The sequence below is a fragment of the Flavobacterium zepuense genome (genome assembly GCF_007097145.1).
Lineage (GTDB): Bacteria > Bacteroidota > Bacteroidia > Flavobacteriales > Flavobacteriaceae > Flavobacterium > Flavobacterium zepuense.
The window spans coordinates 1-57,671 of the sequence record NZ_VJVZ01000017.1; the positions used below are offsets into that span (position 1 = coordinate 1).

Sequence of the window (57,671 nt, forward strand, 5' to 3'; positions counted from 1 at the left end):
CGTTAGGCTGTAGCACTCCGTTACTGCGTCTTCTACCCGTACCCATATCGTCTGGTTGTTCGATGCATTGTAGTTGGTTGGGGTGGGGATCCATGGCATTCCTGCATCGGCATTGGCCTCTGTGGTGAAGTAATGGATGATAAGGCTGTCTTCTGTTTCCCCGTTCTCCAGTACCGCATCATAGATTACCTGCTGGTTTACCGTCAGGTCTACAAGGTGCATCCCGTTCTGGTTCTGGTTGTCGTCGTCACACTCCACGATGTCCGGTAGTTGTGGGGCTTGTGGGGCGGGCGCAACAATAAGTGTTAACTGGTACGTCCTGAAACAATGGGTCTCAGTATGCTCTACCCTCACATAAATAAACTGTACAAATGGGTCAAGGTTTTGCAGTGTATCCGTGTTTGGTATTTCGTTTATATTATTTTGGGCATCCTCTTCGGTCCAGAAAAAAGAAATTTCAAGGTACGGCCCGTTGTTCGTCATGCTCTGAACAAGGTCATCAAGATTGATGCTGCCTATCCCCTCGCCATTGGTATCGCAAACGGTTAAATCTTCGGGCGTAGGCTCTAAAATTATTGGCAATGGCACCACGCGCACATCCTGCAATACAATACGGAAACACCCTGTAATCGCATCGGTAACGCGCACAAAAATAGTTTCAACCGCAGGGCTGTTACTGTAGGCAAACGTTTCTGCTTCCGGAATAACATTGGTGCCGGCGGCAGCATCAGTATAGGTATGGTAAAACGTTACATCTACGCCAAGCATCCCCTGTGTAATTTCGTCAATACGGGTGGTGAGGTCAAACACCTCGATTTCATCGCCGGGATTGTTTACATCGCAAAGCGTGTAGGGCTCCGGCTGTATGGCAACAGGCAGCGGATTAACCACAAGGTTAACCTGTACAATATCATAACAACCCGTGGCATTATTGGTTACGCGTATGTATATAATTGTATTAACTGTAGCGTAACTGGCGGGAGACGCTATAGCAGGCATACCCAAAACTGCGGCATCATAACTTAAAAAATAGCTCACGCTAAATAGGGCCGGGTCCATGCCGCCGAATACCTCATCTTCTAAAGAAGTTAGGTCAAAAATTGCAATACCATCGGTATCCACATCGCCATTATCACAAAGCCGGTAAGGCTGTGCGGGTGTAATGGCTTCGGGTACCGGGTTTAGAATAAGCTGTAGCGTGGTAGTATCATAACAATCGCTAAAAGCCGATTGCACCCTTATATAAAGCGTTTGTGTGTTTATATATACATTGTCATATTCGGCAGTTTCAGTAATATCATTAGTACCAAAATCAGCGTCGGGCTGGGTTTCGTGCAGGGTAACCACCACATTAGGCATAGTAGCCTCGATAGATGCTATAACCGCATCAAGGTTAAACTCAGCAAAGCCATCATTATTAAAATCACATTCCTGCAAGGCCGGAACTTCGTAAGCCACCGGTGGGGTAACGATTTCAAGATTTAGAGGCATTACGTTAAAACATCCCGTTAATACATTATCTATTCTTATATACACAGTTTGCGGACTCGAAGTATTTATATAGATGTTAGGATATTGGATTGCGTTTATGCCATCTATAGCAAAAGCCTCAGTTTCATAAAAGCTAAACTGCACGTTTGTTTGCGAACCGGTAAGCAGCGTATTGTATTGGGTAAGGTCAAAATCAGTAAACTGGTCTTCCAGGCCGTCATCATCACAACGGTATAGTACAAGTGGCGTGTTAGCCTGTGTATTTTCAAATTGCGGCAAGGGCAGCATATTTAATGTAAACGATGTTAACGCATAGCCATAGCAACCCGTAGTACTGTCTACCCTTGCCCAGATGGTTTGTGTGTTGGCCACCTCATTTTGGTAAGGGCTGCTCAGCGCACCTAACTCTTCCTCGGCATTTTGCTGGCTGGTATAATACGTAACAATACTTTGGGTATTGCCATTTTTTATGGCATCATCATTTAGGGTAAGGTTAAATAACGTAAAACCATCTTCGTCCTGGTCGCAGGCAGTTAAGTCCTCCGGCTCGCCCGCCGTAACAGGGTTGGTTATTTGTATTGTAAATGATATCGTTTCAAAACATTCTGTTTGTGTGTTGGTAAGAACAGCATATATAGTTTGCGGGTTGCTCGTATTGGCAAAAGCTTCGGGAGTGTTAATCTGATTGGTTAAAGCTTCATCGGTAAAATAAGTTACAACAGCGCTACTTTGGCTGCCGATAAACATATTTTCGTAAACGGTAAGATCAAAAGCTACCGACTGGTCATCTACCTCGTCATCATCGCATTGCGAGAGGTTAATATCTATATTATTAGGGTTATTAAACTCCGGCAACGGCAAAACCGTAATGGTAAACGATGATATATCGTAACCCACACAGCCGTTTGTTTTTTCTAAACGGGTCCAAATGGTTTGCGGCCCATAGGCTATAGTATTTTGATACAGAACATTTATTGCCCCAGTATTGTTTATTGCATTTTGCTGTGATGTAAAATAAGTAACAGCACATTCACTATTGCCATCTTTGATAGCCGCCTCATTAGCATCAAGGTTAAAGAGGGCAAAGCCGTTGCCATTTACATCACACTCGGTAAGGTCTTCGGGTTCACCGCCTTCAATAGGCGGGGTAAGGCTAATGGTAAGGGTTTCGTTGCTGTAGCAACCGGTAATGATATTGGTAATACGCATATAAATAACCTGCGGGTCGCTGCCGTTATCAAAAGCCTCAGGGCTTTCAATAGGGTCATCGCCAGTTATCATATCATTATTATTAAGGTGGTAGGTAATTTGTACCGGCGTTTGGCTGCCTATAAACATTTGCTCAAAAATGGTAAGGTCAAACGCAGTACTGCCATCGTCTACCCCATCGGCATCGCACTTAACAATTTCCAGCGGAATATTATCCGGGTTTAAAAACTCCGGCACATCATGAAAAGTTGCCGTACCTGTCCACTCCATAGAAAAATTACTGGCACCTACCGGGCGGTCTATAACAATATAATATATATCGCCATCTTGAACATTCATCCAGTTAATAAAGGAATTGCCATCAGTACCCGGGCCTTCGGACACATCAGCACTTTGGGCATTCATGCCGGTGGTATTATAGGTTAGCCCAGCTTGTAAAGGATTGGTTGTAGAACACCTGATCGCGGTGCCAAGGTTACCACAGTTTACATTAGGGCCAAAAATCCAGAAATCAAAGTCTACTACGAGGTTATCACTCTCCGGTGTAAGGATAAAGCCCAGGGTACCCCCATCTTTAATTAATATCTTTAACCAAAGGCTATTGTTCTCCATACTGGAGCACGCGTTGTTTATATTAATTTCCTGAATGCCAACACCCGTAGCATCAAGCCCGGAGTAATTGCCATCGCCGCATACCATAATAGCATCAGGGCAATCTACTTGTGCCCTTAACGTGGTTGGAAATATAATAAAAACGGCCGCAAGCAGCCAATAGTAAAGTTTCAAAGCATAGTCGATGTTAAAATTGTTATAAAATTAGCGATTTTTAAATACCACAACCGCCACTGTATGTTAAATATTTAACTTTCAGTTAACTTAAACATTTTTATCGGCAAAAACCCCACCTGTAAAGCAATAATATATTTTGCCGCATTATTGAACCCTTTTACCTCAATTACCAATTACTCAATCGCAATTCTTAGTAGCTTTGATGTATATTTATTTATATGCCTAAAAAAACTCAAAATTACCTGCTCCACCTACTCGGCTGCCTACTGTTTATAAGCATCCCTATATTTTCTTCCCCGGATTTTGATACAGAGAAGAACCTTTTTGCGCTCGCCCCTTTCCAAAAAAGCTTTTTTTCTTACGTGCTGCTAATTGCCTTTTTTTACGCTAATTACCTATACTTTATACCCAAATTTTATTTTACCCATCGCAACTTTATATTTTTCACCTGTATAGTAGCGTCATTTTTTATAATTACTTACGTGCCGGGACAGTTTTTTAATGATGCCATAATGCGCATACCCATGAAAATGCCTATGCCACAACCGCGCGGCAGGCCTATGGGACCGGGACCTGGCGGACCAATGCCGTGGCCGTTTTTTATGATATTTCAGGGAGGGTCGTTATTGCAATGCCTCATGGTGTTTTTGCTGTCTTTTTTATTACGCACCAGCCAGCGCCTTAGCCACATGCAAAGCGAAAAGCTTAAAACCGAGGTATCTTACTTAAGGGCGCAAATAAATCCACACTTTTTGTTTAATACACTTAACAGCCTGTATGCGCTAACTATTGAAAAGAGTGATGCTGCACCCGAGGCTGTGCTAAAACTATCGAGCATGATGCGCTATGTGGTAACCGAAAGTGGCCGAGATCACGTAGCCCTTGAAAGTGAGATTGCCTACATAAAAAACTATATTAGCCTGCAACAGCTACGCATGGACGATGCCACTGCCTTTACTTTTACAGTGAGCGGAAATGCACAGGGCAGGCAAATATCGCCGCTGCTGCTAATTCCTTTTATAGAGAATGCATTTAAGTATGGGCTTAACCCCGAGGAAGATTCTGTTATTGGTGTGGATATAAATATTACCGATACGCAGCTCCTGCTAAACGTTAAGAATAAAAAGGTTACGATGAGTTTGCCAGCCGGCGAAGAGAGCGGCCACGGGGTAGAGAACACCCGCCAGAGGCTGCAATACCTATACCCCAACAAGCACGAATTGCTTATATTTGATACTGCCGATGTTTTTGAAGTTAAATTAACCCTAACCTTGGTATGATAAAAGCTATTGCCATAGATGATGAGCCACTGGCGCTTAAAATTATTACCCACTTTTGCAGCCAGGTAGATTTTATTGCGCTCGAAAAAACATTTACCAAAACCGATGAGGCTTTAGAGTATTTAAAGAAAAATCCGGTTGATATGCTTTTCCTGGACATACAGATGCCCGGTAAGAACGGACTGGATTTTTACAAAATGCTGGAACCCGAAACCATGGTTATTTTTACTACGGCTTATAGCGAATATGCCGTTGAAGGTTTTAATATTAATGCCGTAGATTATTTACTAAAACCTTTTTCTTTTGACAGGTTTTTAGCCGCGGTAGATAAAGCATCTAAAGAAAAGCGCGCACGCCAGGCAGCGCCGGGTCAAAGCCATTTGCTTATTCGTGCCGATTATAAGCTGCACCGTATAGATTATGATGATATACTGCTTATAGAGGGATTGGATGATTACATACGCATTCACCTTAAAGGTAAAAGCCCCATAACGGCTCGTTTTAGCATGAAAAGCGTGTTGGAAAAACTACCCCAGCCCAATTTTTTACGCGTACACCGCTCTTATATCATACCCATTAATAAGGTAAAAAGCCTCTACAATAAAACCATACAAATAGAAGATTTTGTTATACCTGTAGGCGATACTTATAAAGATGCTGTAAGCAAGCATTTGTAACAGTATTTTACTTTAACCGCAGGTTTCACATCATTAACCTCAATTTTTCTCAACATAAATGGGGTTATCGCTACATTTACCGCAAAGCAATTTTAACTTCAATTCTTTTTTAGTTGTACTGAATTTGAATATCTTGCAAAACTTTTTAACAAAATTTTCACTAACCCAGAAAAATGAAAAAAACTATTAATACAAAAACTACTTTACTTGCAGTGTTATTTGCCCTTGGCGCAATGCAGTCTTATGCGCAAACGGGCCCTAAAAAGTTTAGGAGCATTAATCCTGAAAACGGCCACGTAAGGTGTGCAACGGTAGAATACCAGGAATATCTAAAAGAAAAGAACCCTGCCCTGGTTCAGGACAAAGAGGCGTTTGAAGCCATTCTTGCCACTAAAATTGCCGAAGCAAAAGCCGCAAAAATGCAATCGCCTAACGATGCCAATGCTGTATTTACAATACCGGTAGTTGTACACGTTATTCATAATGGTAATGCAGTGGGCAATGATGAAAATATTGCCGATGCCCAGGTTATCTCCCAAATTACGGTTTTAAACCAGGATTACAGAAGAATGGAAGGCACTCCGGGGGATAATGATTTTGAAGTAGGTGCCGATACTGAAATTGAATTTTGCCTTGCAAAAGTAAAACCCGACGGAACCGCATTTAATGGTATAGACAGGGTTGACATGGGCAATGCCACATGGGATACCTTTGCAGCAATTGATGATAACCTTAAACCTGCAACACAGTGGGATCCTGAACAATATTTTAACATCTGGGTGGTAAAATTTGGCGGTGAGCTTGAAGAAGATTACGGCCTGCTTGGGTATGCCCAGTTTCCGGATCTTTCCGGCTTAGGAGGACTTGACACCTTTGGTGGTAATGCCAGCAGCGATGGTGTGGTTATAGGATACCGTTATTTTGGTTCTTCAACACTTTATCCGGGTGGTAATTATTTTGCTCCATATAACAAAGGCAGGACCACTACACACGAGGTAGCCCATGCTTTAGGCTTAAGGCACATTAACGGCGACAATACTTCCTGCACTACAAATGCCAGCGATTCTCAAAAAGATTATTGCCCTGACACCCCTGCAACATCTGATTATAATTACACTTGTAATGCAGTAGACACCTGCCCTACTGCCGCCGGCGCGGATATGATAGAAAATTATATGGATTATACTAATGATGCGTGTATGAATGTATTTACACAAAATCAAAAAACAAGGATGAAAACGGTACTTCAAAATTCACCAAGAAGAAGCACACTGGGTACATCTACAGTTTGTGAGGAAGTAGCAGGTGCCGAAGAGTTTAAACTTCTTAATGGCATAAACCTTTACCCTAACCCTACACAAACTGTACTTAACATAGCTGTAGACAATAACGAACTACCGGATAGCTTTGTTATTTACAACAGCCTTGGCCAAACCATTAGCACTGTTAAAGTTAACGGCAGCGCTAACTTAGTAGTTAATACATCTGCTTACAGCAACGGTGTATACTTTATCAAAGTAGATAAAGGCAACGCATCTAAAACGCTTAAGTTCATTAAGAACTAATCTACACAGGATTATATATACAAAGAGCGGGGCAAAATGCCCCGCTCTTTTATTTTTGTATGGTTTTGCCCTTTATACAATTATATTTTAAAAGTAACAACCGGCCTAACAGCATGGTTAACAAGATCTTCGCTTATACTGCCATTAAAAAAGTGGGCAAGTCCCTGGCGGCCATGAGTACACATACCCATAAGATCGGCATTAATACTGTTGGCAAAGTGCAATATGCCTTTTTCTACATTAACATCATTATATACGTGTGCGCTATATCCGTTTGCAATAGTAAAGCCTGCTACAAAATCATGTATAAGCTTTTCTGCCGCGTGGGTAGATTTAAAATCGTTTGGCGTGTTAATATAAACAAGGTGTAGTTTAGATTTAAAGCTGTTTGCAAAATCTACCACCTGTGCAAAAGGTTTTTTAATTTCGTTAGAAAAATCAGATGCAAAAACAAATTTCTCAGGGTTAAAATCACTTTCCTCCTTTTTAATAACAAGTACAGGAATATCCGATGTTCTAACCACTTTCTCTGTATTAGAACCTATAAACATTTCGTGAAAACCGCTCGCACCATGAGATCCCATAACAATAAGATCTACATTATGTTTTTTAGCTGCTTTTTTAATACCTTCAAAAGCCTTATCAAACAAAAGTGCTTCAGATACTGTAAGGCCCTCAAGATAATCGGCAGATTTTACCTCTTCAAAACGCTCATGTGCCTTTTGTAAAAAGAAAGCAATTTCCGGTATCTCAGCGCTTGGTGTAACAGCGTCGCCTTCCTGTCCGGGTAGTTCTACTAAATGTATTAATACTATTTCCCCATCATTTTCGCGTGCAATCTGTGCTGCAACTTTAAGCGCATATTCTGCATGATCGGAAAAATCCGTAGGTACTAAAATTTTTTTCATAAGTTAAGTAATGTGTAAGTTTTTAACAAAAAATTAGTCGGTTTTAACCCTCTAAATGTATAAATTAATTTTACATTATCCAATGATTTTCAAGATATAAAAATTATTCGTATATTTGCGCAGTTATTTAATAAAAACTAAATAATGAGGGGACAGGAGTCCCCTCTTTTTATACAATATGACATTTAAAGAGAAAGTAACAGATTTATTAAATAAAGGTTTAGAAGAACATCCTGAGCTGTTTTTAATAGATTTTACAATAGGTACCGGCAATAAAATAAACATTACCCTTGATGGTGATAATGGCGTAACATTGCAGGATTGCATAAACATAAGCAGGGCTATAGAGCATAATATAGACCGCGAGGAAGAAGAAGATTTTTCATTAGAGGTAGCCTCGGCCGGAGCCACAAGCCCAATGAAAGACCCAAGGCAGTACAAAAAAAATATTGGCAGAACCGTTAGTGTTAAAACTAACGATAACCAAATAGAGGCTGATTTAATTGATGCCGATATAAATAGCATAACGCTGGAGTGGACTGCCCGCGAACCTAAACAAATAGGTAAAGGAAAAGAAACCGTTACTAAAAGGTTACAAATACCTTATACGGATATTAAAGAAGCAGTTGTTGTAATAAAATTTTAAAAATATAAAGTTGGCATGGAAAATCTCGCATTAATAGATTCGTTTTCAGAGTTTAAAGATGATAAACTTATAGATCGCGTTACCCTAATGGCGATACTGGAAGATGTATTCAGGAATGCATTAAAGAAGAAATACGGGTCTGATGATAATTTTGATATTATTATAAACCCTGATAAAGGGGATATGGAGATATGGAGAAACCGTGTGGTAGTGGCAGACGGTGAGGTAGAAGACCCTAACCAGGAAATTTCGCTTAGCGAAGCCAGAAAAATAGAAAAAGATTTTGAAGTAGGCGAAGAAGTATCTGAAGAGGTAAAACTAATTCAGCTGGGCCGCAGGGCTATCCTTGCATTACGCCAAAACCTTATTTCTAAGATACACGAACACGACAATACTAACCTTTATAAACAGTTTAAAGACATTATTGGTGATATTTATACCGCAGAGGTACACCACGTAAGGCCAAAAGCTGTAATTTTGGTGGATGATGAAGGTAATGAGATCGTTTTACCTAAAGAAAACCAAATTCCGTCTGACTTTTTCCGCAAAGGAGATAATGTTAGGGGTATTATAGAAAATGTAGAGCTTAAGGGCAACAAGCCGCAGATAATTATGTCAAGAACTTCTGAGAAGTTCCTTGAGAAATTATTTGAACAGGAAATTCCTGAGGTGGCAGACGGTCTTATAACTGTTAAGAAGGTAGTAAGGATACCGGGCGAAAAAGCAAAAGTAGCTGTAGATTCTTACGATGACAGGATAGACCCTGTGGGTGCCTGCGTGGGTATGAAAGGTTCTCGTATACACGGTATCGTTCGCGAGCTGGGTAACGAAAATATAGACGTTATTAACTATACAACAAATACACAGTTGTATATATCAAGAGCGCTAAGCCCTGCCAAAGTGTCGTCTATTAAGATAGATGAGAACACACACAGGGCCGAAGTTTTCTTAAAATTAGAAGAAGTCTCTAAAGCTATTGGCCGAGGAGGACACAATATTAAACTGGCAGGATTATTGACAGGCTATGAGCTTGACGTAATCAGAGAAGGCAACCCTGCTGAGGATGAGGATGTTGAATTAACAGAATTCTCAGACGAAATAGATGAGTGGATCATCGCAGAGTTTGCAAAAATAGGCCTCGATACTGCAAGGAGCGTACTTAACCAGGATGTAAACGACCTTGTAAGAAGAACTGACCTTGAAGAAGAAACTATTCTTGAGGTTATGAGGATCTTAAAAGAAGAATTTGATAGTTAGGCTAAGTTTAATATTTTAATACAACAACACAACGAAAGAAGATAATAGTAAAAAATATTTATGTCTGAAGAAAGAGCAATAAGAATAAACAAAGTTTTAAGGGAATTAAATATTTCCCTCGACAGGGCCGTGGAGTTCCTTAAAGACAAGGGCCACGTTATTGAGGCAAGCCCCAATGCCAAGATATCCGGCGAGGAATATAATGCCCTTTTCAATCAATTTTCTGCTGACAAAGGAAACAAAGCTGCATCATTAGAGGTGAGTGAGGAGAAGAGGAAGGAGAAGGAAGCGCTGCGTATAGAGAGGGAAAAAGAGCTGGAGGAAAAAAGGAAGCAGGAAGAAGAAAAACAAAGGCAGGAAGTTATTAGAGCTAAGGCATCTTTGAGTGGCCCCGTGGCTGTTGGTAAGATAGATCTTAACCCTAAAAAACCTGTTGCCGAAACCGCTGCTGCTTCTTCAGACATACCTGTAAAACAACAGGAACCGCAAACAGAAAAGCCCGCAGCACAAAAACCTGCAGAGGCACCGCAACAGGCACCACAGGAAAAAGCTGCTGAAGTTAAAGAAACTGCACCACAACCGGAGCAGCCTAAGGCTCAGCCAAAAATACAGGCACAGCCGCAAGCACCACAACAGCAACCCGTACAGGAAAAACCTGTACAGGCAGCACAAGAGCCTGCGCAGCCCGCTCAACCTGAGGCACCGGCACAACCCGAAGAAATTAAAACGCAATATACCAAGCTTACAGGAGCTACCTTTACTGGGCAAACCATAGATCTTTCGCAGTTTAACAAACCTAAAAAGAAAAAAGAAGAGCCTAAAAAAGATGCACCAAGGCCGGGTGGCGTTGCAAATAATAACAATGCTAACGATAAGAACAAGCGTAAAAGGATTACTCCTAAACCGCAAGGTGGCGCCAATACCAGCGGTGCACAGCGCCAGCCGGGACAGGCAAGCCAGCTTATCAGGCCAAATGCTCCGGGAACCGGTGGCGGCCAGCAAGGCGGCAACAGGTTTGGCGGAGGCGGCAAGCGCCCTGCTATTGTTAGCAAAGTAGAGCCTACAGATGAAGAGGTTAAAAACCAAATTCGCGAAACGCTTGAGAAACTTCAGGGGAAAGGAAGCAAATCTAAAGCTGCGAAATACAGGAGAGATAAACGTGATACGCACCGCCAGAGAACGGATGATGAGCAGCGTGCATTAGACGAAGGCAGTAAAACAATTAAGGTTACAGAGTTTGTAACCGTAGGTGAAGTTGCTACCATGATGGATGTGCCAATTACCAAAGTGATATCGGTATGTATGTCGCTTGGTATCATGGTTACCATGAACCAGAGGCTGGATGCTGAAACGCTTAGTATTGTTGCCGATGAGTTTGGCTACGAGATTGAGTTTATAACAACTGATATTGAAGAGGCTAAAGAAGTTGTAGAAGACAGAGAAGAAGACCTTGTATTCCGTGCCCCTATCGTTACTGTGATGGGCCACGTAGACCACGGTAAAACTTCACTTCTTGACTACATCCGTAAAGAAAATGTAATTGCAGGAGAGTCGGGTGGTATTACCCAGCACATTGGTGCATATGGTGTAACACTTGAAAACGGCCAAAAGATCGCTTTCCTTGATACACCGGGTCACGAGGCGTTTACCGCTATGCGTGCACGTGGTGCCCAGGTAACCGATATTGCCATTATTGTAATTGCAGCAGACGACGATATAATGCCGCAAACTAAAGAGGCCATTAACCACGCACAAGCGGCTGGTGTGCCAATTATATTTGCCATAAATAAAGTGGATAAGCCCAATGCTAATCCGGAGAAAATTAAAGAAAGGCTTGCGGGCATGAACCTTCTTGTAGAAGATTGGGGCGGTAAGATACAATCGCACGACATCTCTGCAAAAACAGGCCTTGGCGTAAAGGACCTTCTTGAAAAAGTATTGCTTGAAGCCGAGTTGTTAGACCTTAAGGCTAACCCGGATAAAGCTGCTGTAGGTACCGTTGTAGAGGCGTTCCTTGATAAAGGCCGCGGATATGTATCTACCGTACTTGTACAGGGTGGTACACTTAAAGTGGGCGACTATGTACTTGCCGGTAAACACCACGGTAAAATTAAGGCAATGCACGATGAGCGTGGCCACAATGTTAAAGAGGCAGGCCCGTCGCAACCAATATCTATATTAGGTTTAGATGGTGCGCCAACCGCAGGTGATAAATTCAGCGTTTACGAAGACGAGAAAGAAGCAAAACAAATTGCTGCTAAACGTACCCAGTTAATGCGTGAGCAAAGTGTGCGTACACAAAGGCACATTACCCTTGCCGAGATTGGGCGCAGGATTGCACTTGGCCAGTTTAAAGAGCTTAACATTATCCTTAAGGGAGACGTGGATGGTTCGGTTGAGGCGTTATCAGACTCGTTCTCTAAACTATCTACAGAGGAGATACAAATTAATATTATACACAAAGGTGTAGGTGCTATTACCGAATCTGACGTGTTGCTTGCTTCGGCATCCGATGCGATCATTATAGGCTTTAACGTGCGCCCTTCGGCAAATGCAAGACAACTTGCCGACAGGGAAGAAATTGACATCCGTAACTACTCTATCATCTATGATGCTATAGACGACCTTAAAGATGCAATGGAAGGCATGCTATCTCCGGAAATGAAAGAAGAAGTTACCGGTACTGCCGAAATACGTGAAGTGTTTAAAATATCTAAAGTGGGCTCTATTGCCGGATGTATGGTTACCGATGGTAAGATATTCCGTAGCTCTAAAATAAGGTTAATACGCGAAGGCGTTGTAATCTATACAGGAGAGCTAAGCACACTTAAACGCTTTAAAGACGATGTTAAAGAAGTTTCTAAAGGTTACGACTGTGGTATGCAGATTAAAAACTATAATGACATACAGGAGTATGACACTGTAGAAGCCTACCAGGAAGTAGAAGTTAAGAAAAAGCTTAAATAATACATTAAAATAGTTTACAAAAAATCCCGGAATATTCCGGGATTTTTTTATGTTTACAAGTGATATGCATACACCTGCGTTAAATGCTTAAAAAAATATTCCTTCCCTTTATCTTTTTGTTGTTTTATGCCGGAATGTATGGGCAGGAAAATACATATTTAAAAAAGATAGATTCCCTTAAGCTGGTTTTTAATAAAACTACTGTTGATACTATAAAAGCAACCCAGCTTATTTACATCAGCCGTTTTTATGCCGGGCTTGGCGATGCCAAAAATGGCAGGGAATATGCTGCTAAAGCACTGCAAATATCAAATAAAGCACAATGGTCGCCAGGTAAAACAGAGGCTTATGTTTGTATGGCAAACCAGCCGGGAGCTGATGCAGCTACTGTTTATAAAAAAGCATTACACGAAAGCCTTAAAACTGCTGACAAACAGCTTACAGCTTCGCTTTATAATTTGCTTGGGCAAACTGCAACAGATAACAACCAAAAACTTGCCTATTTTAAAAAGGCCCTTCCGCTTTACCGCGAGAAAAAGGACAACAAAAATTACAGTAAAATCCTTTTTAATATTGCTTACGCTTACGAGTTAAAAGGAATGTATTTTGACGCGGTTGATTACCGCATGCAAAATTTAAAATTAAGTGAGCAATTAAAAGATACAATTAGTATAGTAAATGCAAACCGCCACTTAGCGCTTACCTATTCGGCTAAAGGCGACACCAACAAAGCACTCCTTTATTATCTTGCAGCTACAGCCTTAATGAAACAGCATTCTAAAAAAGCTAATGCCCTTTTTATATCGGACATATATAATGAAACCGGGAAAATTTATCTCATTCAGAAAAAGCACGATAAAGCACTGGCACACTTTAAAGAAGCGCTAACCTATGCCAAAAGCGGGCACTATAACCTTGCCCAAATTGATATCCTGCAATATATCAGCAAAGCTTACTTAAAGCTCAACAATAAGCATGAAGCTAATGCCAACCTTGATAAGGCAAAACAACTTACAAATGTAGTGCCATTACCTCAGGATAAATTATTGGCATGCAATTCAATAGCAAGTACTGCTTACGAATCAGGTGACTACCCGGAAGCAATAAAGTACTACCAGATATTGTTAGATATTGTTTATGAATTTGAAAAGGCCGGAGAGGATATGTTACTGGCAAAACAAATTGCTACATCCGGGCTTGGAGCGTCCTATCTTGCGCTCGCAAAACAGCAGGGCAATAATAAAGAACTGTTGTCTAAAGGCATCAGTAACCTGGAAACGGTACTGCCGCTATACAGGCAAGCCAATAGTTTTAAAGAACTAAAGGTATGCTCCAAACAACTGGCCGAAGCGTATGAGTTAACAGGGCAGTACTCAAAATCTGTAACTGCTTATAAAGATTACATTACCTATAAGGATAGCATCTCATCTATCGATCGGGAAAATGCTTTCACAAAAAAAGAGGCCGAGTTTGAGTATACCCAAAAAGAAACCCTTTTAAAAGATGACCAGAAAATTGCCATCGAAAAAGAACAGAACCGACGCAATTATGCTTTTGCCGGTATAGGAGTTTTGCTGCTTATAGCAGGCGGTTCAGGCATTGCTTACAATCGTAAGAAAAAAGACAACCGTTTAATTGCTGCAGAAAAAAAGCGCAGTGATGATTTACTGCTTAATATACTCCCGGCAGAGGTTGCCGAAGAGCTTAAAGCCAAAGGCGAAGCCAGTGCGCAGTATCATGATAAGGTATCAATACTATTTACTGACTTTGTTGGTTTTACCAAGCTGTCGGAAAAATTTAGTCCCGAAGAGCTTATAGGTGAATTAAACTACTGTTTTAAGGCGTTTGACAATATTATTACAAAGCACAACATAGAAAAGATAAAAACCATAGGTGATAGTTATATGGCGGTTAGCGGGCTTGCCGGTAAAAATCCCGACCATGCTAAAAATGCTGTTGAAGCTGCGATTGAAATGCGTAATTTTATCGACGCTTATAAAACCGAACGCCTGGCACAGGGCAAAGTATATTTTGAAATGCGCATTGGCATAAACAGCGGCAACGTGGTGGCCGGTATTGTGGGCATTAAAAAGTTTGCCTATGATGTGTGGGGCGATGCCGTAAACATAGCCAGCCGTATGGAAAGCCATGGGCAGGCCGGCAAAATAAACATTAGCAAAAGCACCTACAACCTTGTTAGAGAAGATTATGCAACAGAATACAGGGGCGAGATTGACGCTAAGGGCAAAGGGTTTATTAATATGTATTTTGTAGAACCGAAACAAGTACCGATGGACGTAAATGGGGTAAAAGATTTTATTCTTGGTAAACAGCAAAAAGAACTGCCGGAACATTTAAGCTATCATAACATTCATCATATTTTAGATGTATACGAGGCAGTGAACAGGCATGTTGAATCTGACGGCATTTCCGGCGAAGATGCTGTTTTACTGCAAACGGCAGCGCTTTTTCACGACTCAGGATTTATTGTACAGGCGCAGGGACACGAAGAAATATCCTGTGGTTTTGCACAACAATACCTGCCACAATATGGGTATAATAGCGAACAAATTAACGTAATTTGCGGCATAATCATGGCAACTAAGATTCCGCAGTCGCCAAAAACGCCTTTGGAAGAAATATTAGCCGACTCCGACCTTGATTATCTTGGCCGTGATGATTTTTTTGAAATATCCGACAGGTTGTTTGAGGAATTAAAACATAGTGGCGTTGTAGCTAATTATGATGACTGGAACAAAATGCAGGTAGGCTTTTTTAACAACCACCATTATTTTACCGCAAGTGCCAAGACATTGCGGGAGGTTAAAAAGGCTGAGAATTTAGAAAGTATTAAAGCAAAACTTATTTCATAAACACAAATGAACACTGTTACCAACAGACTTAACTTAAAAGATTCCGTAACCGATTATGCCTTTATATTGGTAGGCATACTTTCTATAAACTTTGCCCTTAAGGGCTTATTGGTACCCAACCATTTTTTTGATGGTGGGGTAACAGGGCTATCGCTGCTACTGCACGAAAAATACCATTTTAATATTGCCTATACCATAGTGGCGCTAAACCTGCCGCTTGTATTGGTAGGCTATAAACTGGTGGGACAAAAATTCTTTATCAAAACAAGCATCTCAATTGTGTTATTGGGTATGTGCCTGTTATGGCTGCCTATTCAGGAAATAACGCACGATAAGCTTATCATATCGGTATTTGGAGGCTTTTTTATAGGGCTTGGTGTTGGGTTAGGCATGCGTGGCGGTTGTGCCCTTGATGGTATAGAGGTACTGGCCGTATACACCGGTAAGCGTATAGGCTTTACCATGAGCGAAATTATCCTTGGGCTGAACATCATCATATTTACTGTTTCTGCCTTGTTCTTTGGGCTCGAAACGGCGTTTTACAGCATGCTTACCTACTTTGTGGCATCGCGCACCATTGCCTACGTGGTAGACGGTATACAGGAGTTTACCGGTGTTACCATAATATCGGCCAAAAGCGAAGAAGTAAAAGCTTATTTGGTTTTACAAATGAATAAAGGCATTACTGTTTACAAAGGCGAACGCGGCTTTATGAAAGAGAGCTTTGAGGTAAGTGCCGACTGCGATATTATATACACCGTAGTAACAAGGCTTGAAGTGCGCCGCCTTAAGGCCGCTATGCATGAAATTGACGAAAAAGCATTTATTTTCACGCAATCCATACGCGAAACTGCGGGTGGTGTTTTAAAGAAAAAAGAGCATTAACAGCTACTCAACAACTTAAATAAAAAATCCCGACTTTTAAATTGAAGTCGGGATTTTTTATTTCTATTCAGGGGCGAGTGCAAGTTCCAGGCCTTCCAGTTCGGCCGTAATAGGTATCTGACACCCCAGGCGGCTGTTGGGCTTAACGTTAAAAGCTTCACTAAGCATGGCATCCTCATCGGGCCCCATTTCAGGAAGTTCTACCTCGTTAAGCACATAACACTGGCAGGAAGCACACATAGCCATACCACCGCAAACGCCTATGGTACCCTCCGGAGCCAGTTCGTAAGCCCGGCAAAGCTCCATGATGTTCATAGCCATATCGGTAGGTGCAAGCACCTCGTGTATAATACCCTCCCTATCGGTTATTTTTATTGTTACTTCGTTCATTATTTTTGTTTCAGGTTTGCTTCGCCAGTCGGCAACAGCCTCGTGTCAGGTTTAAAGTTTAAAGTTGCTTACTCGTACGGAATGGCAACCTGAAACTTTAAACCTGAAACAAAATAGCCTAATCAATCGCTTTAACCACTTGTTTTTCGGCTTCTTTACGGGTACCGTCAAAACCATCTACACCGCTTACGGTGGTGTATTTAAGCACATATTTTTTGCCGGGGTTCAGTTTATTAAAAACACTTTGGCACATTAATGTAGCCTCGTGGAAACCGCACAAAATAAGCTTAAGCTTACCCGGATAGGTATTAATATCGCCAATGGCATAAATACCCTCTATATTGGTTTGGTAATCTAAAGCGTTGTTTACTTTAATAGCATTCTTTTCAATTTCAAGGCCCCAGTTGGCAATGGCGCCTAATTTCGGTGTAAGCCCAAAAAGCGGGATAAAATAATCGGTGGCAATGGTAGTATGAGAGCCATTAATCTCAAGATCAAGCTCCTCTACACGCTCGGCACCGCGAATACCGGTAACCTCGGCAGGTGTAACTAATCGAATTTTGCCCTGGTGTTTAAGCTCCTGTACTTTTTCAACCGAATCTAACGCTCCCCTAAACTCGTTCCTCCTGTGTACCAGTGTAACTTCAGAGGCTACATCGGCAAGGAAAATACTCCAGTCTAAAGCAGAGTCGCCGCCACCGGCTATCACAATGCGCTTATCGCGAAACAGCTCAGGGTCTTTTACAAAGTACTCCACCCCTTTATCCTCGTAAAACTCAATATCTTCTATAATGGGCTTGCGTGGCTCAAAGCTGCCCAAACCACCGGCAATAGCAACCGCTTTTGCGTGGTGTTCTGTGCCTTTATTGGTAGTAACTATAAACGTACCATCCTCTAACTTTTGAATAGTCTCTGCCTTTTCGTTAAGGGTAAAGCCTGGCTGGAATTGCTTTATCTGTTCCATTAAATTATGCACCAGGTCGCCTGCCAGGACCGATGGGTACCCAGGAATATCAAAAATGGGTTTTTTAGGATAAAGCTCTGATAACTGCCCGCCAATTTGCGGAAGTGCATCTATAATATGGCATTTTAGTTTTAAAAGTCCGGCTTCAAATACGGTAAAAAGGCCTGTAGGCCCTGCCCCGATTATCAATATATCTGTTGTAATCATGGTTTAAATTATGGTAAAAGCAATTTCAGGACAAAGGTGCCCAAAATTGCTTTTAGAAATTATGATAATTATCAGCCGCAGCCAATATATTTTTTGTTGAAGTATTACGCGATGTTAACCACCGTTTCAATAGCAGGAGCATACTTTTTAATAGTAGTCTCTACACCGGCTTTAAGCGTCATTTGGTTAACGCTGCAGCCCACGCAGGCACCTTCAAGGCGCACACGCACGTGCTTATCATCTTCAATGTCTATCAGTGATATGTTACCTCCATCAGATTCTAAAAACGGACGAATCTCATCAAGGGCTCTCTCTACACTGCTTCTAATTTCTTCTGTTGTCATTTTTATTTCTTTTTAACTGCTGAGCAGCCGGCCATAGTGGTTATTTTAATTGCTTCGGTAGCAGGGAGGTTATCATTCCTGTCTACCGTTTCCTGCACAACGTTACGCGCAAGCTCTTCAAAAGCAGCTTCAAGCGGTGTTGCAGTTTGCAGGGCAGCAGGGCGGCCATAATCTCCTGCTTCGCGTATGCTTTGTACGAGTGGTATTTCGCCAAGGAAAGGCACATCTAAGTCCTCAGCAAGGTTTCTTGCGCCTTCTTTACCAAAGATATAGTATTTATTGTCAGGAAGCTCCTCTGGTGTAAAATAAGCCATATTCTCTATAATACCCAATACAGGCACATTAATGCTTTCCTGGCGGAACATAGCCACACCCTTTTTAGCATCGGCAAGGGCCACAGCCTGTGGTGTACTAACAATAACCGCACCGGTTATAGGCAGCGCCTGCATTATAGAAAGGTGAATATCTCCGGTTCCCGGTGGTAAGTCTAACAATAAAAAGTCCAACTCACCCCAATCGGCATCAAAGATCATCTGGTTAAGGGCTTTACCTGCCATTGGGCCACGCCATATAACGGCCTGTTCCGGACTGGTAAAAAAGCCTATAGAAAGTATCTCTACACCGTAGCTTGAGATGGGTTTCATTTTAGATTTGCCATCTATAGTAACCGATATTGGTCGCTCGCGCTCTACATCAAACATTATTGGCATCGATGGCCCGTAAATATCGGCATCAAGCACACCCACCTTAAAGCCCATTTTAGCTAAAGTAACGGCAAGGTTTGCTGTAATGGTAGATTTACCTACACCGCCTTTACCCGATGATACCGCAATAATATTGCTGATACCCGGTATGGCTTTACCTTTAATTTCAGGTTTCTCAGGAGCTTCAACCTTTACATTTACTTTTACTTTAGCATCAGGCGACACTAACTCCTGTATTGTTTTTATAATATCTGCTTCGGCGCGCTTGCGTATGTGCATTGCCGGTGTTTGCATAACCAGCTCTACAACCACCTCATCGCCAAAGGTAAGTACATTGCGTATAGCCTCACTCTCTACCATATTTTTGCCTTCGCCGGCAAGTGTAATGGTTTCAAGGGCTTTTAATATTTCTTTTCTATCTAATTTCATGGTATAGTAATCGCTAACAGCCTCTTATATAGACTTATTTTAAATTGCAAAGATAGTATGAAAAGTTTATACAATAAAGTTAATTCAGTGTTCTTTTGCGGTGATGTAGCATTCTGTTTGACCTCACCCCCAACCCCTCTCCAAAGGAAGGAGAGACGAGAACCTGAACAGTTTAGTTATCTTATAAAACCCCAATGGATAGTCCTCACCCCCAACCCCTCTCCAAAGGAGAGGGGAGCCGAGAACGGAAATCGTTACGTAGTATTTTGATAAACAAGAAGAATAGTTGAGTGAAGCTTGCCCCCCTCTCCTTTAGAGAGGGGTTGGGGGTGAGGACAAATCCAACAATCTAAAAATCTAATTCTTTAGCGGGATCCCAAAAACAGGTTTCAAATTTTACGATCTTGTTGTCTTTTATTTTAATGCCTTCGCTTTCCAGAAGCTGCTGCATAAGGTTGGTGCCTTCAAAATGATGCTTGCCGGTTAGCAGCCCCACCCTGTTTACTACGCGGTGTGCGGGTACATCGTCATGGCCGTGGGCGGCATTCATAGCCCAGCCCACCATTCGTGCCGACCTGGCTGCCCCTAAAAACTTTGCTATTGCCCCGTATGACGTTACCCTGCCGTAAGGTATTAGCCTCACAACATCGTACACCTTATCAAAAAAAGATTCTTCGGCTTTAGCCATAAGGTTGCTTTTAGTGGTTACGCAATATTTTTATGATGGTAATTATAGCAATAAGCCCTGTGATTGAGCCTATAAAGTAGTTGACATTTTTAAGAAAGAAATTGGTTTTATGCTCAAACCTTTTAAAGAAAACAATGTAAAGATAAAACACCGAAAATGAACCTATTATTGCCCCTATTACAAAGAGGAATATAAACAGGTTATTGAAAAAAAAGTAGCCCGCGCGCATAAACGAAATACTTATAAACACATAAAACGGGATAGGGAAAAAATTTAATGCCGATAGCATGGTACCTAAAAAGTAGTTGCCTGTTGTACTCCTAACGTGCACCTCCTCCGGATTACATTTATCTTTTTTCTTTTTAGAAAGGAATAAAAAATAAATGGTAAGCAGTGAAAATATCACAGCCCCGACTTCCTGCAGCATAGATACAATTTCCGGGCTGCGATTTATAAGCTTTGCAAAAGTTACCGATATAAATGCCTGAAAAAACACGATAGTTGCCGCGCCAAGCGCAAAGAAAATCGCGTTGCGCCTGCCTTCCTTAAGGCTTATTTTAGCAGCCGTCATATTAAGCAGTCCCGGTAAGAGGGTTGCCACGAACGAAATACCAAAACCCACCACCAGCGGAAGGATTATCTCCATACTATTTTATTTTAAACTTGATGTAGGTAATAGCCTTGTTTTGCTCCAGGTATTGTTGCTCATAAAATGTTTGTATGGCAGTAACCACCTCCGGCGAGCCCTCGTTACGGTACACATTATGGTTAGCATAAATAACCTCGTGGCCTTCGCCATGCAGTAACCCCAGGGTATAACCGTGCATAAACTCACTATCGGTTTTAAGGTTTACCACGCCATTAGGGCCAAGTATCTTTTTATAACGCTGCAAAAACTCACTATTAGTAAGTCTGTGCTTGGTACGCTTGTATTTTATTTGCGGGTCAGGAAAGGTTATCCAAATCTCAGCAACTTCGCCTTCTTCAAAAAAATGCTCTAACAGCTCAATCTGCGTACGTAAGAAACCCACATTGTGCAGCCCCTGCTCTACTGCGGTCTTGGCACCACGCCAAAAACGGGCACCTTTAATATCTATACCTAAAAAATTATTTTCAGGGTAGCGCGCCGCAAGCCCAACCGAATATTCGCCTTTGCCACAGCCCAGTTCTAACACTATTGGGTTATCGTTCTTAAAAAAATCACTGTTCCATTTGCCCTTTAGTGCAAAATCGCCTGCAACGGCTTCTTCCCTTGTTGGTTGTAAAACATTGCCAAAAGTTTCGTTTTCCCTAAAGCGTTTTAATTTATTCTTGCTTCCCACTACTAAATTTAAATTTTTGGTAAAATTAGCGAAATATATACCAATCAAAATAATTTTAGATTGCACTTATTAAATAGTTATCAAAAAAAACCTCAGTGCAGCCTAAAAAAAGAATCCTTGTAGCCCCACTTAACCGCGGGCTGGGCCATGCTACCCGATGCATACCCATAATAGAAGCACTGGAAAATCATGGTTTTGAACCGATTATAGCCTCCGACGGTGTAGCCCTTGCCCTTTTAAAGAAGGAATTTCCGCTGCTTATGGCGCTGGAGTTACCTCCCTGCCACCTGACCTATACCGGAAACGGCACTTTTTTTAAATTAAAGACATTTTTCAGGGCCCCTAAAATGTTTAGCGCCATACACCACGAAGGTAAAATTGTAGAAGAGCTTGTTAAACAACACAATATAGACGGCATTATAAGCGATAACCGCCCGGGGGCTTACAGCCGCAGGGTTGCCAGCGTGGTTATAACGCACGAGTTGAATTCGGCATCAGAGAATGGGTCGCAATTGCCTGCACAAATACACAGACTGTTTTTAAAACGTTACCGCGAATGCTGGATTCCCGATGTAAAATCGTCGCCCAACCTTTCGGGCAAATTGGGTCACAGCGAAGAAAGCACACTGAACCTTAAATACATTGGCCCTATTAGCCGGTTGCACAAAAAGATTACCGATAAGAAATATGATTTGATGGTACTGCTATCGGGCCCTGAGCCGCAGCGCACCCTATTGCAGGAAAAGCTTATTAAGGAGCTTAAAAACTACACCGGCACTGTGATTTTCATAAAAGGGATTGTAGAAGGTGTAGAAACTGCCACCCAAAAAGACAACATTACTTTTTATAATTTTATGACTACCGATAACCTTGAATTGGCACTTAACGAAAGTGAAACAATACTGTGCAGGCCGGGGTATTCTAACATTATGGATTTGGCAAAAATGGGTAAAAAGGCATTTTTTATCCCTACACCCGGTCAGGAAGAGCAGGAATACCTGGCCAAGAAGCTTAAAAAATCGGGCGTAGCACCGTATGCCACACAGGCTAAGTTTAAGCTGGCCGACCTGCAAAAAACGGAAATGTATAAGGGGCTGAAAGAAATTAACGGCGCCGCTAAATGGAAGGACCTATTTAGTCTTTTCGAGGGTAAATGAAAACTCTGAGCCTTTGCCAAAGGTACTTTCTACATACATTTTTTCGTCGTGCGCCTCAATAATGTGCTTAACAATGCTAAGCCCAAGCCCGGAGCCGCCTTCGGTACGTGCACCGCTTTTGTCTACGCGGTAAAAACGCTCAAACAGGCGCGGTATGTGCTTTTGCTCAATACCTTCACCATTGTCTTTTACGCGGACGATGATCTTATTATTCACAAGGTCTTCAATAGCTACCTCTGTAGTACCATTTTCTTTACCATATTTAATAGAGTTAACCACTAAGTTGGTAACCACCTGCTGTACTTTTTCTTTATCGCCGTACACTATTATGGGTTTGATATATTTCATATCAAACATAAGGATGATGTTCTTTTTATCGGCTTTCATCTCCAGCAGGTCGAAAACACTTTGTACTACTTCAACTATATTAAAGGCAGTAAAGGAAAGGTTAAGGTCGCCCACCTCCATCTTAGTGATCATATCCAGGTCCTGAACAATGTAAATAAGGCGCTCTACACCTTTTTCGGCACGTTGCAGGTACTTTTTGCGCAATACCTTATCATTAATTGCACCATCTAAAAGTGTAAGGATATACCCTTGTACGGTAAACAAAGGTGTTTTAAGCTCGTGTGATACATTGCCTAAAAATTCCCTGCGGTACTCCTCACGTATCTTTAAGGTTTCGATCTCAATTTTCTTGTCGCGGGCAAATTTTTCCAGTTCGCGCGTAAGCGTAGCCATATCGGTAGTGATAGACTTGTTCCTGAACGTACTGGACTCTAAAAGTGAAATATCATCGTATATTTTTTTTACCCTGCGGTAAATAAAACGCTCTACCCTGTATTGCAATACCACGAACGAGAAAAAGAAAAGCACTATAAAAACAAATACAATGGCGCGCCAGTCTATAGGGTATAAAAAAGCTAACCCCGCTAAAAGCGAGGTAGTAAATAATGTAATATATAACGCTGATTTTACAGCGAATTTATACGATTTCTTTAGTTTTAAGGTCACGCAATTTCGAGCTTATAGCCCACTCCTTTAATGGTTTTAAATATTTCGTCGCCTATTTTTTCGCGAAGTTTACGAATGTGTACATCTATAGTACGCCCCCCCACAACAACCTCGTTACCCCATACTTTATCAAGTATCTCCTCGCGTTTAAACACTTTACCGGGTTTAGATGCAAGTAAGTAAAAAAGCTCGAATTCTTTACGCGGAAGTACAATTTCTCTGTCTTCCATTATAATTTTGTACTCTTCGCGGTTAATTTCTATACCGCCTACCCTTAAAACATCTTCTTTGTTTTCGTCTTCTTTAAGCCTTCGCAATAAAGCTTTTACCTTGCTAACAAGTAATTTTGGTTTAATGGGTTTTGCAATGTAATCATCGGCACCGGCATCAAAGCCTGCTACCTGAGAGTAGTCTTCGCTGCGTGCGGTTAAAAAGGTAATAATCACGTTGCTTAGCTCGGGTACCTTCCTTATGTTCTCTACTGCTTCCATGCCATCCATTTCGGGCATCATAACATCGATAATAATAAGGTGTGGCAGCTCCTTTTTAGCTTTTGCAACAGCCTCTTTGCCATTAACTGCTGTTACTACCTGGTAACCTTCCTGGGTTAAATTATAGCCTACAATCTCTAAGATATCCTGCTCATCATCAACCAGTAAGATCTTAATATCCTTTTTCTTCATAACGACACTATGTGTATGTTTTGTGGCGGTAAAGGTAAAGATAATACAAAACCTTCAAACGTGTTAACAGTAATTTAATCTGTTAACAATTTAGTAATAAATAACAAATGTAGACATAACTATTATGTAACATAGCATTTAAAGAGTGGCGGTTACTTTGCAGCAAAATTATAACACACGAAATGAAACTTAAATTCTTAGTAATTACACTGTTTACCCTTGCAATAGGCTTTGCACAAAATAAGGGTACAGTAACCGGTACCATTACCGACAAAGACATGAACAACGAGACGTTGCCATTTGCCAGTGTAGCCATTAAAGGAACCAACACTGCAACGAATGCCGATGAGAACGGAGTATACACTTTAAGCGTACCCGAAGGAACACACACGCTTGTTTTTGCATTTTTAGGTTATGAAACGATAGAAGTGCCTTTAAGCATTAAAGCAGGTGAAACAAAAACAATAAACCAAATATTAAAATCTACCAGCGTACAGCTGCAGGATGTAGTGATAGAAAAAACAGTAAGTCGCCAAAAAGAAAGCGCCCTGTTACTGGAGCAGCAAAATGCGGTAGAGATAAAACAGAACATTGGTGCACAGGAACTATCCCGTAAAGGTGTTACCGATGTGGCCGGAGCCGTGGCTAAAACCAGCGGTGTAACAAAACAGGAAGGCAGTGGTAATATTTATGTACGTGGCCTTGGCGACCGTTACAACTCTACTACCATGAACGGCCTGCCTATACCTTCTAACAACGTTGATAAGAAAAACATTGCCCTTGATATATTTCCTACGCAAATTGTAGAATATGTATCTATAGATAAAGTATACCAAAGCAGGATGTATGGCGATTATGCCGGTGGTAACGTAGATATTGTATCTAAAGATTATAAAGGAAATGGCTTTTTAAGGATAGATATAGGATCTTCGGTTAACACCAATGCAGTTAAAGAAGACAACTTTAGGTTATCAAGCGCACCGGGTGCTTTTGGTTTTACAAACATTAACAAACCGGCTAACCCACTTACATCATACAACTACCAAAGCCTTAATTTAGATAAAAAAGCTCCTTATGCAGGCTCTATAGCGGTATCGGGTGGCGACAGCTACGATCTTGGCGGTGAAAGCAGGTTAAACTTTTTTGCTACCGCAGCTTTTGGCAATGAGTATTTATCTATTACAGATGGTAAATCTTACGGTGATATAAACGGCCTTGGTGTAGCCAGCAAGCGTTACGATTCTTACGAATCATTTAACTATGGTACCAACACCACAGGTATGGCTAATATTGGCTATAAAATTAATAACAGGAATAAAGTTAGCTTTAACTCTTTATTCATCAACACATCAAGCAACAGGACCGATGAGTACCGTGGTTATGCGGCTGACTTTGCAGAAGATGGAAATGGTTTTGTAAGAAGGACAAGGTACCAAAAAACCAACCTTTTTATCAACCAATTACTTGGTGAGCATAAATTTGGCGAAAGAATGCAACTTAACTGGGGTGTTTCTTACAATATTGTAGACGACGTTATGCCGGACAGGACCCAGAATAAAATGAAAGAGGCTTTTGATGCACAGGGTAATTCTTTAGGTTACACCATCACATCTATATCTGCTGCAGATAACCACCGTTATTTCCAGGACCTTACAGAGAATGAAGTAGCAGGCCTTGTTAGCCTTGATTACAAATTTAGCAAAGGGGATGACGATGATTATAAAGGTAAGCTTACCGTAGGTTACAACGGCAGGATGAAAAAACGTGAGCTTGAGGCTATACAATACAACCTAAAAACAGTTAGCAGCCCGGTATCGCACCTTGGCGATATTGTAGACCCTAACAACCTTGATTCTTTTTACAATCAGCAAAACTTTAGCAACAACTTTTTTACCATCAGTACGCTTAGAGGAAACTCTCAGGTGCCTATAGCATTAGACCCTCAATATTATAATGGTGATCTTGATATCCACGCCGGTTTAGTAAGTGCAGAGTACAAGTTTAACCCTAAACTTACAGCTGTAGTTGGTTTCCGTGCAGAGATGCTAACCCAAAAAGTTGATTGGGATACCTACCTTAACGGTAAGGGTGATGCTAAACTTGATAAAACAGCAATACTGCCAAACGTTGTGCTTAAATATGCATTGAACGACAAGCAAAACCTTCGTTTTGCAGCAAGTAAAACCTATACCCTGCCACAGTTTAAAGAAACGGTTCCGTTTGTATACGAAGAGGTAACACAGGTATACTTTGGTAACAAAGATCTTTATGAGTCGGATAACTACAACGTAGATATTAAATGGGAGCTATTCCCTAAGGCAGATGAGCTAATATCGTTTACTGCTTTTGGTAAATACATTAAAAATCCAATGAACGAGGTAATCGTAGCTTCATCTACAAACGACATCTCTTACATCAATACAGGAGATAAAGGAACTGTAATAGGTGGTGAGGCCGAAGTACGTAAAGTAATATTTAGCACCGGGGAAGAAAACGCAAGAAAACTAACAGCCGGCGCTAACGTATCGTACCTGCACACTACCCAGGACCTTGATGCTGAAAAAGTACGTAACGAAAACGACCTTGAGGTAGACTTTACACATACTAAAAGTGCATTCTCAGGAGCTTCAGACTGGTTAGTAAATGCCGACCTTTCGTACTTATTTGAGTGGAACGAAAAAGCAAGCAACATTAGCACCACTTTAGCTTACAACTATTTTTCTGACAGGATATTCTCTATCGGTACAAGTGGCCGTGGCGACCTTGTAGACAAAGCAGTAGGTACACTTGATTTTATTGCGAAATCTAAGCTTAACGAAAACCTTGGCCTTAGCTTTACTGCAAGAAACCTGCTTAACCCTAACATAGAGCGTGTACAGGAAAACACAGGTGGCGATGTAGTGGCACAAAACTATAAAAAAGGTTTATTCTTTGGCCTGAGCCTTAACTACCAGTTTTAAAAACACGATAAAATACCTTAAAGGGCTGCCCAATGGCAGCCTTTTATTATTTAGCCCATTTTTGGTAACGTAAACTTTACACACTGTTGCAGTTAACTTAATTAAACCGTGACACACGCTTAACACAAAAAAAGAATTACTGCGGCATCTTTGCAGTACAAAAATTAAACATTTAAAATTTTTAAAACACGTATGAAAACAACACTTAGACAACTACTTGCAATTGCCGTTCTTACTACTGCATTTACAGGATGTTCTGATGACGACAAAGAAACTGCACCATCTTCATCTTTTACATTAGTTCCTTCGGCTTTCCAGGGAGATATTAATGATGGTGAAGTAGTACTTGATTCAGATGAGACTTATAAACTTACAGGTAAAGTTATAGTACACAATGGTGCTACACTTACAATACCTGCAGGTACTGTTATAGAAGGTGTAGGCGGTACTGCTTCTTACATTGCTGTAGAACAAGGTGGAAAAATCAACATTAACGGTACAGCAGCAGATCCTGTTACTATGACAAGTGGCCTTGCTACTAAAACTGCCGGTGACTGGGGTGGATTAGTAATTTGCGGTAAAGCTCCTATAAACAGGGTAAGCGGTGGCGCATCTACAGCTCAGGCTGAAGTTTCAGACCTTACTTACGGTGGTAACGTTGCTAATGATAACTCTGGCTCTATTAGCTACCTTGTTATAGAGTATGCTGGTGCTGCTTATAACAGCGAAAAAGAATTTAACGGCCTTTCTTTATTTGGTGTAGGTTCTGGTACTACTATCCAGTACGTTGAATCTTATCATGGTGCTGATGATGGTTTCGAATTTTTTGGCGGAACTGTAAATACATCTAACCTTATCTCTATTGGTAACGAAGATGACCAATTTGACTGGACTGAAGGCTGGAGTGGTACTAACACTAACTGGTATGGTAAAATTGCTTTTGGTAAAGGTAACCGTGGTATAGAAGCTGATAACTATGAGTTTGGTTATGCTAACACACCACTTTCTAACCCTACTATTACAAACCTTACACTTGTAGGCCCGGGCAGTACTGCAGATGCTACAACTTATGCAGAAAACAACGGCCTAAAACTAAGAAGAGGTACTAAAGGTATCTTTACAAACGTAGTTCTTAGCGCTTGGAAAGAAGGTTTTAACGTAGAAAACGACGAAACTATAGCTAACGTTACAAGTGGTGCATTAAAAGCAACTCAGGTTAACTTTATCTCTGATGTAGCTTCTAAAGCTAAAGGTAAAACTACTGCTGGTGCAAGTGCCGATGTAAACGGTGTTTATACTGAGTCTGGTTCTGCTACAGGAGCTGGTTCTGGTGTTGCACAACCAACTTGGGCAAACAGCTGGACTGTAGGTTTCTAATCTATAGCTAAAAAAATAAGCTTTATATCTTTATACCCCTCTTAAAAAGAGGGGTATTTTTTTACACCTAAATGTTAAAAAGCCAGATAAAACAGGGCATTTTTTCGCCTGTTTTTAAGGGCAAATTCAGGCTCTCCGATTGTGTTAAAAAAGCACCGTAACCTCCTAACCGTCAGTGTGAAATATTTATGAAATATTATTGTTTTTCTTCACATATTTTTTGGTACGGTATTTGAAATATATTTCATACCTTTACACCGTAAATCACCAGGAATGAAGAAAAAATACTTTTATATTACCTTACTACTGTTATTCATGTTTTCTTTAGGCGCAGCCGCCCAGGAAAACAGAGCAGTTGGAGCATCTTCTAAAGAAGCGATAGAAGGGCTTAATATATACCCTAATCCGGTAAGTTCTGACAGGGTTTATATTACAACCAAACTATCTCAATCTAAAGAGGTGGAGATCTTTGATGTGCTTGGTAAAAAAATAATCCATGCCACCATAACCGGTAAAGAGCTTAATATATCTGAGCTTACTCCCGGAGTTTACATTATAAAAATTAAAGAAGGCGAAGCCTCTGCTACAAGAAAACTTATTGTAAAGTAATTTACAATTCAACCATATATTTAAAGCACTGCAACAGCGGTGCTTTTTTTATTTGTATTTTTGCCAAAACATTTTTGCTTTGCTTACCCCTACCGATATATTTACAATAGCCTCTAAAAAAGAGTTCGAAAAAACTACCCTAAAAGTTTTTCGACACCAGTACGATAACAATACCGTATACCGTGATTTTTGTGGTTTTTTAGGTAAAGACAAGCATAATGTAAAGTCGGTTAAAGAGATACCTTTCCTGCCCATACAGTTCTTTAAAACCCATGAGGTGGTAAGCAGCCAGGATCCTGTACAGGTAACATTTACCAGCAGCGGCACCACGGGCATGGTTACAAGCCGCCACCTTGTTACCGATACTCATTATTACGACCAGAGCTTTCGCCTGGCGTTCTCACAGTTTTACGGCAACATAGAAGATTACGCCGTTTTAGCCCTCCTACCCTCTTATCTTGAGCGTGAGGGATCATCGCTCATTTATATGGTAGACGACCTTATACAACGCTCTAATAACCCCGATAGCGGCTTTTACCTGCACAACTACGACGAACTTATTACAAAACTGGTTTCCTTAGACAACGCCGGGCAAAACGTGCTGCTGATAGGTGTTACTTATGCCTTATTAGACCTTGTTGAGAAACAGGGCTTCCAACTAAAAAATACCATTATTATGGAAACCGGTGGCATGAAAGGCCGCCGCCGCGAAATGATACGCGAAGAGCTGCACGAGGTGCTTTGCAATGGCTTTGGTGTAAGCAAGATACATTCGGAATATGGGATGACGGAGCTGCTCTCGCAGGCGTATTCGCTTGGCGACGGTATTTTTGAATGCCCACCCTGGATGGATATCCTTGTTCGCGACACCGAAGATGCCCTTACTTATATAGACTATGGCAAAACCGGAGGCATTAACGTTATTGACCTTGCTAACATTAACTCCTGCTCGTTTATTGCCACGCAGGATCTTGGTAAAAAGTACACTAACCAAAGTTTTGAGGTACTGGGCCGCTTTGATAACAGCGATATAAGGGGTTGTAATTTGATGGTTTTATAAAAGATTGCCAGATTTTTGGATTTTTGGATTTTTGGATTTTTGGATTTTTGGATTATTAGAACGTCCCGCAAAACTCAAGGCTCTGTTATTGCGTGGAGGCACGACGAAGCGATCCCATAATTAATCATTTCCCAATTAACAATGATAACTTCTGACTCCCCAAGTGAGATTGCCGCGCTCCGTTGCACTGCGCTCGCAATGACAAATTCTGAAAAATCCGCGCCATTCGCGATTGCGAAGCATCCGCGTCATTCGCGTTCCATTATTCCCTATAAAAAAAGGAGCCGAAGCTCCTTTTACTATTTCACGGTAATCACAAAATATTTCTTTTTACCGAATTGCACTAAGATATACTTACCTAAAACCAGGTCTTTATCAGACAATTTGTAGGCATCGGTAATTTTTTCTTTGTTGATGGCAACGGCGTTAGCAGCCAACGCTTTTCGGGCTTCACCTCTCGATGGGAATATCTTGGTAACATCAGCCAGCATCTCAATAACATCGGTATCGCTGTTTAATTGCTCCGGCGTAATTTCGGCATGGAAAAACTCTCCAAAAATATCAGTAAAGAAATCGTCGCTCACAGCATTAAGCTGCTCATAGTTATAGTTAGAAAACACAAACTCAGAGCGTTTAATAGCCTCTTCCAAATCTTCTTTAGAGTGCACAAAAGTGGTAACCTCTTCGGCCAGCCTTTTTTGCAACACCCTTAAATGCGGCGCCTGTTGGTGCTCTGCAATAACAGCCTCAACTTCGGCCTGGGTAAGGAACGTGAATATCTTAATATACTTCTCGGCATCTACATCTGTAGTGTTTACCCAAAACTGGTAAAATTTGTATACCGATGTTTTATCAGCGGTAAGCCAAACGTTTCCACCTTCTGATTTACCAAATTTAGAACCATCCGCCTTGGTAATAAGCGGGCAGGTCATGGCGTAGGCTTTCGCCGCTTCATCATTCATCCTGCGCACCAGCTCAGTACCCGTGGTAATGTTACCCCACTGATCGCTGCCGCCCAGTTGCAGCATGCAGTTATGCGTTTTATGTAAATGGTAAAAATCGTAGCCCTGTATTAGCTGGTAGGTAAACTCGGTAAACGACATACCAGATCCTGCCTCGCCTGTAAGGCGTTTTTTAACCGAATCCTTTGCCATCATGTAGTTCACGGTAATACGCTTGCCCACATCGCGCACAAAACCTATGAATGAAAATTCTTTCATCCAATCGTAGTTGTTCACTAAAATTGGCGCGTTCGCTTCGGTTGAATTAAAATCAAGGTAACGCGACAGTAATGCTTTAATGCCATTTACATTCTTGTTTAGTGTAGCTTCATCAAGCAGGTTACGCTCATCGCTTTTACCCGATGGGTCGCCTATCATACCCGTAGCACCGCCTACAAGCGCTATAGGCCTGTGGCCGTGGTTGTGTAAGTGAACCAATATAATAATAGGCACAAGGCTGCCAATATGCAGGGAGTCAGATGTTGGGTCGAAGCCTATATAGGCCGTAGTCATTTCCTTAAGCAGTTGTTCTTCGGTTCCCGGCATTATATCGTGCACCATGCCACGCCACTGTAATTCGGCTACAAAATTCTTCATGTCAAAAATTTAATTCGGTGCAAAAATACAATTTGTAATAATATATCCGAACAAATGTTCGGTTAAAGAATAGGTCCCCATCTTTGTTTAAAGCTGTTGCGCGTTTGTAAAGACAAGTCAGCATAATACCTTTTTAAATTTTACCACAAAGACACAAGGCGTAAATCACAAAGCGCACAGGGAATATCCTGCTTTACAAGCACACAAAAAGACAACTTTGTTGTCTTACAAAGCACACAAGGCTTAATGGAAATAGATTTCGGCATCAAATCACTCCAGCCTTGTGTGCTTCTGCCTTTAGGCGGTTGTCTTTGAGGACTTAGTGCATTACAAGCTACTATTGCTTTGTGCCTTTGTGGTAAAAATTAAATATGCATATAGAAGGTTACTCTTTATGTTGAGGCATTTTTGCTACATTTGTATCTATGATTTTAGTTACCGGAGGTACAGGTTTAGTAGGCGCACATTTGCTGCTCAGGCTTACTGAGGGCACTACTGCCATTAGGGCGCTGTACCGCAACCCTGCCAACCTTAAAAAAACAAAAGACCTTTTTGCCCATTACGGCAAACAAGCCTTTTTTGATACTATTGATTGGGTACAGGGCGACATTACCGATATCCCATCGCTGGAACCTGCATTCATCGGCGTGAGCCACGTATACCACTGTGCGGCAGCCATAACTTTTGACCCAAGTAAAGAAGACCTGTTACGGAAAGTAAATATTGAAGGTACTGCCAACATGGTAAACTGCGCGTTAGATTTTGGGGTAAAAAAGTTTTGCCACGTTAGCTCTATAGCTGCTCTTGGCGATACCTTACAACCGGGCGAAACCATTACAGAGGCTACCGAATGGAACCCTGAACGCAGCCATAACGATTATGCCATTAGTAAATATGGCGCCGAGATGGAAGTGTGGCGTGCCTGGCAGGAGGGCCTTAGCGTGGTGGTGGTAAATCCTGGGGTTATTTTTGGCTACGGGTTTTGGGACCAGGGCAGCGGCGCTATTTTGCGCGCTGTTAACCGCGGTCAGTATTTTTACACACTGGGCAGTTGCGGTTTTGTAGCGGTTGAGGATGTTACCAATATTATGGTACAGCTTATGGATAGTGAACTATCGGGTGAGAAATTTACTGTGGTTGCAGAGAACCTTACCTATAAAGAATTGCTGGATATTGTTGCCGACGGACTGCATAAAAAGCGCCCCTCTTTACATGCCACAAAGCTCTTAACCTCTATAGCCTGGCGTATGGACTGGCTTATAAGCAAATTGCTGATGCGTAAACGCATGCTTACCCGCCACATGGCACAGTCTGCCCACGCAACAGATGTTTATGACAGTAGTAAGGTTACTAAAGCCTTAAATTATAAATTTACTGATTTAAAGGCTTATCTGCACGCACTTTGCGCCTCATACGCATAACCTGGCGTATGCTATCTAACCGCGCTTGTTTTTGCTCTAACGTTTCTTCGCCGCTTACCGGCTGTGGTGTAATAGCAGGAGCAGCAGAAACTGCTTTACCATCCTTGGTTTTAGAAGGTTTTTTAGGCGAAAGCGCCTCCTTATTTTTCTGAAGTTTATCAACTACCTTTTTTTGTATTTTTTGATACTCCTCAAGGTTTGAGGCGTAATACAAATGGTTTTGTGCAAACGTAAGGCTATCGATCTTATACTTTTTGTAAATGTAAGTTTGGGGGTTTACATTATTATCTGATAAAGAGTTTGGTGTAAACGATTTTATAGCCTGCAATAATGATATATCATACAAAATATCTACCATTTCGCCTTCTTTAAGCAAATGGTCGGGCTTGGGTGCGGTTTCGTCGCCGCAACCCACTGCCACAAGTGCCAATAATAGTATGTATACCAGTTTTTTCATTATTCCCTGTCAAATAACAGCCTTTCGCCACAGCGAATGTCTTTTACCTTAAAGTTGTTGTATACCAGTTGCCCGTTTACAAACGTATGGCTTATCCTTGATTTAAAGTTGGTACCTTCAAACGGAGACCAGCCACATTTGTATAAAATATTTTCTTTTTTAACATTCCACGGTAATCCCGGGTTTACGATAACAAGATCGGCATAATACCCCTCACGGATAAATCCGCGTTTTTCAACCTTGAATATCTTGGCCGGGTTGTGGGCCATTTTCTCAACTATTTTTTCTACCGAAATTTTCTTTTGATGGTATGCCTCAAACATTGCCACAACAGCGTGCTGAACCAGCGGCCCACCTGAAGGTGATGATGTGTACGGATTCTTTTTTTCCTCTAAGGTATGAGGGGCATGATCTGTAGCTACAACATCAATCCTGTCATCTAAAAGGGCTTTCCAAAGGGCATCCTTATCGGCAGCAGTTTTAACAGCCGGGTTCCATTTAATAAGTGCTCCTTTTTTCTCGTAATCGGCATCGGTAAACCAAAGGTGGTGTATACACACTTCGGCAGTGATCTTTTTATCTTCTAACGGAATCTTGTTGGTGAACAACTCAGTTTCCCTGGCCGTTGACACGTGGAAAACGTGAAGCCTTGCTCCTGTTTTCTTAGCAAGCTCAATGGCGCGGGATGATGATATATAACATGCCTCTGCACTCCTGATTTCCGGGTGGAATTTTACGGGGATATCATCGCCGTATTCTTCCATGTACTTGGCAAGGTTAAGGCGTATGGTAGCCTCGTCTTCGCAGTGTACAGCAATAAGCATTTTTGTACTGCTGAATATTTTTTCGAGCACGGCCTCGTCATCCACAAGCATGTTACCTGTAGAAGAACCCAGGAACAACTTAATACCCGCCACATTTTTAGGGTTGGTTTTAAGTACCTCCTCAAGGTTATCGTTAGTGCCGCCCATCATAAATGAGTAGTTGGCATAACTCGACTGTGATGCTATCTCATATTTTTGCTCTAACAGCTCCTGCGTTACCGCGTTAGGAATGGTGTTAGGCTGCTCTATGAACGAAGTTATACCACCGGCCACGGCAGCGCGCGATTCGGTCTCTATAGTACCCTTGTGGGTAAGGCCCGGCTCACGAAAGTGCACCTGGTCATCTATAGCGCCGGGAATAAGGAAACTCCCTTCGGCATCAATAATTTTAACGTCGCCCGTTTTGGGGCTAATCTTTTCGGCAATTTCCTTAATAAATTTATCCTCTATAAAAAGATCGCCTTCAAAAATTGTCCCTTCGTTTACAATCCTGGCATTCTTTATCAGTATCCTGTTCATTATAATTTTATAGTCGGTTCAGCATTTTTTTTATCCGCAGCCTTATTACGCCGGTTATGGCTTCTTTAATAATGGCATTGCTCATTTTAGATTCTCCTTTTGTCCTGTCGGTAAAAATTATGGGTACTTCCACAATATTAAAGCCGTTAACAAAGGTTCTGTATTTCATTTCTATCTGAAAAGCATATCCCACAAACTTAATACGGTCCAGGTTTACACTCTCCAGCACTTTGCGTTTATAGCATATAAAGCCCGCGGTGGCATCTTTAATTTGCATGCCGGTTATCATTTTAACGTAAACCGATGCATAATAGGATAGCAGCACCCTGCTTAATGGCCAGTTTACCACATTTACACCGTTGCTGTAGCGCGACCCTATGGCCATATCGGCACCTTTAACGCAGGCAGCATATAGTTTTTCAAGATCCTGAGGGTTATGCGAAAAATCAGCATCCATCTCAAAAATATACTCATATTTACGGTGTATGGCCCATTTAAACCCGTGTACGTAGGCGGTACCTAACCCCGCTTTGCCCGGCCTGACTTCAAGAAAAAGCCTGTCTGGATACTCCTGTTGCAGTTCGCGCACTTTAGCGGCGGTGCCATCGGGCGAGTTGTCGTCTACAATCAGCACATCAAACGGAATTGTGAGCGCAAAAACAGCCCTTATAACAGTCTCAATATTTTCAATCTCGTTGTATGTAGGGATAATTACAACTCCTTCACTCATGTGATACGCAAATTTTGTGCAAAAGTAAGGTATTTCTAATTGTATAAAACATAATTAAACCATAATTAAACAATCCATCTTTAAAAAATACTAATTTTGCATCTATGAACGACCTGGTTTTTAACGAGCGTATTATTGGCAGCAAAGACTGGGCAACCTTCTTGTTTATATTTTGCTTTGCCGTGGTTGCCATTAACCGATCGGTCTTTGAGGCGCGATTTGCCGAGTTTATAAAACTGGCCTACTCTAACAAATATACCAAGATTTATAAAGACAGCAGCAACCTGCTAAGCTGGTTTACCATATCGTTCTTTGTGGTGCAGGTAATATCTTTTGCCTTTATACTGCAATTTGTACTCTGCCACTTTGATGAAGGCCACTTTAAAGAACAGGATAAAACCAGCTGGATACTGTTTATACAGCTCTTTACCCTTATTGCCTTTTTTATCCTGGCAAAATACCTTGTAGAAAAAATTATTGCCACCTCGTTTAGTATAGAAGAGTTTAACGAGCAGTTTAACCTTCAAAAAGTAAATTACCGCACCTACATAGGGTTGCTGCTTTTACCCATAAACGTTATCCTGTTTTACAACAATGGCCTGCACAGTATTGTATTGTACGCAATTTTAGCCCTTGTTGCGGGTACAAGCGTAATTTCATACATGGTTTCATTAAGAAATTATCAAAATTTGATACTTGGCAAATTGTTCTATTTTATTTTGTATCTTTGCGCTCTTGAAATAGCACCCTATTATTTCATGTATTATTGGTTTACAAACGGTTAGTAAAAGACATTTTTTATATATGAAAGTGAAAACAATTTTGGTTTCGCAGCCGGAGCCTAAAGTAGAAAATTCACCATACTTTGAAATTCAGCATAAGCTTAAAGTAAAAGTAGATTTCAGGCCATTTATCCATGTTGAGGGTGTAAGCGCTAAAGATGTGAGGGCTCAGAAAATTGACCTGAACAACTTTACAGCCATTATACTTACCAGCAAGAACTCTATAGACCACTTTTTTCGCGTAGCCGAAGAAATGCGTTATAAAGTGCCTGAAACACTGAAGTATTTTTGCCAGAGTGAAGCTATAGCTTTTTACCTGCAAAAGTATGTGGTATACCGCAAAAGGAAAATTTATGTAGGCCTTAAAGACTTTGCAGACCTTTCGCCACTGATTAAAAAGTACAAGGATGAGAAGTTTTTGCTTCCGTCGTCAGACCAGCTTAATGATGATGTGCCTACCGTACTTAACAACCTTAAGGTTGCCTGGACACCGGGAACTTTTTACAGAACGGTTATGAGCGACCTTACCGACCTTAAAGACGTTTATTATGACGTTTTAGCTTTTTTTAGCCCAACAGGTATAAAATCGTTGTTTAAGAACTTTCCTGATTTTAAACAAAACGATACCCGTATTGCGGTTTTTGGAAGCACCACCCAAAAAGAAGCCCTGGAGCACGGCCTGCGCATAGATATTATGGCACCTGCACCCGGCACCCCGAGTATGACAATGGCATTAGAAAAATATATAACAGAAGCTAATAAGGGAAAATAACTACTTTATTTTTTTGTACAATTTACAAAGCTACCTCTTTACAGGGGTAGCTTTTTTTGTTTTGTGATGGAACACGGATGACACGATGACACGGATGCAGGCAATCGCGGATTTACACGGATTTTTTTTGCATATATTTTAATACTTTATTGCAATTGTGTCATTCCTGTAGGTTACTTAATTTGGTAATGACAGCACTTGAAAAAATCTGTAAAAATCTCTGCATGTACAATTCGTGCAGGCATGAATACTTGCATCCGCATCAGCCGCATTGCATTATTTCAATTTCAAAATCCAAAAGTGAAATATTAAGCAAAAAGATACGGATAAGAAAGATTTTACCTACAATAAACATGCATTTTGATGCGATTAAATACCGTTTCAAAATCCAAAAGTGAAATATTAGGCATAAAAAAGCCCCTTGCGGGGCTTTATACTGTCAACTAACAACCTAAAACTGTTAACTATTTACGAAGCTGTTTTAAGCCTTTTAAGTAATGTACGGTTAAGATGGTGGTCTACATACTCCTTATCGATATCTAAGATACGCTCTTCAGATCCCGGTAATTCGTACATGGCCTCAGTAAGGATTGCTTCGCAAAGCGAACGTAATCCCCTGGCACCCAGTTTGTATTCTAATGCTTTATCTACAATGTAATCAAGTGCATCATCGGTAATAGACAGTTCTACATCATCCATTGCGAACAGTTTTTTATACTGTTTTACCAATGCATTTTTAGGCTCGGTAAGGATAGCACGAAGCGTATCACGGTCTAACGGGTCCATATGGGTAAGCACCGGCATACGGCCAATTATCTCCGGAATCAGCCCAAAATCCTTGATATCCTTAGGGATAATGTACTGTAACAGGTTGTCTTTGTCGATGTTATCTACATTTCTTGAGGTGCTGTACCCTACTGCCTGGCGGTTAAGCCTTTTAGATATGATGCGCTCTATACCATCAAAAGCGCCACCTGCAATAAACAGGATGTTTTGGGTATTAACCTCAATAAACTTCTGGTCCGGGTGCTTACGCCCACCCTTAGGCGGAACGTTAACTACCGTACCCTCAAGCAGTTTAAGCAACGCCTGCTGTACACCTTCGCCACTTACATCACGGGTTATAGACGGGTTATCGCTCTTACGGGCAATTTTATCAATTTCATCTATAAAAACGATACCGCGTTCTGCCTTAGCAACATCATAATCAGCTACTTGCAGCAAACGGGTAAGGATACTCTCTACGTCTTCGCCTACGTAACCGGCTTCGGTAAGTACCGTAGCATCTACTATGGCAAGTGGAACGTTAAGCATTTTGGCTATAGTTTTAGCAACCAGCGTTTTACCTGTACCGGTTTGACCCGCCATAAGTATGTTGCTTTTTTCTATCTCTACATCATCGTCGCTTTTTTGTTGGGTTAACCTCTTGTAGTGGTTGTATACCGCAACCGAAAGCACCTTTTTGGTCTGGTCCTGCCCAATAACATACTGATCTAAAAACGCCCTGATTTCTTTAGGCTTTTTAAGGTCAAGCTCTCCTGCAAGCGAGCTTTGCCCACTTTGCTTAAGCTCCTCAAGCACAATGCCATGAGCCTGCTCAATACAGCGGTCGCAAATGTGCGCGCTAATGCCCGCAATTAATAAATTGGTTTCCGGCTTTTTCCTGCCGCAAAAAGAACACTCTAATACTTCTTTTGCCATCTCATTATCTTGTTATACAGTAACAGGGACGCTTAAACCACACCCCTGTTACCTATAACTCTTATTTTAAATATTTATTCTCTAATAAGTACTTCATCAATCATTCCGTACTCTTTAGCCTCAGGGGCTTTCATCCAGTAGTCACGCTCGCTGTCTTTATGAACTTTATCAAAAGTCTGTCCGCTGTGTTTCGATATAATGGCATAAAGCTCTTCTTTAAGCTTAAGCATTTCACGAAGGTTAATTTCCATATCTGTAGCAACACCCTGTGCACCGCCCGATGGCTGGTGAATCATAACCCTGCTGTGTGGCAAGGCAGAACGTTTGCCCGCAGCACCTGCACAAAGCAATACAGCGCCCATAGAGGCTGCCATACCCGTACATATAGTAGCTACATCGGGCTTAATGTACTGCATGGTATCATACATACCTAAACCAGCGTAAACGCTGCCGCCCGGAGAGTTAATATATATCTGGATGTCTTTAGAGGCATCTGTACTCTCAAGGAATAATAACTGTGCCTGTACAATGTTTGCCACCTGGTCGTCTATACCGGTACCAAGAAAAATGATCCTGTCCATCATTAGGCGCGAAAACACGTCTATCTGGGCAACATTCATCTGGCGCTCTTCCATAATGTATGGGGTAAGCCCGGTTGGCGTTACACGGTTTACAAGTTTATCGTAATATAGGTTATTAACGCCATGGTGTTTTGTGGCGTATTTTTTAAATTCTTTACCGAAATCCATAGTCTTTTTAAAATTTTAGTTTGTTATAAAACGCAATCAAAAAACGTCAGGCAAATACGGCCTGACGTTCAAATATAATCATTTTTAAGGATTATTCTCCGTACATTTCTTTGATGAAGTCCTGGTAAGTAACCTCTTTTGTTTCGTGGGCTACTTTTTCTTTATACAGGTTAAGCATTTTTTCGCTCATTACCTGCTCAGAAAGTCTTTTAACTTCATCCTGGTTAGACAGTACCCTTGCCACAATTCCATCTACATCCTCATCGGTAGGGTTTAACTGGCCAAATTGCGCCATCTGTTTTTTAATAACATCTGAAGTAAACGCCTTAAGCTCTTCAAAAGTTATCTGAAGGTTGTTTTGCGAAAGCACTTTACCTTCAATTAGTTGGTAACGTAAGCCACCTTCTGATTTTTTGTATTCAGCATCAGCCTGCTCTGCAGTTAAAGGCTCTTTACCGGCCGACTGTATCCATTTAGTAAGGAATTCTGCCGGAAGGTCAAACTTAGTAGTCTCTATAAGCGACTCAGTAACATCATTTAAGAATTTCTGGTCGGCCTGCTGCGCGAACTGCTGCTCTGCATCTTCTTTAATTTTAGCCTTAAGGTCTTCTAAAGATGTAACTACTCCTTCGCCAAACAGCTTATCAAAAAGCTCCTGATTAAGCTCAGCTTTCTCTGTAGTATTTACTTCTTCTATCGTGAAATTAACCTCAATATCAAGCCCGTGTACATCATCATGGCCTACTTTAAGGTAATCCATAAGTTTGTGGTCGTCATCAAAAAGACCTTTAGTAGAAAGTGTAACTACATCGCCCACTTTTTTACCAATGAATTTTTTAGCCGCTTTTTTATCTTTAAAAATATCTAAAGTAATGGTAGCAGGGTTGTTGATGCCTCTTTCTTCGTTGCTAAAAGTACCGGCAATATCATCACCCTCTTCTATAACATCTTTAGGTACTAACTTACCGTATTGTTTTTGTATGCGCTCTACCTGCTCATTAAGCATGGCATCATCGGCTACAATGTTGTAACGCACCACTTTATTTTTAGCGCCAAGGTCTACCGTAAACTCAGGAGCAAGGCCTAATTCAAATTCAAAAGAGTAATCATCTGTATCCCAGTTAAAATCTTCTGTAACTTTAGGCAGTGGGTTACCAAGAATATCAAGCTTTTCTTTAGCAAGGTAGTCGTTAAGGGATTTTTGCAGTAATTTGTTAACCTCATCAAGCAATACGGCTTTACCATACTGTTTGTGGATAAGGCTCATTGGCACTGCGCCTTTCCTAAAACCCGGAATAGAAGCATTTTTCCTGTAATCCTGTAGTATCTTATCTACATTATTTTTGTAATCGTCTTTTGTAATTGCTACTGTTACAACAGCGTTTAATGCATCTACCTGCTCTCTTGTAATATTCATTAGTTCAATTGTTTTTATCCTTAAATTATGGCTGCCAAAATTAAAGTTTTTTTGCAACCCGTACAAGTAATTAAAATATCGGTCACCGATATGCTACAAGGAATAGCAATAACTGTGACAAATTTATTTATCTGACAAACTTGCCACAACCGACTGGCAAAACGACAGGATAAGGCTGAATAAAAGCGCCCTCCAAAAGTCGATTACCTCAAAGCCATCTACCAGTTCGTCGCACAGCATTACAATAATAGCATTGATGACAAGGAGGAACAGACCCAGTGTAAATACTGTTACCGGCAGCGTAAAGAGTACCAAAATGGGCTTTATGAAGATGTTTAGCAAACCCAATACTAAAGCCACAATAAGGGCTGTCATAAAACTATTTACACTGACACCCGGCATAAAATGCGCCAGCAGCAGTACAAATACCGTAGTGAAGAATATATTGATTAGTGTTTTCATTAGATTGATGTTTTATATAAAAATAGAAAAAGCACCGGATATTTCCGATGCTTTACAATTATAATTCAACAAATTAGTTTGTAGGCAACACTGTAGCGCCAGGATAGTAAGCAGGGCTTACCATTGGCAGCTTGGCATTGTATGTTGTATTGATAACTTTAAGTATCTCATTAGCAATCAGCGCATAACCCCTTGCATTAGGGTGCACACCATCTAAAGAGAATAATACTGTGCTTAAAGAAGCCGTGCTAAAGTAATTGGCAGTATAAATTTGTCCATCTTCTACCCTAAGCCCGTCTACAAGCTGGTTTAGTATTGCGTTCATATCGGCAACAGGGACGCCCTTAGAAGCAGCAACCTGCCTGATGGTAACATTAAACCTTGTAGTAGCTGTGTTGATAGCCGAAATTTCGGTTGGTATAAGTACGCTGCCATCCTGTAACGGATAGGTAACACCATATACATTAAACGGTGCCGGTACGCCCGGTGCATTTTTCCCTAAAAGTGAGCTTGCAGGCAGTAGGATCAGGTCGTTAGCAGTTGCCTGCCTGGCCTGGCCGTATAATGCGCCCATAAACGCTGCCTGGTCTGCCGGGTAGCCACCAGCGGTAAATGCTCCTGTTAATTGCACCGAAAGGTTAGGTAGTGTTTCATCTACAATTATTACCGGATTAGGCTCTGTAGCACTTAACAGGTTAAGCCTGCCGCCCTGCCCAAACAGAGTAAGCACCTGTTTCATTGGGCCGTAAAGTTCTGTATTCAACTGCGTAACCACTGCTTCGCCTCCAAGAGCCGCGGTAGTTAGCGGGTTGTACGGAACTGTTGTAAAATAAGGTATTGATGTTACATTTGGTATGGTAGCTACCACACCCTTTGCACCACCCGATGTTAGCGTGGTTACAATAGTGTTATAAGCACTTGCAAAAACGTTAGGGTCGGTTATATCATTTTGGGCATAGGTAGCAGGGTTTATGTTACCATCCTGATCTACACCTGTACCGCCCGCGATAGCATACAGTAACACGTCGTTACTGCCTATCCAGTTGGTAAAGAACGTAGGGTTAAGCGACATAGCATCACCCAACACTGTGGCAGTAGGCGATGTCGCATGGCGCACAAAGTACGGGTTTGCCTGCCCTAAAGCCACACCGGCAACGTTACCGTAGCCCGGCGCCAAAAGGTGATAGGATTTAGCTCCCGGAACCCCCATGTTGTTATATGCTTTTGCCTGTGGCGTAAGCGTAATGGTAGATGCACCTGCAATAGGCTCTGGCCCTCCGGCAGAAGCATCAATCACTAATCTTGTATTAAAGCCCGGTAAACCCATAATACCACCAAGGTTGTTTACGTCTTCTTCATAAGATGGTTGTGTAAATGCACCGCCGCCAACCAATGCAAATTGTTTTGCAAGGATGCTTGGATAAGAGTAGGATTGCCCTACTCTTGACACTGTACCATCCATATAACCGGCAGTTAATGAGTTACCTACAGCTACATAGGTAGTAAAGTTAGCATCACCGGCGCTGTAACTGCCATCGGTTACCTCATTTTCAAATTCAGGTTCGCAGGCTGCAAAACCCGCAGCAAGTATTGCTAAATATATAATTTTATTTTTCATGGAAATTTTTATTAAAAGCTATAGGTTAAACCAACACCCGGAGAGAATACCACATTTTTGTATGTGCCGCCAAAGGTTACAAGATTGCCATCTTCGTTATAATAATTGTACGAATTTTTAGTCTCATCAAAATGAAGGTAAAGGAACGAGAAATCGATACCCAACTTAGGATTAAGCTGATAAGTTAAACCACCTGTAAAGCCCATAGAGTCGTTACGCGGTGTTTCGGGTGCAAAATAACCGTCCTGAACCGGGCTTTCATCAAAATACCAACCGGCCCTAAAGGCAAATTTGTCATTTGGTTTAAACTGTGTACCAAACCTGTAGGTACCGGCATCTTTATAGTTACGTGGATTAACCGATGTAGGCGTACCGTTAGCAAAGCTTATGGTTAACGCATCATATACATGCCAAAACGCCATGTTGTAATCAAAAGCTACAAGCCATTTATCTGTAATTTCTACCGAAAGCCCTGCGGTTAACTCAGCCGGTAAAGGCAGGTCGGCATTAAATTGTGTATTTTGGTACGTTCCCTGTGCAAAAGCAGGCAGGTCGTTAAACGTAGCATCGCCATTGCGGGCTTCCATTGTAATTTCAGAACGGTAGTTAACCCCTAATCGTACTGTTTCGGCCGGGTTAAACATAAAGCCCACATCATAACCCCAGGCAGTTACGCCTTTAGCATCAATGGTAACATCGCTCCTGTTGCCCTGCTCATTGGTAAGGCTGCGGGTAAGGTTCCTGTTAAAGTTAACCGATCCTGTAACAAATATTGGCCCACCACCTATACTAAACTGGTCGCTAACCTTAATAGATACTGTTGGCTGTATGTATATCGCTTCAAGTTTAATATCGTTAACAAGGTGTGATCCCTGCCAGTCTTTATCCCACTCAACCGTACTGCCATAAGGGCTATATACTGCAAGCCCTACTGTTAACCAGTCGGTTGCTTTATAGGATGCATACAGCTCAAAAGGGGTACCAAAGTTATCTGTAGATGATTTCCAGTTGTACGTTTCGTTTTGGAATTTTGTTTTCGCAAAAAGCGCATTACCGCCTACCGAAAAGTTAAATCGGTCTTTTAAGAATGCTGCACCTGCCGGATTAAAAAACAAAACTTCGGCACTTTGCACAACACCAACACCGGTGTGGCCCATTGCCAATTGTTTTTGTCCCTGGAGGCTAACACGGTACCCTCCTGCATATGCAGAGCCGGCCACCAAAGCCATCATTGTTAAGGATAATAGTTTTCTCATAGGTTGTGAAAGGGTTAATTTGTCAATTTTATAATCTTTATATCAAATTTATCATAAATTATTGATTCTGCAAGAATTTGAGCAAATTTATTATGCATTCATAATAATTTATTTATTAAAAATTACTTACAAATTTTGAGAATTAATCATAATATTTCCCTAATTATTACAAAATAGTTAGTTAAAAAATTTACCAAATAATTAATAATCTACCTTTTAACTCAAAATCAACGCTTATTAATTAAAACATAAAGTTTATAACAACCTCAAAATTAGGTAGTATATTTCATCATAAATTACCTTAGCCATGCGCATTCTTAAAATTACAGCCATCACTATACTGGTTTTGATCATACTGCTTTTACTGGCAAATTTTGGTGTAAGTTATTATATTGAGAAAAAACTACCCGAAATTATTAAAAAAGAAAAGGATTTTCCTTACAGCATTAACTATACCGACCTGGATATTGATGTTATTGGCGGCAGTTTTACCATGCATAATGCAGCACTTGCACCTAAAGACAGTATTGCCGCCGCCGTTAAAAATGGTGTTTTTGGCAAAATAGGATCAATCGGGGTAAGTGGGGTTAGCCTGTGGCAATTTTTTAAACACGACCGCATTGTGGCAAGCTCTGTAACTATAGATAAGCCTGAAATTATTTTATACCATCGCGAAAAGAAATACAGTGTTGAAGACGACATAGAAAAACCCTTTAAAAACGCGGTAAAAACCGGTAGTCTTATTATTACCAATGGCAGCTTTAAAATGCTAGATACTAATAAAGGATTTAAAATTAAGGCATCTAATGTTAACTTTAACCTGTACAAAATAAGCGTAGACAGCAGCACGGTAGATGACAACATACCTGTGCGCTACCGCGATTACCGCTTTACCTGCGACAGCCTGTTTTATAACGCGGGGCCATATTATACCATCACTGCCAACAAACTTGTATCTACCGATAGTACACTCTCTATAGCAGACTTTAAAATGACGCCTAAGCAAACCCGTAAGCAGTTTAGCAACAGCCTCCCTAAAGAGCTGGACCAGTTTAACCTTAAAGCCGCAAAAATCGACATTCCTAAATTAGACTGGGGTTTTGTGCGGGATACGCTGTATGTTCATACGCCCGAAGTTGTGCTTAATAACATTTACGCTAATATATACCGCAGTAAAGAACCTAACGATGATCTCAGCCGTAAAAAACTGTACAGCGAACTTTTACGATCGGTAAAATTTGACCTTAAAGCCGATAAAATCCTTATTAAAAACAGCCTTGTGGTGTATGAGGAACAACTTAACTTTAGCAAACCCGCCGCCAAGGTTACCTTCTCTAAATTTTATGCTACGGTTGCTAATGCTTACAGCCCGGTAAATAAAGACAAACTGCCGCGCACCACCATTGATGTTGAGTGCCTGTTTATGAAATCGGCGCCATTAAAGGTTAGCTGGTCTTTTAACACCCCTGATGTTAGCGATGCCTTTACCATTACCGGCAGCCTTAAAAATATTAAAACCGAGGAGGTAAATCCAGTTTCTAAACCACTTATGAATGCCACCACTACAGGCGATATTAATGAGGTGCGCTTTGTTTTTAACGGTAACCGCGAAAATGCCACGGGTACTTTTGCCATAGATTATGACGACCTTAAAGTTGGTATTTATAAAAAAGATGGCAAAAAGAAAAACAAAGTGGTAAGCGCCCTGGGCAACCTTTTGGTTAAAAACGATACCGATGGCGAGCTTAAAAAAGTAAATGTGGCGGTTAGCCGATCTAAAGATAAATCGGTTTTTAACTTTCTATGGAAGTTTGTAATGGAGGGGCTTAAACAAACGGTATTGCCTAAAATTGTAACGTGAGGGAGTTTAGAGTTGCGGGTTTGGAGTTAAGTGTTCGCTATCTGATTTATCGGACTAATAAATAGTGTAATAACATAAATGTCGCGCTTCGACAAGCTCAGCATGACATTTACTTTATTACCGTTACCCTAAACAAAATAGTGTCACACTGAGCTTGTCGAAGTGCGACACTATTTTGTTTATTAATGATCTCAATTAAACTATTCCAGTAAAAAATCCAGTGTATACTCTAAAAACTCTTTAGGATTTTCGGCATGCACCCAGTGGCCCGAGTTAGATATGGTTTTAATGGCATAATCAGGAAAATGCTTGCTGATTAAGTCAAGGTCTTCATCTTTAATGTATTTAGATTTGTCGCCCCTTAAAAAAAGTGTGGAGCCGTTAAAAACCGTTCCTTCCGGGAGTATCTGACCTATACTGTCAATTTCTTTATTAAAAACTTCAAGGTTAAATCTAAAATCAAGCTGGCCGGGTTCTTTCCAGTACAGGTTCTTCATTAAAAACTGGCGCGTACCTGCATCCTCAATATATTCAGATAAGGTAGCTTCAACCGCAGCACGGTCGGGCTTTTGGCTAAAATCAACCACATTAAGTGCAGCCAGTTCGGTTTGGTGGTGTGGTGTGTAGTATTTTGGGGCAATATCTGCAACTACCAGCTTGTTAAGCAGTTCAGGGTGCTGCATGGCAAAAAACATCCCTGCCTTACCCCCCATAGAGTGGCCTATCAGGTCAACTTTCTGCAAACTATTTTCGGCAACATAATCGGCTACGTCCTGCACCATGGCATCGTAAGTGAACTCGTCGCTATGAAAACTCTTGCCGTGATTGCGCATATCCAGCGCATGCACCTGAAAGCCATTGGCTACATACTGCCCGCCAAGCGTTTTCCAGTTATCGCCCATACCCATAAAACCATGGATAATTATAAGAGGTTTCCCCTCGCCTTCTATACGTGAGTGCAGCATATTATTTTAGTCTTTGCAGGTACATATTAACAACATTATCAAGCCCAAGGTATAAGGCTTCGGCAATAAGCGCATGCCCTATGGATACCTCCAGCAATCCGGGAATGTTCTGTTTAAAAAATTTAATATTATCAAGGCTAAGGTCGTGCCCGGCGTTAAGGCCAAGCCCTAATTGTTGCGCCAATTCAGCCGAAGCAATGTAAGGCTCTATACCCCTTTCATTTCCTAAACCATACTCATGCGCAAAAGCCTCGGTATATAGTTCAATACGTTCGGCGCCGGTAGCAAGCGCACCTTCTACCATTTTAAGGTCCGGGTCTACAAAAATAGATACTCGGATACCGTTACGCTGAAACTCCTGGTTAACTTCCTGTAAAAAACTTTTATGTTTTATGGTATCCCAACCTGCATTGCTTGTAATAGCATCATCGGCGTCGGGTACAAGGGTAACCTGGGTAGGTTTTGTTTCTAAAACAAGGTCTATAAATTCGCGAATGGGGTTGCCTTCTATGTTATATTCGGTATAAACAACAGGCACCAGGTCGCGCGCATCCTGGTAGCGAATGTGCCTTTCATCGGGCCTTGGGTGTATGGTAACGCCCTGCGCACCAAATTTCTGAACATCGGCCGCCACCTGCAACAGGTTGGGCACATTGCCACCTCTTGAATTCCTGAGAGTGGCAATTTTATTTATGTTTACACTTAATTTAGCCATATAATAGTTGCGAAATATCTTTTGTAACACAAAAATACAAAGTAAAAGGGGCTCACTATGCTTATTTTTCATTATTTTGCATATAAATTAGTGTGAACCCCATGAATGAAATTACCGACTTTTTAAACTCAAACATTAAAGCGCTGAGAACCACCGATACGGTTGCCGATGCGCAGGATTTGTTTGCAGAATATCCTTTTTCTCATTTCCCGGTACTTGAAGACGGCGTATACATAGGTTGCGCCGGTGCCGAAGATGTAGAGCTTATGGATATAGAGAAAACCATGGATGAGATACGCTTTAATTTTGAGCGCTTTTTTGTGAGGGACACTACCATTTGGCTCGACGTACTCGAAGTTTTTGCTAAAAACGAAACTAATGTAGTACCGGTACTTAACGAGGAAAATAAATATATAGGCTACTACGAAATTACCGATATTATTAAGTTTTTTGACCAAACCCCGTTCCTTAAAGAAGCCGGAGGTATTGTTGTTGTAGAAAAAGGTGTGTTGGAATACAGCATGAGCGAGGTAGCACAAATAGTAGAAAGCAACAACGGCAGGCTACTGGGCCTTTTTGTATCTGAAATTACTAACGACAAGGTACAGATAACCGTTAAGATTAGCCTGGGAGGCCTGAGTGAGATTATACAGACGTTTAGGCGCTACAATTACGACATCATTACAGAACACCAGGAAGATGCTTACCTTAATACATTAAAAGACCGTTCTGATTATTTAGACAAATACCTGAACATTTAATCATGAAAATTGCTCTTTACGGCCAATATTATAAAGATAATACCGAAGATATTATAAAGCAGGTGCTGGGTGTTTTTAACACCTACCAGCCTGAGGTTGTTTTTGAAAGTAACTTTTATAAAGTACTTTTAGAAAAAGGAATTATACAGGACACTTTTGAAACATTTACAGGCCACGAAGGGCTTGATGAAGGTTTTACTATGTTTATAAGCATAGGTGGCGATGGCACAATGCTGCGTGCTGCAACAATTGTTCGCAATAAAAACATACCTATTGTGGGTATAAATGCCGGGAGGCTGGGTTTCCTGGCTACCGTACAGCAGGAAAATATTGAAACCCTGCTACCCCTTATTTTTGAAAATAAATACAAGATATCGCCGCGTACCCTGCTTACGGTAGATTACGATAATAAAAGTACCGATCCTGATTATCTTGACTATGCCCTTAATGAAATTACCGTTAGCCGTAAAGACACTACCTCTATGATTACAATAGATGTTAGCCTTAACGGAGACCACCTTAACTCCTATTGGGCAGACGGGCTTATCATCTCAACCCCCACAGGCTCTACAGGCTACTCGCTTAGTTGCGGGGGGCCAATATTAACCCCCGAAGTTAATAGCCTGGTTATAACTCCTATTGCACCACATAACCTTAATGCGCGCCCACTGGTTATACCCGATGATACCGAGATTGAACTTACAGTGAGCAGCCGCGAAGAGCAGCACCTTATCTCGTTAGACTCCAGGATAGAGTCGGTTAATGTAGAAACAGTTTTGCGCATTAAAAAAGGCAATTTCAAAATTAATCTTGTAGAATTTCCGCAGGAAAAATTCCTGGACACGCTCCGCAAAAAACTGCTGTGGGGCGAGGATAAGCGAAATTAATTTTTGCCAAATTAGTTAGGCACACATACTACATTTACAGTTATTCCGTTTTCAAGTCTGTACAATTTACAGTCTGTACAATTAAATAGATGGTAAATTGTCTATAGTAAGGCTATTTAGAAATCTATATTGTTATATTTGCACCCAATTTTCATTTAATGAAACGCATACTTTTTGTCTTATTATTAATCGTGATGTCCGTTAAGGCTAATGCCCAGATAAATGAACTGGGTGTTTTTGCAGGCGGCGCAAACTATATTGGAGACGTTGGGCCAACGGATTACGTTGCTCCCGACGATCTTGCCCTGGGCATAGTATATAAATGGAACCGAAGCCCACGCCACGCATGGAGGGCATCGTTTACCTATGGCCGCATATCATCTAACGATGCCGATAGTGAGATACCGGGGCGTAAACAACGCGGTTTTGAGTTTGAAAATACGGTAAAAGAGTTATCTTTAGGCCTTGAATTTAATTTTTTCGACTTTAACCTGCATGAAGAAGGCTTTAAAATTACGCCTTACGTTTATGGAGGCTTAAGTTATTTTTGGTACGATGAGCTGTATATAATAAACGGCAAAGACGAAACCGATGAGAACGGCAGTGCACTTGCAATACCCATGACAGTGGGTATAAAAGCGCATATTGCCAAAAATTTTGTACTGGGCGTAGAGGCCGGCGCACGCTACACGTTTACAGATAATCTGGACGGCAGCAACCCTGATAATGAAAATTATGCCAACCTGCGCTTTGGCAATTTAGAAAGCAACGACTGGTATGTATTTACCGGCGTTACATTAACCTATACCTTTGGTATTAAACCTTGTTACTGTTCAGAATAGATGGAGAACACTACCGCCATAAATACTAATAACCTGCCTGCACACATAGCCGTGATTATGGACGGTAATGGCCGTTGGGCCAAACTAAAAGGCATGCTGCGTATTTTTGGCCATGAAAACGCTATCACATCAGTACAGGAAACGGTAGAAGGTTGCGCAAAACTGGGCATCAAATTTTTAACGCTATATGCCTTTTCTACAGAAAACTGGAACAGGCCCAAGTTAGAGGTAGATGCACTTATGGGGCTGCTAACTACTTCATTAAAAAAAGAAGTTAGCAAGCTTATAAAAAATAATATTAAGCTTAACATTATAGGCAATTCAGACCTCCTCCCTGAAAAAGCCCGCAAACAGCTGTTTGAAGTTATAGAAAAAACCAAAGCTAATACCGGCATGACACTTACAGTGGCGCTAAGCTACGGCTCACGCGAAGAAATTGTAAATGCTGTAAAAGCAATTAGCGAAAAAGTAAAACACAATCAATTAAACACAGCTGATATTAACGAGTCTGTAATACAGAGCCATCTTTACACACACAACATGCCCGATGCCGATTTGGTAATACGTACCAGCGGCGAGCAGCGCATTAGCAATTTCCTGCTTTGGCAGGCTGCCTATGCCGAGTTGTATTTTACCGATGTGCTTTGGCCCGACTTTAGGGAGAAGGATTTACACGATGCCATTATTAGCTACCAAAAAAGAGAACGTAGATTTGGAAAAACCAGTGAACAAGTTAAATAACACTAAAATGCTTCAAAAGGGCATAGCATTATTTATCGGAATTTTATTTTTTGCAACCACAAGTAGTGTTTTTGCACAAGAAAGTAACAGGCTGGAGTCTGGCAAATACATTCTTGCTGATATTTCCGTTACCGGAAAAATGAGCTATAATGAGCAAACTGTTGTTACGTTTACCGGCCTCGAAAAAGGCCAGTCTATAAATGTACCGGGAGAAGAAATAAGCGCCGCTATTAAAAAGCTCTGGAAACTGGGCCTTTTTAGCGATGTAGATTTTATGGTTAATAAAATTGAAGGCGACAGTATATACCTGGAACTTGCAATTACAGAGCTACCTAAACTTAGCGATGTAAAAATGCAGGGCGTTAAAAAGGGTAAGCAGGAAAGCCTTATTAAAGATACAGGCCTTACAAAAGGCAAGGTAGTTAATGAGAACCTGCTAACTACTACTAAAAACTACATAGAGAACAAATACCGTAAAGACGGCTACTACAATACTAAAGTAGCTATTAATGTTATACCCGACAGTAATGCTGTTAAAATGGTGGTTAACATAGATAAAGGTAAAAAAGTAAGAATAAAAGCTATCAACTTTAATGGTAATGAAAAGCTTAGCGATGGCAAGCTTAAAAAAGCCATGAGTGCTACTAAGGTTAAAGCTTTCCCTAACCCATTACGTATCTTTAAGCCTTCTAAATTTATTGCCGATAAGTACAAAGAAGACCTTGATAAGGTTATAAGCAAATACAAAGAAAAAGGTTATCGTGATGCACGTGTAGTAGCCGATACTGTAATATATGATGCTAAAAAGAACATGGTATCTATAGATATTGATGTTCAGGAAGGTAACAAATATTATTTTGGCGAAATTAAATACCTTGGTAACACTGTATATACAAACCAACAACTAAACCAGATATTAGGTATTAAAAAAGGTGAGGTTTATAATGGCGTATTGCTTCAGGAAAGAATAGCAAACCCTAAACCGGATGCCGACGATATTACCAACCTTTATCAAAATAATGGTTACCTGTTCTCTAACATCAATGCTGTAGAAACAAGGACTGCCAATGATACTATAGATTTCGAAATTCGTATTGTTGAAGGACCTATTGCCTACTTTAACAGGATAACTGTTGTAGGTAACGATAAAACGAACGATAAAGTAATTTACCGTGAGTTAAGGACAAGGCCGGGCCAAAAATGGAACAAAGAAGACGTTATAGGTACCATTCGCGAGCTTGGGGCACTGGGCTTCTTTGATGCAGAAACCATTCGCCCTGACGTTAAAAATCCGGATCCTGCTACAGGTACCGTAGATGTTGAGTGGAATGTTACAGAGAAAGGATCGAGCCAGATAGAGCTACAAGGCGGTTACGGCGGTGGTGGCTTCATCGGTACACTGGGGCTTTCGTTCAACAACTTCTCTATGCGTAACATCTTTAACAAAAAAGCATACACACCACTACCTATGGGCGATGGGCAAAAACTATCATTAAGGTTACAGGGTAGTACCTATTTCCAAACGTATAGCCTTTCGTTTACAGAGCCTTGGTTTGGTGGTAAAAAACCAATACAGTTATTTACATCATTATCGCACAGTAAACAGTTTTTATACAACTACTCAAGCAGGGATGTAGACAGGGATCAGAGCTTTACAATATCATCCATTACGATGGGTGTATCAAAAAGGCTTAGCTCTCCCGATTTTTACATGAGGCTATCTCACTCGTTAACATTTCAGTATTATGATTTAAATAATTATAACACAGGATTGTTTACCTTTGGTAACGGAACATCCAGAAACTTAGCGTATACCGCAGAACTTACAAGGGATAACAGGGGCCGAAACCCAATTTACCCTACATATGGTGCTCTATACAGCTTAAGCTTCAGGACAACATTCCCATACTCGCTGGTTAACGGTATAGATTATGCCGAACTTAGAAACCAGGAAGCGTATAAATTAAAGAATGAAACGGGCGTAGGCTATCAGGGTGCTAACGGAGTTACCGTTAATCCCGGTGATTATGTAAACGACAGCGGCAACCGTGTTGAAACTTATCAGGAAGCAGGTCTAAACGACTCTAAATTCGACCAAAAAAGGTTCAACTGGCTGGAATATTATAAAATTAAGTTTAAGGCAGATACGTATACTAAACTTGCAGGGCCACCGTCTCACGAGCTTGTGCTGCGTGCCTTGGCCGAGTTTGGTTACATGGGAGCTTATAACTCTGCAAGAGGCCTTGTACCGTTTGAAAGGTTTTACCTTGGTGGAGACGGTATGGCAAACTATGCGCTTGATGGCCGCGAGGTTATACAGTTAAGGGGTTACCCTAACCAGTCCTTAAGCCCTGTAGATGCAACAGGTGTACAGATAGGTGCAACAATTTATAACAAGTTTACGTTAGAGATGCGTTACCCTATAACACTTAAGCCTCAGGCATCTATTTATGCGCTTACGTTCTTAGAGGCAGGTGCATCATATGCAAACTTTAAAGAATATAACCCGTTCGATCTTAAACGTTCGGCAGGTTTTGGCCTTAGAGTGTTTATGCCGGCCTTTGGTTTATTGGGTATAGATTTCGGCTATGGATTCGATCCGCTTCCCGGATACCAGCAAAAAAATGGTTGGGAAACGCATTTTATCATAGGTCAGCAGTTCTAAAAAAAATTGGCATGATATTTTCTAATACGTAAATGGCTATGAAGAAATTTTTATTTACAGTACTTACAGTTTTATCCTGCATTGCAGTAAATGCACAGGCAGCAAAAGGTTTAAAGATAGGCTACATAGATATGGATTATATCCTGGACAAAGTGCCGGATTATGCCGAAGCTAAAAACCAGCTTGAACAAAAAGCCAATAAATGGCAGCAGGAAATGCAGGTTAAGCGCAATGATATAAGCAAGCTTAAAGAAGGCCTTCAGGCAGAAAAAGCCCTGCTTACCAAAGAGCTTATAGAAGAGCGTGAGGAAGAAATAGCTTTTCTTGAAAAAGACCTTATAGAATATCAGGAAAAGCGTTTTGGACCTACCGGAGATTTTATAAGCCAGAAATCGGTATTGGTAAAGCCGGTACAGGATCAGGTATTTAGTATCGTTCAGGACCTTGCAACAAGCAGGAAGTTTGATTTTATCTTTGATAAATCATCAGATCTTACCATGATGTTTGCTGCAAAAAAATATGATATAAGCGATTATGTTGTAAAACGCCTTACGAGATCTGCCAAAAGAGAAAAGCTGAGCGGCAAAGAAGTAAAAGAGCTTGATGAGCAGGAAAAACAGGAAGAGCTTGAGGCCGATCCTGAATATGCCGACAGGAAAAAAGCTACCGAGGATAAGAAAGCAGAAAGGCAGAAAAAGCTTGATGAAAAGAAAGCAGCACAAGAAGCTAAAAAAGCGGCTTATGATGCAAGGCGCCAACAATTAAAAGAAGAGCAGGAAGCAAAAAGAAACGGTGCTAAAACAGGCAAACCAGCAACGGCAACTACTCCTAAAGAAACACCTGCTACAACAGAGACTGATGGTGAGGCAAGCACAGAGAAACCTGCCGATGCCACAGCAACAGATAAACAGGATGCAGCAAAAGCAGCAAAAGATGCTAAATTAAAGGCTTTAGAAGATAGAAAAAAAGCAATAGAAGAGCGCAAAAAGAAAATACTGGAAGACCGTGAAGCTGCCAAAAAAGCACGCGAAGATGCTAAAAACGGTACCACTACAACTCCGCCCGCAACAGAAACGCCCGCAACATCTCCTACAGATGGAGATGACTAAATGATAAACTAAAAACAAAAATTAATAATAAATACCGTAAATGATGAAACAACTGAAATCTTTATTAATCGCTGCATTACTTTTTGCAGGAATAAGCCAAACAGCAAATGCCCAGGCTAAAGTAGCGCACATTAATGTAAGTGACCTTATGACCAATATGCCTGAGATGAAGGCTGCCGATGCACAACTTAAAAAACTTACCGCAACATATGATACTGAATATAACAGTATGGTTGAGGAGTTTAGGAAAAAAGTTGCACAGTATGAAAAAGAATCATCTACAGTAACCGATGCTGTTAACGAAACAAGGAGCAAAGAGGTTCAGGATTTCCAAAAAAGGATTCAGGATTATCAACAAAATGCAACTAAAGAGCTTCAGGGCAAGCAAGAAGCCATATATAAGCCTATCATGGAGAAATCAAGGGCTGCAATTCAAAAAGTAGCTAAAGCTAAAGGATACCAGTATGTATTAGATTCTACTACAGGAAGTGGCCTTCTTTTAGCAGATGGCCCGGATCTTCTTGCAGATGTAAAGAAAGAACTTGGCTTTTAATAAAAGCTTTAAGCAATAAAAAGGAACGGCTCAATTTTTGAGCCGTTTTTTTTATATTTGTTATATGGATAACAGCACTAAACCCATTGGCCTGTTCGATTCTGGCATAGGCGGCACGTCGATTTGGAAGGAAATACACAGCCTTTTACCTCACGAAGACAGCATTTACCTTGCTGATAGCAAAAACGCTCCCTACGGGCAAAAATCAAAAGAAGAGATAATAGCACTTAGTTTTAAAAACACTGATTACCTTTTAGGGCTGGGCTGTAAAATAATTGTGGTGGCATGCAATACCGCAACCACCAATGCCATTAAAGAATTAAGGGCTAAATACAATGTGCCTTTTATAGGTATAGAACCCGCTATAAAACCGGCAGCTATTCATACCGTTACTAAAGCTATAGGTATACTTGCAACAAAAGGTACTTTAAGCAGCGAACTGTTTACCAAAACGGTATCAGGCTTTAAAGATATAACAGTAATTGAACAGGTAGGCTACAACCTTGTTTCTCTTATAGAGAATGGCATGATCCAATCGGAGGAGATTAAAGAACTTTTAAGGCAGTACCTGCAACCGATGATTGAAGCCAATATAGACCACTTAGTGCTTGGTTGCAGCCATTACCCCTATCTTATCCCACAAATACAGGAGATCCTCCCTAAAGACGTTACAATAATAGATAGTGGCGAGGCAGTTGCGAGGCAAACAAAAAAGATATTGCTTGCCAGTAATCTACTTAATACCGGCGCCCAAAAATGCAAACAGGTTTTCTATACCAATTCAGACCCCGCAGTATTAAAAACCATTTTGGGAGATGGATATAATGTCGTGCAAAAAGACTTTTAAATCTATTTAAACCAAGAAGAATACATTACATAGTTATTAGATATCCTCTCTATCTCACCCGCAAAATTAGAAGCGTTTAGCTCTTTTACCTTTTTTGCAGGTATACCGGCATAAATAGTACCAGATTCTACAACCGTGTTTTGCGTTACAACAGCGCCGGCTGCAATAATACAATTGCTTTCTATAACGCAATTATCCATCACTATAGCTCCCATACCTATAAGTACATTATCATGTATAGTACAGCCGTGCACAATGGCATTATGCCCTATAGAAACATTATTGCCTATAATTGTAGGATGCTTTTGATAGGTGCAATGTATCACAGCCCCATCCTGGATATTAACTTTATTACCGGTTGTAATAAAATTTACGTCACCTCTTACTACAGCATTAAACCATATACTGCATTCTGACCCAAATGTAACATCGCCCACAATAGTAGCATTATCAGCTACAAAGCAATCTTGGGGTATTTGCGGATATTTACCGTTAACTTCTTTAATTACCATATGTTCTAAAAAAAATCGTCCCGATAAAATTTATCGGGACGGAATTAATATTTACTTTATAATTAATTAACTGCAGGACAATTACAGTCGTATTTCTCTCTTTTACAGAACAGGTTTAAACCTATTGTAATTTGGTGGAAACCGCTGTTATCAAACTTAACATCACCTGTTAAGTAAGAATACGTATAAGCGAACATGAAACTTTTATAATTGATACCAATTATTGGTGTAATGTATTGTAAATGCTGCTCTTCTATAGCACCACCCGGAGTACGTTGGTACTGTGCGCCATCTAAACTCCTTCTGTAAGAAAGGCCACCCCATAACCTACCAAAATCCATTTCCTTATATAGTTTAAGGTTAACGTCAATAGTTTTCTCTTTAGTTTCATCTACCGCTTGGAATAGTATTGATGGCTCCCATTGTAAAGCATCGTTAAATCCAAAAACATA

Annotated in this window: 49 protein-coding genes and 1 pseudogene (1 of these 50 running past the window's edge); 25 read left to right on the forward strand and 25 right to left on the reverse strand. The window is 41.0% G+C overall.

The window, feature by feature from the left end; genetic code table 11:
- Positions 1–3,486 (reverse strand): annotated as a pseudogene (locus tag FMM05_RS19595) (hypothetical protein); the annotation flags it as partial.
- Positions 3,487–3,707: 221 nt separating this feature from the next.
- On the opposite strand from FMM05_RS19595, the gene FMM05_RS19600 reads away from it, so the two are divergent.
- From FMM05_RS19600 to FMM05_RS19610, 3 genes are all read left to right on the forward strand, one after another.
- Positions 3,708–4,769, forward strand: coding sequence for a sensor histidine kinase (locus FMM05_RS19600; protein WP_143375121.1), 1,062 nt, complete (start codon positions 3,708–3,710; stop codon positions 4,767–4,769).
- On the forward strand, positions 4,766–5,446 hold the full coding sequence (locus FMM05_RS19605) for a LytR/AlgR family response regulator transcription factor (protein ID WP_143375122.1): 681 nt from the start codon (positions 4,766–4,768) through the stop codon (positions 5,444–5,446). The genes FMM05_RS19600 and FMM05_RS19605 overlap by 4 nt, the downstream gene beginning before the upstream one ends.
- A gap of 173 nt (positions 5,447–5,619) precedes the next feature.
- Entirely contained in the window at positions 5,620–7,011 is a 1,392-nt protein-coding gene (locus tag FMM05_RS19610; protein WP_143375123.1) for a T9SS type A sorting domain-containing protein, read from the forward strand.
- An 80-nt stretch (positions 7,012–7,091) separates the two neighbouring features.
- Here FMM05_RS19610 and FMM05_RS19615 read toward each other — a convergent pair whose 3' ends face one another.
- Positions 7,092–7,919: a universal stress protein gene (locus tag FMM05_RS19615; protein WP_143375124.1), complete on the reverse strand. Its 828-nt coding sequence runs from the start codon at positions 7,917–7,919 to the stop codon at positions 7,092–7,094.
- Positions 7,920–8,097: 178 nt separating this feature from the next.
- On the opposite strand from FMM05_RS19615, the gene rimP reads away from it, so the two are divergent.
- The 5 genes from rimP (at position 8,098) to FMM05_RS19640 (ending at position 16,547) form a co-directional block, all read left to right on the forward strand.
- Positions 8,098–8,565, forward strand: a complete 468-nt coding sequence (gene rimP, locus FMM05_RS19620) for a ribosome assembly cofactor RimP (protein WP_143375125.1) — start codon at positions 8,098–8,100, stop codon at positions 8,563–8,565.
- 15 nt (positions 8,566–8,580) lie between these two features.
- Positions 8,581–9,822, forward strand: coding sequence for a transcription termination factor NusA (gene nusA / locus FMM05_RS19625; protein ID WP_143375126.1), 1,242 nt, complete (start codon positions 8,581–8,583; stop codon positions 9,820–9,822).
- 60 nt (positions 9,823–9,882) lie between these two features.
- Positions 9,883–12,789 (forward strand): translation initiation factor IF-2, encoded by a 2,907-nt coding sequence (gene infB, locus FMM05_RS19630; protein ID WP_143375127.1) that lies wholly within the window; start codon positions 9,883–9,885, stop codon positions 12,787–12,789.
- Positions 12,790–12,872: 83 nt separating this feature from the next.
- Positions 12,873–15,662, forward strand: coding sequence for an adenylate/guanylate cyclase domain-containing protein (locus FMM05_RS19635; RefSeq protein WP_143375128.1), 2,790 nt, complete (start codon positions 12,873–12,875; stop codon positions 15,660–15,662).
- 6 nt (positions 15,663–15,668) lie between these two features.
- Positions 15,669–16,547: a YitT family protein gene (locus FMM05_RS19640; RefSeq protein WP_143375129.1), complete on the forward strand. Its 879-nt coding sequence runs from the start codon at positions 15,669–15,671 to the stop codon at positions 16,545–16,547.
- Between the two features lie 63 nt (positions 16,548–16,610).
- Here the strand turns inward: FMM05_RS19640 and FMM05_RS19645 are convergent, their stop codons facing one another.
- The 7 genes from FMM05_RS19645 to trmB form a co-directional block, all read right to left on the reverse strand.
- Positions 16,611–16,937, reverse strand: a complete 327-nt coding sequence (locus FMM05_RS19645) for a 2Fe-2S iron-sulfur cluster-binding family protein (RefSeq protein WP_143375130.1) — start codon at positions 16,935–16,937, stop codon at positions 16,611–16,613.
- A gap of 118 nt (positions 16,938–17,055) precedes the next feature.
- Positions 17,056–18,108 (reverse strand): NAD(P)/FAD-dependent oxidoreductase, encoded by a 1,053-nt coding sequence (locus tag FMM05_RS19650; RefSeq protein WP_143375131.1) that lies wholly within the window; start codon positions 18,106–18,108, stop codon positions 17,056–17,058.
- Positions 18,109–18,212: 104 nt separating this feature from the next.
- On the reverse strand, positions 18,213–18,452 hold the full coding sequence (locus FMM05_RS19655; RefSeq protein ID WP_026991187.1) for a NifU family protein: 240 nt from the start codon (positions 18,450–18,452) through the stop codon (positions 18,213–18,215).
- Between the two features lie 2 nt (positions 18,453–18,454).
- The gene (locus FMM05_RS19660) at positions 18,455–19,585 is read right to left on the reverse strand and encodes an Mrp/NBP35 family ATP-binding protein (RefSeq protein ID WP_143375132.1); all 1,131 of its coding nucleotides are present in this window, start codon (positions 19,583–19,585) and stop codon (positions 18,455–18,457) included.
- A gap of 349 nt (positions 19,586–19,934) precedes the next feature.
- Entirely contained in the window at positions 19,935–20,273 is a 339-nt protein-coding gene (locus FMM05_RS19665) for an MGMT family protein (RefSeq protein WP_143375133.1), read from the reverse strand.
- A gap of 10 nt (positions 20,274–20,283) precedes the next feature.
- Entirely contained in the window at positions 20,284–20,919 is a 636-nt protein-coding gene (locus tag FMM05_RS19670) for a LysE family translocator (RefSeq protein ID WP_143375134.1), read from the reverse strand.
- 1 nt (position 20,920) lies between these two features.
- A complete protein-coding gene (gene trmB, locus FMM05_RS19675; RefSeq protein ID WP_143375135.1) occupies positions 20,921–21,595 on the reverse strand; it encodes a tRNA (guanosine(46)-N7)-methyltransferase TrmB in 675 nt (224 codons plus the stop codon).
- Between the two features lie 95 nt (positions 21,596–21,690).
- Here trmB and FMM05_RS19680 point away from each other — a divergent pair, with 95 nt between their 5' ends.
- Positions 21,691–22,752 (forward strand): glycosyltransferase, encoded by a 1,062-nt coding sequence (locus FMM05_RS19680; RefSeq protein WP_143375136.1) that lies wholly within the window; start codon positions 21,691–21,693, stop codon positions 22,750–22,752.
- Here the strand turns inward: FMM05_RS19680 and FMM05_RS19685 are convergent.
- Together FMM05_RS19685 and FMM05_RS19690 are read right to left on the reverse strand one after the other, a co-directional pair.
- Positions 22,726–23,766 (reverse strand): sensor histidine kinase, encoded by a 1,041-nt coding sequence (locus FMM05_RS19685; RefSeq protein WP_143375137.1) that lies wholly within the window; start codon positions 23,764–23,766, stop codon positions 22,726–22,728. The genes FMM05_RS19680 and FMM05_RS19685 overlap by 27 nt on opposite strands.
- Positions 23,763–24,449 (reverse strand): response regulator transcription factor, encoded by a 687-nt coding sequence (locus tag FMM05_RS19690; RefSeq protein ID WP_143375138.1) that lies wholly within the window; start codon positions 24,447–24,449, stop codon positions 23,763–23,765. Before FMM05_RS19690 ends, FMM05_RS19685 begins: the two co-directional genes overlap by 4 nt.
- Positions 24,450–24,631: 182 nt before the next feature.
- Between FMM05_RS19690 and FMM05_RS19695 the strand changes: the two genes are divergently transcribed.
- The 4 genes from FMM05_RS19695 to FMM05_RS19710 all read left to right on the forward strand — a co-directional run bounded on the left by FMM05_RS19695 (position 24,632) and on the right by FMM05_RS19710 (position 30,455).
- Entirely contained in the window at positions 24,632–27,409 is a 2,778-nt protein-coding gene (locus tag FMM05_RS19695; RefSeq protein WP_143375139.1) for a TonB-dependent receptor, read from the forward strand.
- Positions 27,410–27,601: 192 nt separating this feature from the next.
- Complete coding sequence (locus FMM05_RS19700; RefSeq protein ID WP_143375140.1) at positions 27,602–28,786, forward strand: hypothetical protein; 1,185 nt, start codon at positions 27,602–27,604, stop codon at positions 28,784–28,786.
- Positions 28,787–29,059: 273 nt separating this feature from the next.
- Positions 29,060–29,395, forward strand: a complete 336-nt coding sequence (locus FMM05_RS19705) for a T9SS type A sorting domain-containing protein (RefSeq protein WP_143375141.1) — start codon at positions 29,060–29,062, stop codon at positions 29,393–29,395.
- A 79-nt stretch (positions 29,396–29,474) separates the two neighbouring features.
- Entirely contained in the window at positions 29,475–30,455 is a 981-nt protein-coding gene (locus tag FMM05_RS19710) for a LuxE/PaaK family acyltransferase (protein ID WP_143375142.1), read from the forward strand.
- 299 nt (positions 30,456–30,754) lie between these two features.
- On the opposite strand, the gene tyrS is transcribed toward FMM05_RS19710, so the two are convergent.
- Entirely contained in the window at positions 30,755–32,053 is a 1,299-nt protein-coding gene (gene tyrS / locus FMM05_RS19715) for a tyrosine--tRNA ligase (RefSeq protein ID WP_143375143.1), read from the reverse strand.
- Between the two features lie 425 nt (positions 32,054–32,478).
- Between tyrS and FMM05_RS19720 the strand changes: the two genes are divergently transcribed.
- Entirely contained in the window at positions 32,479–33,474 is a 996-nt protein-coding gene (locus tag FMM05_RS19720; RefSeq protein ID WP_143375144.1) for an NAD-dependent epimerase/dehydratase family protein, read from the forward strand.
- On the opposite strand, the gene FMM05_RS19725 is transcribed toward FMM05_RS19720, so the two are convergent.
- From FMM05_RS19725 to FMM05_RS19735, 3 genes are read right to left on the reverse strand one after another with little or no spacing between them, the layout of a single operon-like run.
- Entirely contained in the window at positions 33,425–33,931 is a 507-nt protein-coding gene (locus tag FMM05_RS19725) for a DUF4296 domain-containing protein (protein ID WP_143375145.1), read from the reverse strand. The genes FMM05_RS19720 and FMM05_RS19725 overlap by 50 nt on opposite strands.
- Positions 33,931–35,274: a dihydroorotase gene (locus FMM05_RS19730; protein ID WP_143375146.1), complete on the reverse strand. Its 1,344-nt coding sequence runs from the start codon at positions 35,272–35,274 to the stop codon at positions 33,931–33,933. The genes FMM05_RS19725 and FMM05_RS19730 overlap by 1 nt, the downstream gene beginning before the upstream one ends.
- Positions 35,275–35,281: 7 nt before the next feature.
- Positions 35,282–36,004, reverse strand: a complete 723-nt coding sequence (locus FMM05_RS19735) for a polyprenol monophosphomannose synthase (protein WP_143375147.1) — start codon at positions 36,002–36,004, stop codon at positions 35,282–35,284.
- Positions 36,005–36,108: 104 nt separating this feature from the next.
- Here FMM05_RS19735 and FMM05_RS19740 point away from each other — a divergent pair, with 104 nt between their 5' ends.
- A complete protein-coding gene (locus tag FMM05_RS19740; protein WP_143375148.1) occupies positions 36,109–36,789 on the forward strand; it encodes a DUF4271 domain-containing protein in 681 nt (226 codons plus the stop codon).
- A 19-nt stretch (positions 36,790–36,808) separates the two neighbouring features.
- Positions 36,809–37,558 carry a uroporphyrinogen-III synthase gene (locus FMM05_RS19745; protein ID WP_143375149.1) on the forward strand — a complete coding sequence of 250 codons (750 nt, stop codon included), beginning with the start codon at positions 36,809–36,811 and terminating at the stop codon, positions 37,556–37,558.
- Between the two features lie 468 nt (positions 37,559–38,026).
- Here FMM05_RS19745 and clpX read toward each other — a convergent pair whose 3' ends face one another.
- From clpX to FMM05_RS19775, 6 genes are all read right to left on the reverse strand, one after another.
- On the reverse strand, positions 38,027–39,259 hold the full coding sequence (gene clpX, locus FMM05_RS19750) for an ATP-dependent Clp protease ATP-binding subunit ClpX (protein WP_143375150.1): 1,233 nt from the start codon (positions 39,257–39,259) through the stop codon (positions 38,027–38,029).
- A gap of 74 nt (positions 39,260–39,333) precedes the next feature.
- Entirely contained in the window at positions 39,334–40,008 is a 675-nt protein-coding gene (gene clpP, locus FMM05_RS19755; protein WP_143375151.1) for an ATP-dependent Clp endopeptidase proteolytic subunit ClpP, read from the reverse strand.
- A 91-nt stretch (positions 40,009–40,099) separates the two neighbouring features.
- The gene (tig, locus tag FMM05_RS19760; RefSeq protein ID WP_143375152.1) at positions 40,100–41,425 is read right to left on the reverse strand and encodes a trigger factor; all 1,326 of its coding nucleotides are present in this window, start codon (positions 41,423–41,425) and stop codon (positions 40,100–40,102) included.
- 123 nt (positions 41,426–41,548) lie between these two features.
- The gene (locus FMM05_RS19765; RefSeq protein ID WP_143375153.1) at positions 41,549–41,887 is read right to left on the reverse strand and encodes a phage holin family protein; all 339 of its coding nucleotides are present in this window, start codon (positions 41,885–41,887) and stop codon (positions 41,549–41,551) included.
- A gap of 73 nt (positions 41,888–41,960) precedes the next feature.
- Positions 41,961–43,505, reverse strand: a complete 1,545-nt coding sequence (locus FMM05_RS19770; RefSeq protein ID WP_143375154.1) for an SGNH/GDSL hydrolase family protein — start codon at positions 43,503–43,505, stop codon at positions 41,961–41,963.
- A gap of 11 nt (positions 43,506–43,516) precedes the next feature.
- A complete protein-coding gene (locus tag FMM05_RS19775) occupies positions 43,517–44,761 on the reverse strand; it encodes an OmpP1/FadL family transporter (protein ID WP_185965639.1) in 1,245 nt (414 codons plus the stop codon).
- A gap of 307 nt (positions 44,762–45,068) precedes the next feature.
- Between FMM05_RS19775 and FMM05_RS19780 the strand changes: the two genes are divergently transcribed.
- Complete coding sequence (locus FMM05_RS19780; RefSeq protein WP_143375155.1) at positions 45,069–46,622, forward strand: hypothetical protein; 1,554 nt, start codon at positions 45,069–45,071, stop codon at positions 46,620–46,622.
- 200 nt (positions 46,623–46,822) lie between these two features.
- Here FMM05_RS19780 and FMM05_RS19785 read toward each other — a convergent pair whose 3' ends face one another.
- Together FMM05_RS19785 and FMM05_RS19790 are read right to left on the reverse strand one after the other, a co-directional pair.
- Positions 46,823–47,587: an alpha/beta fold hydrolase gene (locus tag FMM05_RS19785; RefSeq protein WP_143375156.1), complete on the reverse strand. Its 765-nt coding sequence runs from the start codon at positions 47,585–47,587 to the stop codon at positions 46,823–46,825.
- A 1-nt stretch (position 47,588) separates the two neighbouring features.
- Positions 47,589–48,302, reverse strand: a complete 714-nt coding sequence (locus FMM05_RS19790) for a pyridoxine 5'-phosphate synthase (protein ID WP_143375157.1) — start codon at positions 48,300–48,302, stop codon at positions 47,589–47,591.
- A 101-nt stretch (positions 48,303–48,403) separates the two neighbouring features.
- On the opposite strand from FMM05_RS19790, the gene FMM05_RS19795 reads away from it, so the two are divergent.
- From FMM05_RS19795 to murI, 8 genes are all read left to right on the forward strand, one after another.
- Entirely contained in the window at positions 48,404–49,063 is a 660-nt protein-coding gene (locus FMM05_RS19795) for a CBS domain-containing protein (RefSeq protein WP_143375158.1), read from the forward strand.
- Positions 49,064–49,065: 2 nt separating this feature from the next.
- Positions 49,066–49,950 (forward strand): NAD kinase, encoded by an 885-nt coding sequence (locus FMM05_RS19800; protein ID WP_143375159.1) that lies wholly within the window; start codon positions 49,066–49,068, stop codon positions 49,948–49,950.
- A gap of 158 nt (positions 49,951–50,108) precedes the next feature.
- The gene (porG, locus tag FMM05_RS19805) at positions 50,109–50,792 is read left to right on the forward strand and encodes a type IX secretion system protein PorG (RefSeq protein WP_143375160.1); all 684 of its coding nucleotides are present in this window, start codon (positions 50,109–50,111) and stop codon (positions 50,790–50,792) included.
- Positions 50,793–51,533: an isoprenyl transferase gene (locus FMM05_RS19810; RefSeq protein ID WP_143375161.1), complete on the forward strand. Its 741-nt coding sequence runs from the start codon at positions 50,793–50,795 to the stop codon at positions 51,531–51,533.
- A gap of 7 nt (positions 51,534–51,540) precedes the next feature.
- Entirely contained in the window at positions 51,541–54,198 is a 2,658-nt protein-coding gene (gene bamA / locus FMM05_RS19815; RefSeq protein ID WP_143375167.1) for an outer membrane protein assembly factor BamA, read from the forward strand.
- A 38-nt stretch (positions 54,199–54,236) separates the two neighbouring features.
- Positions 54,237–55,307, forward strand: a complete 1,071-nt coding sequence (locus FMM05_RS19820; RefSeq protein ID WP_143375162.1) for an OmpH family outer membrane protein — start codon at positions 54,237–54,239, stop codon at positions 55,305–55,307.
- Between the two features lie 43 nt (positions 55,308–55,350).
- Positions 55,351–55,860 carry an OmpH family outer membrane protein gene (locus FMM05_RS19825; protein WP_143375168.1) on the forward strand — a complete coding sequence of 170 codons (510 nt, stop codon included), beginning with the start codon at positions 55,351–55,353 and terminating at the stop codon, positions 55,858–55,860.
- A gap of 64 nt (positions 55,861–55,924) precedes the next feature.
- The gene (murI, locus tag FMM05_RS19830) at positions 55,925–56,707 is read left to right on the forward strand and encodes a glutamate racemase (protein ID WP_143375163.1); all 783 of its coding nucleotides are present in this window, start codon (positions 55,925–55,927) and stop codon (positions 56,705–56,707) included.
- Positions 56,708–56,709: 2 nt separating this feature from the next.
- On the opposite strand, the gene FMM05_RS19835 is transcribed toward murI, so the two are convergent.
- Both FMM05_RS19835 and FMM05_RS19840 read right to left on the reverse strand, forming a co-directional pair.
- A complete protein-coding gene (locus FMM05_RS19835) occupies positions 56,710–57,219 on the reverse strand; it encodes a gamma carbonic anhydrase family protein (protein ID WP_143375164.1) in 510 nt (169 codons plus the stop codon).
- A 62-nt stretch (positions 57,220–57,281) separates the two neighbouring features.
- On the reverse strand, positions 57,282–57,671 hold the 3' portion of the coding sequence (locus FMM05_RS19840; RefSeq protein ID WP_143375165.1) for a PorP/SprF family type IX secretion system membrane protein. Its footprint extends 609 nt past the window's final position; only the last 390 of its 999 coding nucleotides appear in the window; its start codon lies off the right edge, out of view; the stop codon is at positions 57,282–57,284.

Excerpts from the sequence above, each read along its gene's own strand:
- FMM05_RS19600 (WP_143375121.1), top strand. The coding sequence starts at position 3,708 with ATGCCTAAAAAAACTCAAAATTACCTGCTCCACCTACTCGGCTGCCTA.
- FMM05_RS19605 (WP_143375122.1), top strand. The coding sequence starts at position 4,766 with ATGATAAAAGCTATTGCCATAGATGATGAGCCACTGGCGCTTAAAATT.
- FMM05_RS19610 (WP_143375123.1), top strand. The coding sequence starts at position 5,620 with ATGAAAAAAACTATTAATACAAAAACTACTTTACTTGCAGTGTTATTT.
- FMM05_RS19615 (WP_143375124.1), bottom strand. The coding sequence starts at position 7,919 with ATGAAAAAAATTTTAGTACCTACGGATTTTTCCGATCATGCAGAATAT.
- rimP (WP_143375125.1), top strand. The coding sequence starts at position 8,098 with ATGACATTTAAAGAGAAAGTAACAGATTTATTAAATAAAGGTTTAGAA.
- nusA (WP_143375126.1), top strand. The coding sequence starts at position 8,581 with ATGGAAAATCTCGCATTAATAGATTCGTTTTCAGAGTTTAAAGATGAT.
- infB (WP_143375127.1), top strand. The coding sequence starts at position 9,883 with ATGTCTGAAGAAAGAGCAATAAGAATAAACAAAGTTTTAAGGGAATTA.
- FMM05_RS19635 (WP_143375128.1), top strand. The coding sequence starts at position 12,873 with ATGCTTAAAAAAATATTCCTTCCCTTTATCTTTTTGTTGTTTTATGCC.
- FMM05_RS19640 (WP_143375129.1), top strand. The coding sequence starts at position 15,669 with ATGAACACTGTTACCAACAGACTTAACTTAAAAGATTCCGTAACCGAT.
- FMM05_RS19645 (WP_143375130.1), bottom strand. The coding sequence starts at position 16,937 with ATGAACGAAGTAACAATAAAAATAACCGATAGGGAGGGTATTATACAC.
- FMM05_RS19650 (WP_143375131.1), bottom strand. The coding sequence starts at position 18,108 with ATGATTACAACAGATATATTGATAATCGGGGCAGGGCCTACAGGCCTT.
- FMM05_RS19655 (WP_026991187.1), bottom strand. The coding sequence starts at position 18,452 with ATGACAACAGAAGAAATTAGAAGCAGTGTAGAGAGAGCCCTTGATGAG.
- FMM05_RS19660 (WP_143375132.1), bottom strand. The coding sequence starts at position 19,585 with ATGAAATTAGATAGAAAAGAAATATTAAAAGCCCTTGAAACCATTACA.
- FMM05_RS19665 (WP_143375133.1), bottom strand. The coding sequence starts at position 20,273 with ATGGCTAAAGCCGAAGAATCTTTTTTTGATAAGGTGTACGATGTTGTG.
- FMM05_RS19670 (WP_143375134.1), bottom strand. The coding sequence starts at position 20,919 with ATGGAGATAATCCTTCCGCTGGTGGTGGGTTTTGGTATTTCGTTCGTG.
- FMM05_RS19690 (WP_143375138.1), bottom strand. The coding sequence starts at position 24,449 with ATGAAGAAAAAGGATATTAAGATCTTACTGGTTGATGATGAGCAGGAT.
- FMM05_RS19695 (WP_143375139.1), top strand. The coding sequence starts at position 24,632 with ATGAAACTTAAATTCTTAGTAATTACACTGTTTACCCTTGCAATAGGC.
- FMM05_RS19700 (WP_143375140.1), top strand. The coding sequence starts at position 27,602 with ATGAAAACAACACTTAGACAACTACTTGCAATTGCCGTTCTTACTACT.
- FMM05_RS19705 (WP_143375141.1), top strand. The coding sequence starts at position 29,060 with ATGAAGAAAAAATACTTTTATATTACCTTACTACTGTTATTCATGTTT.
- tyrS (WP_143375143.1), bottom strand. The coding sequence starts at position 32,053 with ATGAAGAATTTTGTAGCCGAATTACAGTGGCGTGGCATGGTGCACGAT.
- FMM05_RS19720 (WP_143375144.1), top strand. The coding sequence starts at position 32,479 with ATGATTTTAGTTACCGGAGGTACAGGTTTAGTAGGCGCACATTTGCTG.
- FMM05_RS19725 (WP_143375145.1), bottom strand. The coding sequence starts at position 33,931 with ATGAAAAAACTGGTATACATACTATTATTGGCACTTGTGGCAGTGGGT.
- FMM05_RS19730 (WP_143375146.1), bottom strand. The coding sequence starts at position 35,274 with ATGAACAGGATACTGATAAAGAATGCCAGGATTGTAAACGAAGGGACA.
- FMM05_RS19735 (WP_143375147.1), bottom strand. The coding sequence starts at position 36,004 with ATGAGTGAAGGAGTTGTAATTATCCCTACATACAACGAGATTGAAAAT.
- FMM05_RS19740 (WP_143375148.1), top strand. The coding sequence starts at position 36,109 with ATGAACGACCTGGTTTTTAACGAGCGTATTATTGGCAGCAAAGACTGG.
- FMM05_RS19745 (WP_143375149.1), top strand. The coding sequence starts at position 36,809 with ATGAAAGTGAAAACAATTTTGGTTTCGCAGCCGGAGCCTAAAGTAGAA.
- clpX (WP_143375150.1), bottom strand. The coding sequence starts at position 39,259 with ATGGCAAAAGAAGTATTAGAGTGTTCTTTTTGCGGCAGGAAAAAGCCG.
- clpP (WP_143375151.1), bottom strand. The coding sequence starts at position 40,008 with ATGGATTTCGGTAAAGAATTTAAAAAATACGCCACAAAACACCATGGC.
- tig (WP_143375152.1), bottom strand. The coding sequence starts at position 41,425 with ATGAATATTACAAGAGAGCAGGTAGATGCATTAAACGCTGTTGTAACA.
- FMM05_RS19765 (WP_143375153.1), bottom strand. The coding sequence starts at position 41,887 with ATGAAAACACTAATCAATATATTCTTCACTACGGTATTTGTACTGCTG.
- FMM05_RS19770 (WP_143375154.1), bottom strand. The coding sequence starts at position 43,505 with ATGAAAAATAAAATTATATATTTAGCAATACTTGCTGCGGGTTTTGCA.
- FMM05_RS19775 (WP_185965639.1), bottom strand. The coding sequence starts at position 44,761 with ATGAGAAAACTATTATCCTTAACAATGATGGCTTTGGTGGCCGGCTCT.
- FMM05_RS19780 (WP_143375155.1), top strand. The coding sequence starts at position 45,069 with ATGCGCATTCTTAAAATTACAGCCATCACTATACTGGTTTTGATCATA.
- FMM05_RS19785 (WP_143375156.1), bottom strand. The coding sequence starts at position 47,587 with ATGCTGCACTCACGTATAGAAGGCGAGGGGAAACCTCTTATAATTATC.
- FMM05_RS19790 (WP_143375157.1), bottom strand. The coding sequence starts at position 48,302 with ATGGCTAAATTAAGTGTAAACATAAATAAAATTGCCACTCTCAGGAAT.
- FMM05_RS19795 (WP_143375158.1), top strand. The coding sequence starts at position 48,404 with ATGAATGAAATTACCGACTTTTTAAACTCAAACATTAAAGCGCTGAGA.
- FMM05_RS19800 (WP_143375159.1), top strand. The coding sequence starts at position 49,066 with ATGAAAATTGCTCTTTACGGCCAATATTATAAAGATAATACCGAAGAT.
- porG (WP_143375160.1), top strand. The coding sequence starts at position 50,109 with ATGAAACGCATACTTTTTGTCTTATTATTAATCGTGATGTCCGTTAAG.
- FMM05_RS19810 (WP_143375161.1), top strand. The coding sequence starts at position 50,793 with ATGGAGAACACTACCGCCATAAATACTAATAACCTGCCTGCACACATA.
- bamA (WP_143375167.1), top strand. The coding sequence starts at position 51,541 with ATGCTTCAAAAGGGCATAGCATTATTTATCGGAATTTTATTTTTTGCA.
- FMM05_RS19820 (WP_143375162.1), top strand. The coding sequence starts at position 54,237 with ATGAAGAAATTTTTATTTACAGTACTTACAGTTTTATCCTGCATTGCA.
- FMM05_RS19825 (WP_143375168.1), top strand. The coding sequence starts at position 55,351 with ATGAAACAACTGAAATCTTTATTAATCGCTGCATTACTTTTTGCAGGA.
- murI (WP_143375163.1), top strand. The coding sequence starts at position 55,925 with ATGGATAACAGCACTAAACCCATTGGCCTGTTCGATTCTGGCATAGGC.
- FMM05_RS19835 (WP_143375164.1), bottom strand. The coding sequence starts at position 57,219 with ATGGTAATTAAAGAAGTTAACGGTAAATATCCGCAAATACCCCAAGAT.